A 56028-nucleotide genomic window follows, 5' to 3' on the forward strand; every position below is an offset into this window, starting at 1 on the left:
CCCCACGCCGCCGCCCGCACGGCTGCCGCGGCTCCCGCGCCGCCGCACGGCCGCGCGCCGGCTCGCCGTCACCGCCACGATGGCGAGCGCCGTCTGGGTCGGCGCGGTCGGCACCGGGATCGCCGCCACCCATCAGGCACCCGTTGTGATGCGCACCATCCATCACACACTGGACGGCGATGACGGCGTGTCGCCCCCGCCGGCGTCGCCGTCACCGGAAGGATCCCGCTGATGACCGCTTCCCGCGCCTTCCGCGCCGCCCGCACAGCCGCGTACGTGGCGCTGCCCGTCCTGGCCGCCGCTCACGCGGCCCCGGTCCTGTCGACCTTCGGGCCGCTGCGCAACCGCCTCATGCCCCGCCTCTCCGGGCAGGGCCGGACCGACCACGTGGCACTGACCTTCGACGATGGCCCCGATCCGCTCTCCACTCCGTTCTTCCTGCGGCAGTTGGAGGCGCGCCGGATCCACGCCACCTTCTTCCTCCTCGGCAGCGCCGCCCGGCGTACGCCGGACCTCGTACGGGAGATGGTGGCCGCCGGACACGAGATCGCCATCCACGGCTGGCAGCACCGCCCACTGCTGCTGCGCGGCCCCCGGGCCACGTACGACGACCTGGCCCGCGCCCGCGACACCGTCGGCGACATCACCGGCACGGCGCCGACGCTCTTCCGGCCCCCGTACGGTGTGATGACCACCTCGGCGCACCTGTCCGCCCGGCGCCTGAACCTGACCCCGGTCCTGTGGACCTGCTGGGGCGAGGACTGGCGGGCCCGCGCCACCCCGCACTCCGTCCTTCGTACCGTCACCGCCGACCTGCGCGGTGGCGGTACGGTTCTCCTCCACGACTCCGACTGCACCTCCGCCCCCGGCTCGTGGCAGAACACCCTGGGTGCTCTTCCCCGTCTCCTCGACACCTGCGACGAACGCGGCCTGCGCGTGGGCCCGTTGCGCGAGCACGGCTAGCCGACGCACACAATCCCTCCTCGCAAGCACCACGGAACCAATCGCGCTCGGTATTCGTACTGAAACGTGACTGTGATACTTGGCCCCGCACATGTGTGCGTGTCCCAAGAGGGGTGACCGAGGTGAGGACGCTGGCCGTTCCGCGAACAGCGGCAGTGGCGACGGCGGGGGCGACTGTGGCCTTGGCGCTGCTCGTGTCCACCATGGGATCGGACGGAGACAGCGGGGGCACCGCGTCGGCGGCCGCCAACGCGTCGGGCGGGGACAGCGGGGGCACCGCATCGGCGGCCGCCAACGCGTCGGGCGGGGCCTCCGCGCAGGCTAAGAAGAATTCCGGCAGCGGGAAGAAGACCACCGCCGGCGGGACCCGGATCATCGGCGACGGCTCGACGTCCGACACCGGGGCCCAGCCCGGCCGGCTCAAGCCCACCAAGCTGAAACCGGGGGAGAAGCCGCCGCAGTTCGTGGTCTTCTCCTGGGACGGCGCGCTGGAGGGCGACGACCATCTGTTCTCCCACTTCCGCGAGTTGGCGAAGCAGAACAACGCCCATATGACGTTCTTCCTCACCGGCATGTACCTGGTGCCCAAGTCCAAGCGGAAGCTCTACCACCCGCCCCTGCACCCCGTCGGCACCGCCGCCATCTCCTTCGCCACCGACCAGCACATCAAGGACACCCTGACCCAGCTCACCGCGGCCTGGGAGGACGGCAACGAGATAGGCACCCACTTCAACGGCCACTTCTGCGGCGACCCGGGCCAGGGAGGCGGCGGCGACTGGACCGTCGCCCAGTGGAAGAGCGAGATCAAGCAGGCGTACTCCTTCGTCGAGAACTGGAAGACCAACACCGGCTGGACCGGCATCGATCCGCTGCCCTTCGACTACCAGAAGGAGCTCGTCGGCGGCCGCGCCCCCTGCCTGGAGGGCCAGACCAACCTGCTTAAGGCGGCGAAGACCTTCGGCTGGCGCTACGACGCCAGCTCGCCCGGCGACTTCCAGATATGGCCCGCCAAGAAGAACGGCATCTGGGACTTCCCGCTCCAGCTCCTCCCCTACCCGAACAACGATTTCCAGGTCCTGTCCATGGACTACAACCTCCTCGCCAACCAGTCCGGCGGCAGCACCGACGGTGACTCCTCCCAGTACACGAAGTGGGGGAAGGAGTCCCGCGACGCCTATCTCAACGGCTTCGAACGGGTCTACAACGGCAGCCGCGCCCCGCTCTTCATCGGAAACCACTTCGAGGAGTGGAACGGCGGCATCTACATGAAGGCCGTCGAGGACGTGATGAAGAGCGTCTGCAAGCGCAAGGGCGTGCAGTGCGTGTCCTTCAAGGAGCTGGCCGACTGGATGAACGCCCAGGACCCGGCGGTGCTGCAGAAGTTGCGGCTGCTGGACCCGGCGCAGTCGCCGGACTGGAAGACCTACCTCAAGAAATAGCCTTCAGGTACGAGGTCCAGATCGACGCCGGGGAGTCGTTCATCACCGTCGTGCGCAGCGGCAGCAGTTCCTGCTTCTTCGGGTCGACCCGGAAGACCGCCACCGCCGTCGACACCTTCGTGCCGTAGCCCACGAACCACCCCGCCGACCGGTCCTCCGTCGTCCCCCGGCTTCGCCGCGAAACCCCGTCCGGCCGCGACCGCGGCCTTCCCGGCGCCGTAGCTCGCCGAGCCCCGCAGCCCCGCCGACACCGCCTCAGCGGTCTTCGCGCTCACCGCCCTTACCGCCTTGGCGTGCTGGGCGAAGACGGTCCCGCCGTGCCGCGTCACGCGCTGCACCGAGTACGGCTCCTGATGCATCCCGCCGACCGCGAAGGTCGCGTACGCGTCCGCCATCCGGATCGCGCTCGGGGTCGAGTTGCCCAGCGAGAAGGCCGGCACCCGCGCGCCCAGGCTGCTGTGCAGGATCCCGGTGGCGGTGGCGGTGGCGGCCACCCCGGCCAGGCCGACGTCCATGCCGAGCTGGATGAAGGGGGTGTTGACGGACTGCACCATCGCGGTGTTCAGCGTGACGGGCCCCCAGGAGGTGTGCCCGTCGTTGCGCCCGGTCACGATCTGCCCGCCGCGGTCCCAGTACGGGCCCTCGGGCGTCATCACCTTCACCTTGTCATTGCCGTCGTACGTGGTGGCCGAGGTCACCGGCGTACGGCTGCCGTCGCGCACCTTCTGCACGCCCTTCTCCAGGGCGGCGGCGTACACGAAGGGGGTGAAAACCGTACCGGCAGGCACGATCGAGGAGTTGGCGTCGTTGAAGCCCTGCTTGAGGTAGTCCCGGCCGCCGAAGAGCGCGACGATCCGCCCGTCGGTGGCCACCGACGCCGCGCCGGCGCGTACATGGCTGTCAGCGGCACTCTTCTTGCTGTCGAACTCGGCCAGCGCCGCGTTCGCGGACGCGGCGAGCGCGTCGACCTTCGGCTTCTCGAAGGTGGTGTGCACCTGGTAGCCGCCGAGCGCGAACTCGGCGTCGCTGATGCCGGTATGGGCGGTGACGTAAGCCTCCGCTGTCTCGACCAGATAGCCGGTCTGGCCGTTGAGCCCCTCCAGCTTCGGCGGGTCCTTCGGCTCGGGGAAGGTCTTGTAGCTGTCCCGTTCGGCCTGCGACAGCTGGCCGGTCTTGACCATCCGGTCCAGGATCCAGTCCCAGCGCTCCACGGCCCGCGCGCGGTTGGCCTTGCTGATCGCCGGGTCGTACAGCCCGGCGCCCTTGAGCAGCGAGGCGAGGAAGGCGCCCTCGCTGACGTTGAGTTCCGAGGCGTCCTTGCCGTAGTACGCCTGCGCGGCGCGCTGGATGCCGTACGTGCCGCGCCCGAACCACGAGGTGTTGAGATACCCCTGCAGGATCTGGTCCTTCGACATCTTCTTGTCGAGCTTGATCGCGATGAAGATCTCGGTGGCCTTGCGGGAGACGGTCTGCTGCTGGTTGAGGTACGCGTTCTTCACGTACTGCTGGGTGATCGTGGAGCCGCCCTGCGTGTCGCCGCCCGAGCCCATCCTCAGGACGGCCCTGCTGATGCCTCTCAGGGACACCCCGGAGTCGGAGTAGAAGCTCTCGTTCTCCGCTGCCAGCACCGCCGAGCGGACCCCCTTCGGCACCTTGGACAGCGGCATCTCCTGTCGGTTGACCTGGCCGGTCCTGGCCATCTCGGTGCCGTCGGCCCAGTAGTAGACGTTGTCCTGCTGGGTCGCGAAGGAGTTCAGGTCCTTGGGTATCTGGGTGTTGGCGTACGCGATGCCCACGACCGTCGTCAGCGTCGCGAAGCCGAACAGCACCAGCGACAGCCACTGCCGCCACGACGGCATCCAGCGCCGCCAGCCCATCCGCGCCGGGCGCGGGTACTCCCAGCGCAGACGCCGCGCGAAGGGCGACAGGCGCGCCCCCAACGGCGACGGGCGCGCCACGAACGGCGACAGGCGCGCCCCCAACGGCGACAGGCGCGCCACGAACGGCGACAGGCGCGCCCCCAACGGCGACAACCGCGCCACGAACGCGGTAACCGCCGCCAGCCCCCCTACCAGCGCCGCCGGCCGCTTCCTCGCGTGCCGCTGCTTACTCATGCGCCCCCGCCCCCGCCCCTGCCCCGCTCGACACCCTTGTCCCGTAGTCCCCCGCTAGAACATATATCCCGTCCCTATGCGGTGCGCCCCGGACGGTAGGTGCACAGCGACCAGATGATGAACACACCCATCGCGATCAGCACGACGGACCAGACCGGCGAGTACGGCAGGAAGAGGAAGTTCGCCAGCACACTGAGGCCTGCCAGGGCGACACCGACGTACCGGGCCATGGGGGAGCCGCCCAGCACCCCCATGCCGGTCAGGACGAGCACGATGCCGAGGCCCAGGTGGACCCAGCCCCAGGACGCCAGGTCGAACTTGAAGGCGTAGTTGCCGACCAGGGCGTAGACATCGTTCCTCGCGATCCCGGAGATGCCCTGCAGGATGGCCAGCACACCGTCCACCAGCAGCAGCACCCCGGCGAACACCGTGCCGCCGGCAGCCCACGGGCTGCCTCCGACCCTGTCGGCCCTGTGCGGAGTGGTCGTTGTCATGGCGATTCCTTTCCGATGGCCCCCTCGGATGCCCCCCGCCACAACCGTCCCCCTGATCCCATTAGCCCACCGTTCGGCCCACCCCGCACATCGGCGCGTTACGCTGCGCTGGTGTCGTCAGATCGTCGTATTCGTGCCCTTCGCGCCCTGAAAAGCTCCGCGAAGCGCCGCGTCGTGGCCGAGCCCGCGCCCGCGGCGCCCGTTGCTGTGCCGGGGCCCGTGGAGGACGAGGACGCGCCGCAGAGCAGCGTCATCGACGCGGCCCTGTACCGCGACGGGCGGCGGGTGAGCACGCCGTCGACGCTCGCGGAGGCCTACGCGCAGCTGCGCCAGGAGCCAGGCGCGATGGCGTGGATCGGGCTGTACCGGCCGAGCGAACCGGAGCTGGTGTCGCTGGCGAAGGAGTTCGACCTGCACCCGCTGGCGCTGGAGGACGCGATCCAGGCGCATCAGCGGCCCAAGCTGGAGCGCTACGGCGAGACCCTCTTCGTGGTGCTGCGGGCCGCCCGCTATCTGGACGCCCCCGAGGAGGTCGACTTCGCCGAGCTGCACATCTTCGTCGGCCCCGGCTTCGTACTGACCGTGCGGCACGGCTCGGCACCGGATCTGTCCACGGTCCGGCGCCGCATGGAATCAAGCCCCGAACTGCTGAAACTCGGCCCTGAGGCGGTGCTGTACGCGATCCTCGACACGGTGGTCGACGGCTACGCGCCGGTCGTCGCGGGCGTCGAGAACGACATTGACGAGAGCGAGATCCAGGTCTTCGGCGGCGACCCGCAGGTGTCCCGGCGTATCTACGAGCTGTCGCAGGAGGTTCTGGAGTTCCAGCGTGCCACCCGCCCGCTGGCCCCGATGCTCGAGGCGCTGACGGCCGGCTTCGCCAAATACCGCACGGACGAGGAGCTGCAGCGCAATCTGCGGGACGTGCAGGACCACGTCCTGCACACGATCGAGCGCGTGGACGTCTTCCGGCAGTCGCTGTCCGACATGCTCACCGTCAACGCCACGCTCGTGGCGCAGCAGCAGAACGCGGAGATGAAGGCACTGACCGAGGCCAGCTTCGAGCAGAACGAGGAGATCAAGCGGATCTCCTCCTGGGCCGCTATCCTCTTCGCGCCCACCCTCGTCGGCACGATCTACGGGATGAACTTCACGCACATGCCGGAGCTCACCTGGGAATTCGGCTACCCCTTCGCCATCTTCCTCATGGCGGTTGTCTGCGGCGGCCTCTACGTCATCTTCAAGCGCCGCGGCTGGCTCTGAACGCCGACAAGCGGGCCGGCGGCTCGAAGCCGCCGGCCCGCCCTTCAGGTGCGGGTACCGCTACGCGTCGGCGTCAGCCACCGATGGGGCGGTGTACGACCTTCTTCTGCTTCTTCTTGGCGACCGGCTTCGCGGGCTCGACCTTCTTGGCGGTCTTCTTCTTGGCGACCGGGGTGAGGATACGCAGGCTCATGATTTTCCCCTTTCAAGGGATCGGCTTCGACACGGAAAACATTACGCACCGATTTTGAGTTGGCCCCTGAAATGGAAATGAGACTTCTTCTCACGGCCCTGACGCAACCGGAGTTGGGGCCACCAGTCGCTGTCCCTCGTCAGGATCAGCGTGCCGGTGCCGCGCACGGTGAGGCTGCTCGTGCCGCTGATCACACCGGTGTACGTGGTAGTGCCGGCCGGCACCTTCACCACGGTGTCCCCGGACAGCGTCACATTCCGGTCGACCAGGATGTCCGCCGTGATGTCCCCGCTGCCGGCCGCCCGCGCCACCGTGGCGGGCGCCGGCAGGGGCACGGCCAGGACTGCCAGGGCCGCCGCGAGCGATCTTCTTCGTGCCGCCATGCACAGGAGACGTCCGGCGACCCCGGCGGATAACAGAAACTCTCGCCGTGGCCGGGGCTTACGCGTCCGGGTCGCCGCCGAAGCGCTCCTCGTACGACGCCAGGTCCTCATCGGTGATCTTCGCGAAGAGCACCGGAGGGACGGTGAAGCCGGTGCCCGCCGGGACGGCGGACAGGGCGCGGGCCTCATCGGGGCTGACCCATGCGGCGGTGTCGTCGGGGAGGGCGAAGGCCGAACGCATGGCGCGGCTGCTGGAGGGGATGAAGGGCTCGGAGACGACCGCGTAGAGGTGGATGAGGTTCATCGCCGTGCGGAGGGTGAGCGCGGCGCCGTCCTGATCGGTCTTGATCTCCAGCCAGGGGGCCTTCTCCTCCAGGTAGGAGTTGCCCGCGCTCCACAGGGCACGCAGCGTCTGCGTGGCCTTGCGGAACTGCAGGGTCTCCATGTGGCCCTCGTACTCCGCGAGGAGCTGCGCGATCTGCTCGCCGAGCTTCCGCTCCGCCTCGCCCGCCTCGCGGCCGGCCGGGACCTCGTCGCCGAAGCGCTTGCGGGAGAAGGACAGGACCCGGTTGACGAAGTTGCCGAGGGTGTCGGCCAGGTCCTTGTTGACGGTGGCGGCGAAGTGCTCCCAGGTGAAGGAGGTGTCGTCGGACTCGGGCGCGTTCGCCATCAGGAAGTAGCGCCAGTAGTCGGCCGGCAGCAGCTCCAGGGCGGCGTCGGTGAAGATGCCGCGACGCTGGGAGGTGGAGAACTTGCCGCCGTAGTAGTTCAGCCAGTTGAAGGCCTTGACGTAGTCGACCTTCTTCCACTTGTCCCGGGTGCCCAGCAGGGTCGCCGGGAACATGACCGTGTGGAAGGGGACGTTGTCCTTCGCCATGAACTCGGTGTAGCGGACGTCGGTGTCCACGTCGTACCACCAGGACTTCCAGTCCCGGACCTCGCCCTCGGGCGCCGCGTCCGACCATTCCTTCGTCGCGCCGATGTACTCGATCGGGGCGTCGAACCATACGTAGAAGACCTTGCCCTCGGCCGCCAGCTCGGGCCAGGTGTCGGCGGGAACAGGGACGCCCCAGTCGAGGTCGCGTGTGATGGCGCGGTCGTGGAGGCCTTCGCTCAGCCACTTGCGGGCGATGGAGGAGGCGAGGACCGGCCAGTCCTTGCCGTGCTCGTCGACCCAGGCCTCGACCTCGTCGGCCAGCTTGGACTGCAGCAGGAACAGGTGCTTGGTCTCGCGCACCTCGAGCCGGTCGCTGCCGCTGATGGCGGAGCGGGGGTTGATGAGGTCGGTCGGGTCCAGCACGCGGGTGCAGTTCTCGCACTGGTCGCCGCGGGCCTTGTCGTAGCCGCAGTGCGGGCAGGTGCCGACGATGTAGCGGTCGGGGAGGAAGCGCTCGTCGTCCAGGGAGTAGACCTGACGGATGGAGCGCTCCTCGATGAAGCCGTTGGTCTTCAGCTCGCGCGCGATGGTCTGGGTGATCTCGATGTTCTGCGGCGACGAGCTGCGGCCGAAGTAGTCGAAGGCGAGCGCGAAGCCGTCGTAGATGGCCTTCTGCGCCTCGTGCTGCTGGGCGCAGAACTCGGCGACCGGCAGACCGGCCTCCTTGGCGGCCAGTTCGGCGGGGGTGCCGTGCTCGTCGGTGGCACAGATGTAGAGGACGTCGTGGCCGCGCTGGCGCAGATAGCGGGAGTAGACGTCGGCCGGGAGCATGGACCCCACCATGTTGCCCAGGTGCTTGATCCCGTTGATGTACGGAAGGGCGCTGGTGATGAGGTGTCGAGCCATTGCCGGCTGCTCCCAAGTAGTTACTGTGGGTGAGGATTTCCTCTACGGACCGTCAATATCGTATCCGACCCGCAATGGCCAACGGTCCGCGCCCGGGTGGTTCCGGGCCGTGCGGTGCATCAGCGCCGACTGTCGTGGACGCCGTTTGCTTGATTCTTTCTGGGGCAGCCGGGCCCGGGCGGAAGAATCCGCGCGGCGTGAACCGCTGGGGCCATTGCGGGCGTCTTTTCGGGTGCCCGCGTTCTGGTGTGCCGGAGGTGCCCGAGGCCCCTCCGGCGGGGGTTCACTCTCAGTGACCGCACGTGCGCATGCACGTGCAGATGCACAGGATTTTTTTCGTGGTTATCATCTCCCCCATCTGACAACGCAGTTCACCCGCCCACTGTTTCCCTGGAGAGTCACATGCGCCACAGGTTTAACGGCATGGCAGCGACCGAGCTCCAGGGCGTTGTGTGGCAGAAGAGTCGGCACAGCGACGCAAACGGCACTTGCGTGGAAATGGCGGCATTGCCCGATGGCGATGTCGCGGTGCGGAATTCACGCTTCCCCGACGGGCCCGCGCTGATATATACCCGAGCTGAGATCGAGTCGCTGATTCTCGGCGTCAAGGACGGCGAGTTCGATCACCTAATGTGATGGTTCTTCCGATTCCGGCAGCCGGAAAAGGGCCCATACGACCTTTCCGGCACCCCCGATGGGGTGCCAGCCCCAGGTCTCGCTGAAGGACTGGACGAGGTGCAGTCCGCGCCCGGACTCGGCGACGAAGTCGGCGACCTTGGTGACCGGCCCGTAGTTGCTGGGGTCACGGACGGCGCAGACGACGCGAGTCGACCATCTGACCAGACTGAGCCGCACCGCCCCCTCAGGGGCCTCCTCGGGTACGGCGTAGCGCAGCGCGTTGGTGACAAGTTCTGAAGCGACCAACTCGACGCCGTCCAGCATGGCTTCGAGCTGCCAGTGGCGGAGGGTCGTACGGGTGAAGCGGCGCGCGTCGCGCACAGCGTCGTACCTCGGCGGGAGCGCGCAGGACGTTGCGCTCGACGATGACAGCCGCTCAGAGACCAGTCCATTCCATAACGGCTTGGACACTGTCACGCCCTCAGTCCACATGCGCACCACCCGGTATCGGCACGTTCTTCATCGTCTCCGATGTGGCGCCGACGATGCAAGGGCGGATGCACGTGCATTTGCAAGACTGGATGCATGTGATGCACCTGTGGCGATCGAGGGTGACTGTTCAAGTACTCAACGCAGCCACTTAGTGGCAGACTGCTTGAGCCACGGGGAGAAGGTGGGCACACATGACGACGGTTCAGTCGGGCAGCGGGTCGATGGTCCGCCGCATCCTCCTGGGCTCCCAGCTGCGCAGGCTGCGGGAGACAAAGGGCATCACCCGGGAGGATGCGGGCTATTCGATCCGGGCTTCGGAGTCCAAGATCAGCCGGATGGAGCTTGGCCGGGTCAGCTTCAAGGAGCGCGATGTCGCGGACCTGCTGACCCTGTACGGCATCAATGACGAGAGCGAGCGCGACGCGCTGCTCTCCCTGGTGCGCGAGGCCAACATCGCCGGCTGGTGGCACGGCTACGGCGATGTGCTGCCCTCCTGGTTCCAGACGTACGTCGGCCTGGAGGAGTCCGCCTCCCAGATCCGCACCTTCGAGGTGCATTTCGTGCACGGGCTGCTGCAGACCGAGGACTACACCCGCCAGGTCTACTCGCTGGGCCATCCGGGCGCTACCAGTGAGGAGATCAGCCGCAGGGTCGATCTGCGCCTGGAGCGGCAGAAGCTACTGGTCTCGGAGCGGGCGCCACAAATCGTCGCGGTGATGGACGAGCTGGCCATCCGGCGCCGGGTCGCCGGGCCCGAGGTGATGCGGGCCCAGATCGAGTATCTGCTGGAAATCGGCGAGCGCCCGAATGTGTCGATCCAGGTGCTACCACTGGAGTTCGAGGGATATCCGGCGGCGGGCGGGCGGCCGTTCACGATGCTCCGCTTCCCGGAGTCCGACCTCGCTGACCTGGTGTACGTCGAGCAGCTCACAGGCGCGATGTATATCGACAAGCGGGACGAAGTGGACCAGTACGGAAAAGCTATGGACAGCCTGTGCGCGAATAGCCTCTCCGCGCAGAAAACTGTGGATCGGCTGAGGAATATCCTCCGCGACCTCTGAGCAGACGCTTTACGCGTAGCATGACAGTGAATCAACTCGCGTGCAGTGCTCGGGGGTTCGCGAAAGGGATGCGATGGCTGACTTCTCGGACTTCTCGGACCTCTCGAGTTTCGCCCATCAGTACATCGACGGTCAGTGGCTGCCCGGCAGCGGATCCTGGGACGTCGTCGACTTCAACCCCTACAACGGGGACAAGCTCGCCTCCATCACCGCGGCGACCGTCGACGAGGTCGACCAGGCCTACCGCGCGGCCGAACGGGCACGGCACGCCTGGGCGGCAGCAGGACCGTACGCACGAGGGCTGGTCCTCGAACGGTCGCTGCGCGTCGTGGAGGACCGCGAGCGGGAGATCACCGAGCTGATCGTCGCAGAGCTCGGCGGGACGCGCCTGAAGGCGGCCTTCGAGATCGCACTCGCCAAGGACATGCTGCGGGAGGCCGCGCAGATCGCGATGCGGGTCGAGGGACGGATTCTGCCCTCACCGGTGGCGGGCAAGGAGAACCGCGTCTACCGGCTCCCGGTCGGGGTGGTCGGGGTCATCAGCCCGTTCAACTTCCCGCTGTTCCTTGCGCTCAAGTCGGTGGCGCCCGCGCTGGCGCTCGGCAACGGCGTGGTGCTCAAGCCTCACCAGAACACCCCGATAACCGGCGGCACACTGATCGCCAGGATCTTCGAGGAGGCCGGGCTGCCGCACGGCCTGCTGAATGTGCTGGTCACCGACATCGCGGAGATCGGCGACGCCTTCATCGAGCACCCGGTGCCCCGGGTCATCACCTTCACCGGCTCCGACAAGGTCGGCCGGCATGTGGCCTCGGTGGCCGCCCGGCACTTCAAGCGTACGGTCCTCGAACTCGGCGGCAACAGCGCGCTGATCGTCATGGCCGACGCCGACCTGGACTACGCGGTGGACGTCGCCGTCTTCAGCCGCTTCGCCGACCAGGGGCAGATATCCATGGCCGCCAACCGCGTCCTGGTCGACCGGGCGGTGGAGGCGGAGTTCACCGAAGCCTTCACGGCGCGCGTCGCGGCCCTGCGGGTCGGCGATCCGGCGGATCCGGCCACCCAGATCGGCCCGCTCATCGACCAGGCCTCGGCCGACACCATCACCGCCCAGATCGACCAGGCCGTGGCCGGCGGTGCGGTCGCCCTGCTGCGCGGCACCGCCGAGGGCACGCTGGTCTCCCCCTCGGTCCTCACCGGCCTGGCCCCCGACGCCCCGATCCTGCGCCGGGAGCTGTTCGGTCCGGTCGTGCTGATCGTGCCCTTCGACGGCGAGGACGAGGCCGTACGGATCGCCAACGACACCCCGTTCGGGCTGAGCGGGGCCGTGCACACGGCCGATGTGGATCGGGGCATACGGATCGCCCAGCGCATCGAGACCGGGATGATCCATGTCAACGACAGCACGATCAACGACGAACCGCTGGTCGCTTTCGGCGGCGAGAAGCAGTCCGGTCTCGGCCGGCTGAACGGCGACTCGGCGATCGAGGCCTTCACCACGACCAAGTGGATTTCCATCCAGCACGGGCGCAGCAAGTTCCCGCTCTGAGCCAAGAAGACCCGTAATTCAGAGCCGTTTCACTCGATCGAGTGAAGGGGCGCTTGACATACTCCCCCCGAACTCCATCCGATGATCTCATTCGCCGGTGAGCCGGTACATGCGCACCTATCCGAGGCACGGCTGTGTGGTGGTGGAGTTGAGCGGCGACATCGACGTCGAGGCGGCCGCCGTCATCACGCCCGCACTCGACACGCTCACCGACCGGCCCGGGCCCGACCTGGTCGTCGACCTCGGGCCCGTCGACTTCCTCGACTGCTCCGGCCTGTCCCTGCTCTGCCGCGCCCGCCGCCGCGCGACGCGGCACGACAGAAGGCTGCACCTGGTCTGCGACCACCCGATGACCCTGCGGATCATGCGAGCCACCGGGCTGATCGCCACCTTCCGGCCGGTCCCGACGCTGGAGCAGGCGCTCGCCGGTTACGAACCCTGAGCCGTACCGGCCATACCGGACGTAGTGCTCCCGGCCGTCGCCTCCAGCGGCTGCTCGGCGCAGACCGCCGCCACGAACTCCGCGATCCGCTCCTGGGGCAGGTGGCGGGCCACGTCCGCCTCGCTGATCATCCCGATCAGCCGGTGCGCCGGGTGGTCGATCACCGGGAGCCGGCGGATCTGGTGTTCCTCCATCAGCTCCAGGACCTGGTCGATGTCGTCCTCGCCTTCGACGATCAGCGGCCGGCCCTGCGCCATTTCGCCCGCCGTCATCGTCGCCGGGTCCCGGCCCTCCGCGACGCACTTGAGCACGATGTCCCGGTCCGTGATGATCCCGATCAGCACGTCGTCGTCACCGCAGATCGGCAGTGCCCCAACGTGCTGTTCCCTCATGATCCGCGCCGCGTCGGCCACGGACTCGCGCTCCCCGACGCACAGGGCGCCCGTGTGCATGATTTCCAGAGCAGTGGTCATGGTGGGCCTCCCGGTGTGCGTGGCTGGCCACTCACTCCATCGTGGTCCTCCGAACGGGGTTTCGCCATTGCTCCCGCAGGGGCGCAAGCTGGAAGGGCAGCCGCTGGAGGTGGTCGTGATGCAGACACTCGTGGGATGGCACATCGAGATGGACTTCCGGGAGGACGGCGCGAGGACCAAGGCCGCCGCCATGGTCCGGCTTCCCGACGGCACCGAACTGAGGTCGCACGGGCACGCCAACCGGCACCCCTCCGACCCCGGCCAGGAGCGGGTCGGCGAAGAACTGGCGGCGGCCCGTGCCCTCAACGACCTCGCCAGGCAGTTGCTCAGCAAGGCGGCGGACGAGATCGAGGACGTCACTCACATGCCCGCGCACCCGAGGATGTGACGGGCTCAGCCCTCGCCGGTTTTGTCCGCGTCGGGGTCGACGCCGAGCGTGAGGTGGGCGCGTACGCCCTTGGCGATGTGGCCCTTGGGGCACTGGAGGTACAGCAGGCCGCCCTGCGGGCCGTTGCCCGGGTAGATGGTGTCCTCGTCGAGGGTGGTGCGGGTCGTGGTGCTGGTGCTGTACGGCTCGACCTCGGCGGCGGCGAGCACCGCCTTCTCGGCGAAGAAGAGCTGGCCGGTGTGGGCCGTGTTGCCGCCCGCGTAGCCGTCGTCCGACAGGGTGCCACCGATGTGCACCTTGACGTGCATGTGCACGCACCGGCCCCGGTACCAGCCCGGGAAGACGGTACGGAAGGCGAGCTTCTGTCATGTCCATGATGTTACGCGTAGGACGCCCGTGCGAAAGGGCCCCGTGCCGCCACCGGACGGGGTGGCGGCACGGGGCCCTCAAGGACGTTGCGGTCAGGCCTTCTTCGGCGGCAGCCGCAGCGCGATGTGCAGTTCCTTCAGCCGAGCCTCGTCGACCTCGCTCGGGGCGCCCATCAGCAGGTCCTGGGCGTTCTGGTTGAGCGGGAAGGCGATGGTCTCGCGGATGTTGGGCTCGTCGGCCAGCAGCATGACGATGCGGTCGACGCCCGGGGCGATGCCGCCGTGCGGCGGGGCGCCGTAGTGGAACGCCCGCAGCATGCCGCCGAACTCGTGCTCCACGGTGTCGCGGTCGTAGCCGGCGATCTCGAACGCCTTGTACATGACGTCGGGCTCGTGGTTACGGATCGCGCCGGACGACAGCTCCACGCCGTTGCAGACGATGTCGTACTGCCAGGCCAGGATGTCCAGCGGGTCCTTGGTCTCCAGCGCCTCCAGGCCGCCCTGCGGCATGGAGAAGGGGTTGTGGGAGAACTCGATCTTCCCGGTGTCCTCGTTCTTCTCGAACATCGGGAAGTCGACGATCCAGCAGAAGCGGAAGACGTCCTCCTTGAAGTGCCCGGCGCGCTTGGCGGCCTCGACGCGCACCGCGCTCATGATCTTCGAGACCTCGTCGAACTCACCCGCGCCGAAGAAGATCGCATGGCCGGGCTTGGCGTCCACGGCCGCCAGCAGCGCCTTGACGTCGTCCTCGGTGAGGAACTTCGCGATCGGGCCGGACAGCGTCAGGTCGTCGCCGACCCGGACCCAGGCCAGGCCCTTGGCGCCCTGCTCGACCGCGTAGTCGCCGAGCTGGTCGAAGAACTTGCGCGACTGGCCCGCGGTGTCCGGCACCGGCAGCGCCCGGACGTGCTTGTCGGCGAAGGCCTTGAAGCCGGAGCCGACGAAGATCGAAGAGACGTCGACCAGTTCGAGCTTGGCGCGCAGGTCGGGCTTGTCGTTGCCGTACTTGATGATCGACTCGCGGAACGGGATGCGCGGGAAGGGCGAGGTCACATGGCGGCCGCCGCCGAACTCCTCGAAGACATCCGTCATGACCTTCTCGATGACGCCGAAGACGTCCTCCTGCTCGACGAAGCTCATCTCGACGTCGAGCTGGTAGAACTCGCCCGGCGAGCGGTCGGCGCGGGAGTCCTCGTCGCGGAAGCAGGGCGCGATCTGGAAGTAGCGGTCGAAGCCGGCGATCATCAGCAGCTGCTTGAACTGCTGCGGCGCCTGCGGCAGCGCATAGAACTTGCCGGGGTGGACACGCGACGGCACCAGGAAGTCGCGGGCGCCCTCCGGGGAGGTCGCCGACAGGATCGGGGTCGCCAGCTCGTTGAAGCCGAGCGCGGTCATCTCGCGGCGGAGGAAGGAGATGACCTGGGTGCGCAGCATGATGTTGCGGTGCATGCGGGCGCGGCGCAGGTCGAGGAAGCGGTTGGTGAGCCGGGTCTCCTCATTGGCGTTGTCCTCCGGGAAGACCGGGAAGGGCAGCGGGTCGGCGGCGCCGAGCACCTCGAAGGAGGAGACCTCGACCTCGACCTCGCCGGTCGGCAGCTCCGGGTTGACGTTCTCCGGGCTGCGGGCGACGACCCGGCCGTCGACCCGGATCACGGATTCCTTCGACTGGCTGCTCAGCGCGTCGTACGCGGGCGAGCCGGGCCGTACGACGAGCTGCACGAGGCCGTAGTGGTCCCGGAGATCGACGAAGAGGATGCCGCCCAGATCGCGTCGATTGTGCAGCCAACCGCTGAGGCGCACTTCGGCGTCTACGTCAGTGGCGCGCAGCTCACCGCAGGTGTGGGACCGGTACCGATGCATCGTTCGTCCAAGTCGTCGGATTCTGGGGATCAGGCCCTTCAGTCTACGGGCGTACGAAGGCCCGACCCCATTCGTATGATCAGCCCATAGACTCATAAACTGTGGCAATGCGCATCGAGGATGTGCTCGCCGCGGTCGGGACGGGTGTGTGGCTGTGGGACAACGCGATCCGCAACGACGACATGCCGCACCGCCGCAGCCCCGGCGAGATGGCCTCCTCGGGGCGCGGGCTGGTGCTGACCGAGACCCTGGCCGACGCGTGGGGCGTCGAGCCGCGCGGCGACGGCAAGGCCATCTGGTTCGAGCTGTACGAGCGGTAGTCTGACCGCGTGTACGGCTACGACCAGAACGTGAACCCGCAGGGCGCCGCACAACCGATGGCCGGGGGCATGCAGGGGGCGAGCTACCCCGAGCCCTCACCGCCATCCCTGGCCGACGCCGTCCGCGCCTTCACCACCGGCTCCCTGTCCGCCGAGGACTTCCAGGCGATCTTCGCCTCGTCCAAGGTCTACTGCCCGCGCGGCGACAACCCCGGCTTCCTGGCGCTGCATGACACGCAGCAGCCGGTGATCCCGATGTTCACCTCGCTCAAGGAGCTGCGCCGCTACGCCGGCAAGGACTCCAAGTACTTCGTGATCACCGGCGCCGAGGTGCTTGACCTGCTGCCGACCGGATACGGCTTCGTCCTCGACATGGAGGGCCAGCACCGGATGGTCTTCGACGCCAAGGCCGTCGAGCAGATGGTCGACTTCACGATGCGCCGGATGTACGGCTAGCCGTCATCGCTTCGCAGACGGCAAGGAATACTTGGCGGAAGTTCATCCTTCAACTAAATTGAAGGTTGAACATCCCGGAGTAGGAGGCACCCCATGCCCGCCGTGACCGTAGAAAATCCGCTCACCCTGCCACGCGTCCAGGCCCCCGCGGATGCGGCCCCGCGCCGGGCGCTCCAGGTGACCACCGCCCCCACCGGCTTCGAGGGCGAGGGCTTCCCCGTCCGCCGGGCGTTCGCGGGCATCGACTACAAGAACCTCGACCCGTTCATCATGATGGACCAGATGGGCGAGGTGGAGTACGCGCCCGGAGAGCCCAAGGGCACGCCCTGGCACCCGCACCGGGGCTTCGAGACCGTCACGTACATCATGGACGGCACCTTCGTTCACCAGGACTCGCACGGCGGTGGCGGCACCATCACCAACGGCGACACCCAGTGGATGACGGCCGGCTCCGGCCTGCTGCACATCGAGCAGCCGCCGGAGGAACTCGTGGTCAGCGGTGGCCTCTTCCACGGCCTGCAACTGTGGGTGAACCTGCCGCGCAAGGACAAGATGATCGCCCCGAAGTACCAGGACATCCGCGGCGGCAACATCAAGCTGCTGGCCTCGGCGGACGGCGCTTCCCTCATCCGCATCATCGCCGGTGAGGTCGGCGAGCACGCCGGTCCCGGTGCCACCCACACCCCGATCACCATGATCCACGCCTCCGTCAGCCCCGGCGCCGAGCTGACCCTGCCCTGGCGCTCCGACTTCAACGCCCTCGCGTACGGACTCGCCGGGCGCGGCTTCGCGGGCCCGGAGGGGCGCCCCTTCCGGATGGGCCAGTCGGTCGTCTTCGGCCGGGGTGACTCGCTCACCGTCCGGGCCGACGAGACCCAGGAGTCCCGCAGCCCGAACTTCGAGGTCGTGCTGCTGGGCGGGCAGCCGATTCGCGAGCCGATGATGCAGTACGGCCCGTTCGTCATGAACACCCACGCCGAGCTGGCCCAGGCCTTCGACGACTTCCAGGCCGGCCGCCTGGGGACGATCCCGGCCGGAGCCTGACCCACGCGAACTCCCGTGGCCCTGCCACGGGAGTTCCGTCACATCATGACGGTTTGGGGTTGCGCCTTATTACCGACGGGTAGCATCATTGCCAACCGGTAAGTGATAAAGCTGCGAGGACTGCGTACCCACACGTTCACGCCCTCCCCTCGACCCCGACGGAGCCGTCGCCATGGGCCACTACAAGTCAAACCTCCGCGACATCGAGTTCAACCTCTTCGAGGTGCTCGGCCGCGACAAGCTCTACGGCACCGGCCCCTTCGCCGAGATGGACGTGGAGACCGCCAAGGACATCCTGTCCGAGGTGAACCGCCTCGCCGAGAACGAGCTGGCCGAGTCCTTCGCCGACGCCGACCGCAACCCGCCGGTCTTCGACCCGGACACCAACACCGCACCGGTCCCGGACACCTTCAAGAAGAGCTACCAGGCCTACATGGACTCCGAGTACTGGCGTCTGGGCCTGCCAGAGGAGATCGGCGGCACCACCGCCCCGGCGACCCTGATCTGGTCGTACGCGGAGCTGATCCTCGGCTCGAACCCGGCGGTCTGGATGTACTCCTCCGGCCCGGCCTTCGCCGGCATCCTCTACTCCGAGGGCAACGAGACCCAGAAGCACATCGCGAGCATCGCGGTCGAGAAGCAGTGGGGCTCCACCATGGTCCTCACCGAGCCGGACGCCGGCTCGGACGTCGGCGCGGGCCGCACGAAGGCCGTGGAGCAGGAGGACGGCTCCTGGCACATCGAGGGCGTCAAGCGCTTCATCACCTCGGGCGAGCACGACATGTCCGAGAACATCATCCACTACGTGCTGGCCCGCCCCGAGGGCGCCGGCCCCGGCACCAAGGGCCTGTCGCTCTTCATGGTCCCGAAGTACGAGTTCGACTTCGAGACCGGCGAGCTGGGCGCCCGTAACGGCGTCTACGCCACCAACGTCGAGCACAAGATGGGCCTCAAGGCCTCCAATACCTGCGAGATGACCTTCGGCGACCAGCACCCCGCCAAGGGCTGGCTGATCGGCGACAAGCACGACGGCATCCGCCAGATGTTCCGGATCATCGAGTTCGCCCGCATGATGGTCGGCACGAAGGCCATCGCCACCCTGTCGACGGGCTACCTCAACGCGCTGGAGTACGCCAAGGAGCGCGTCCAGGGCCCCGACCTCGCGCAGTTCATGGACAAGACCGCGCCCAAGGTCACCATCACGCACCACCCCGACGTCCGCCGCTCCCTGCTGACGCAGAAGGCGCACGCCGAGGGCATGCGGGCCCTCGTTCTCTACACGGCCTCGGTCCAGGACGCGATCGCCGTCGCGGAGTCGGCCGGCGAGGACTCCGAGACCCTGCACGCGCTCAACGACCTGCTCCTCCCGATCGTCAAGGGCTACGGCTCCGAGAAGTCGTACGAACAGCTCGCCCAGTCCCTGCAGACCTTCGGCGGCTCCGGTTACCTGCAGGAGTACCCGATCGAGCAGTACATCCGGGACGCCAAGATCGACACCCTCTACGAGGGCACCACCGCCATCCAGGGCCAGGACTACTTCTTCCGGAAGATCGTCCGTAACCAGGGCGCCGCCCTGACCACCCTCTCCGAGGAGATCAAGAAGTTCCTCGCCGAGGCCGTCGGCGGCGAGGAGCTGGCCACCGCCCGCGAGCAGCTCGCCAAGGCCGCTGTGGACCTGGAGTCGATCGTCGGCACCATGCTGACCGACCTCGCAGGCACCGAGCAGGACGTCAAGAACATCTACAAGGTCGGCCTCAACGGCACCCGCCTGCTGCTCACCTCGGGCGACGTCGTGGTCGGCTACCTGCTCCTCAAGGGTGCCGCCATCGCCGCCGAGAAGCTGGCCGCCGGCGCCTCCGCCAAGGACGTCGCCTTCTACACCGGCAAGATCGCCGCCGCGAAGTTCTTCGCCGCGAACATCCTGCCGCTGGTCTCCGTCCAGCGCTCCATCGCCGAGAACGTCAGCCTCGACGTCATGGAGCTCCCGGAGGAGGCGTTCTAAGGACGCCCTCCGGTAAGCCGTTCACCGGAGGCCCCCGCTCCGGCGGGGGCCTCCGGCGTGTGTTCAGGGCCTCCGTCCACGCCATGGCGTGCGGTTCCGGCCCGGTGCCTACTTATCCTTGACCCCATGAACGCGCACCCCCACTTCGACCGTACCCACACCGACGACCTGGCGGCATTCATCACCGCCAGCCCGTCGCAGTACCACGCGGTCGCGAGTGCCGCAGAGCGCTTGGAGAAGGCGGGATTCCGGCAGGTCAGCGAGACCGAGGCCTGGGACGGCGAGACCGGGGGGAAGTACGTGCTGCGCGGTGGCGCGATCATCGCCTGGTACGTGCCGGCCGGCGCGCGGCCCGAGACACCCTTCCGCATCGTGGGAGCGCACACCGACTCCACGAACCTGCGGGTCAAGCCGGTGCCCGACACCGCCTCGTACGGGTGGCGGCAGATCGCGGTGGAGATCTACGGGGGAGCGCTGCTCAACACCTGGCTCGACCGCGATCTGGGGCTGTCCGGCCGGATCGTGCTGCGGGACGGCACCACCCGGCTGGTCAACGCCGACCGGCCGCTGCTGCGTGTCCCGCAGCTCGCCGTCCACCTCGACCGGGGCGTCAACGAGAAGGGCCTCACCCTCGACAAGCAGCGGCACATGCAGCCGGTATGGGGCCTCGGCGGCCACGACGAGGGTGCGCTGGTGCGACTGGTGGCCGAGGAGGCGGGGGTGGAGCCCGGCGACGTGGTCGGCTGGGACCTCATGACACATGACGTCCAGCCCCCGGCCTACCTCGGCCGCGACCACGAGTTCCTCGCCGCCGGCCGGCTGGACAACCTGCTGTCCGTCCACGCCGGCACCGCCGCCCTCGCCGCCGCTGCCGCCGGGCGCTCGGAGCTGCCGTACATCCCGGTCCTCGCCGCCTTCGACCACGAGGAGAACGGCAGCGAGTCCGACACCGGCGCCGCCGGCCCGCTGCTGGGCAACGTCCTGGAGCGCTCGGTCTTCGCCCGCGGCGGCGTCTACGAGGACCGGGCCCGCGCGCTGGCCGGCACCGTCTGCGTCTCCTCCGACACCGGCCACGCCGTCCACCCCAACTACGCCGAGAAGCACGACCCCACGCACCGGCCGCTCCCCAACGGCGGCCCCATCCTCAAGGTCAACGTCAACCAGCGTTACGCCACCGACGGCACCGGCCGCGGCATCTTCACCGCCGCCTGCGACCGGGCCGGCGTGCCGTGGCAGGTCTTCGTCTCCAACAACGCCCTGCCGTGCGGCACGACCATCGGCCCGATCACGGCCGCCCGGCACGGCATCACGACGGTGGACGTCGGCGTGCCGATCCTGTCCATGCACTCCGCGCGTGAGCTGTGCGGGGTGGCGGATCCGTATCTGCTGGCGAGAGCGCTGAAGGCCTTCCTGGAGGGCTGAGCCGACGGGTCTGCAGCGATGTCAGCATCGTGTCGTCACGCGACTGTTAAGAACCTCCCGGATAATAGTGATCAACGCACACAGCGTCATCACACCTCGGGGGACCCATCATGCGACTGCTTCACGCCGCCGCCGCCATCACCGCCACGTCCGCTCTGGCCCTGACGCTCACCGCCTGTGGTGGGAACGACAGCGGCAGCACCGCTGGCGACCAGTCGTCCGCGCCCGTGTCGTCGCCCACGGCCTCCGCCGCTGGCTCCGCGCCGGCGGACAACGCGGCCGCCACCCGGGACTCGGACAGCGGCACGGGCACCGGGACCGGCACGAGCAGCACCCGCTGCCACACCGCCGGGCTGGCGTTCTCCTTCGGCTCCGGCGACGGCACCGTGAGCAGCTCCGACGACCAGCAGAAGCTGGCCGTCGTCCTGAAGAACAAGGGCTCCGCCACCTGCTCCCTCCAGGGCTTCCCCGGGGTGGACCTGAAGGCCTCCAGTGGCTCCTGGTCGCTGGCCCGCAGCAGCGTGACGCCCAAGAAGGTCACCCTGGCGCCCGGCGGCAGCGCGACGTTCACCATCTCCTTCCTCCCGTGGACCAAGGACAGCGGCACCGAGTTCAAGGCCACCTCGGTCGTCGTCACCCCGCCGAACGAGACCACCTCCGCCACCCTGACCTGGCCCGGCGGCAGTGTTCTGCTGCAGGACGGCGCCACGCACCCGGGCACGTACACCGGGCCCGTCGGCGACTGAGCCTCCCCAACACCCCTCGACTGTGTGCCTGCTGTGAAGATGGGCCTATGATGCGACCCACCGGTAACAGCAGGCACACAGATATCGCCGCGGACCGGTTCTCGCTGCTTCAGCACTGACTTCAGTCCTGTGGGGGGACCTGTATGAGACTCAAGCTCGCCGCGCTCGCCTGCGCGTCGACGGCCGCGACCCTGATGATCGGGCTGGCACCGGCCGCGTCGGCGGCGTCCATCGCGCCGACGCTGCTGGAGGCCGGAAACGTCCGCGTCGACCGACGACAACGCCGCCAGGCGAGAGCCATCGGCACGCGACACCGCCCCTCCTATTCGCGCGGCCTCTAAGCCGGCCGGGACACCGCCGGTTCGTCTGCGTAGGCCCTCCGCACGGGGGTAGGCGAAGCCCTACGAGCCTGTAGGGCTAACCCAGTTCGGAGGCGGACATCATGGGCATCGGCGGTTGCATCGGTCTGATCGCGGTGGGGGCCATCCTCACATTCGCGACAGACTGGCACATGGCCGGAGTCAATCTCGATCTCGTCGGCCTGATCATGATGGCGGTCGGCGCGATCGGACTGGCCGCGTACATCAGCATCTTCAAGAAGCGGAGGGTCGTCGAACCCATGCCGGTGATGGATGAGCGCGCCCGGAACTACCCGCACGTCTGACGACACGTCCGACTAGGCGTCAAGCCCGGCCAGTACGAGCGCGAGGCGCGTGTCGCCGCCCTCGGTGATCCGGACCGGGACGCCCCAGTCCTGCTGGTGGACGTGGCAGGCGGGGTACTCGTTGGCGGGGTCGTCGTCGCAGGACGCGGCCATCGCCGAGACGTGCAGCACCCCTTCCGCGATGCCGCCGTCGAGGACGAGTTCGCGGCTCAGATCCGTACCCTTGCCGGCGCCCTGGGCGAGCAGCCCGGGTGGCGTGGAGCTGACGAGCAGCCGGGTCGAAGGACCGTAGCGCTCGTCCAGCTTCTGGCCCGCCGGGGCGTGGAAGACCACGTCCAGACGGAGGGTGCCCGGCGCGACGTCGGTCGCGGGCCGCTGGGTGCGGTGCGCGGCGGCGTCGACCTGGACGGCCTCCTCCGGGAGCCGGAGCCGGGTGAGCCGGTGGCGGGCGGATTCGACGACCACGATCTCCTCGCCGTCCAGCACCGCGTCGGACGGCTCGCGCAGATCCGTGGCCAGGGTGGTGACCTCGCCGGTGGCGGGGTCGTACCGCCGCAGCGCGTGGTTGTACGTGTCTGAGACCGCGACCGAGCCGTCCGGCAGCGCCGTGACGCCCAACGGGTGCTGGAGCAGCGCCTGTCCGGCGGCGCCGTCCCGGTGGCCGAAGTCGAAGAGGCCGGTGCCGACGGCCGTGTGGACGGTGAGGTCGCGGTCGACGTACCGCAGGGCGCTCGTCTCGGAGTCGGCGACCCAGAGCCGGTCCTCGGTGGCCGCCAGCCCCGACGGCTGCGCGAACCACGCCTCGGCCGCCGGCCCGTCGACCAGGCCCTCGTTGGTCGTACCGGCCGCCACCTCGACGGTCCCGGAAGCCGGGTCGTACGTCCAGAGCTGGTGCACGCCCGCCATCGCGATCCACACCTTGCCGCCCCACCACGCGACGTCCCACGGCGAGGACAGGTCCACCTCGCGGGCGGGCCCGGCGGTCGGTGAGCCCTGCCACCACTGCCGGCCGGTCCCGGCGACCGTCTCGACGTCACCGGTGGCGGGGTCGTAGGTCCTGAGGGAGTGGTTCACCGTGTCGGCGACGATCACCCTGCCGTCCGGCAGCAGCGCGAGCCCCTGCGGCTCGTTGAAGGTGCCGCTGCCGCCGATCCGCCGTACGACGGTCTCCGCGTCCGGCTCGAGCTCGACCAGCTGGTGCCGCGTCGTGTCGGACACCAGGAAACCGCCCGACGGCAGCCGCACCGCCTTGCCCGGGAAGCGCAGGTCCGTCGCCACCGGCTCCGGCGGCACGTACGGGCCGTCGCCGCGCCGCAGCGTGCCCTTCGCCGCGTGCTCGGTCTCCAGCGCGCTGATCAGCGTCTCCAGGGCGTGTGCGTGCCCCTCCCCGGAGTGCTGGGCGACCACATACCCCTCCGGGTCGATCACGGTCAGCGTCGGCCAGGCCCGTACGGCGTACTGCTTCCACGTCGCCAGCGCCGGGTCGTCCAGCACGGGGTGGTGCACGCCGTACCGCTCGACCGCGTCCACCACGGCGCGGTGGTCGGCCTCGTGCACGAACTTCGGCGAGTGGACGCCGACGATCACCACGGTGTCCCGGTGCTTCTCCTCCAGCTCGCGCAGCTCGTCCAGGACGTGCAGACAGTTGACGCAGCAGAAAGTCCAGAAATCCAAGATGACGATCGATCCCCGCAGGTCCGCGAGGGTCAGTTCCTTACCACCGGTGTTCAGCCAGCCGCCCTCGCCAATCAGCTCAGGGGCCCGGACGCGTGCACGTGTAGCCATGTTTCCATCCAACCTCATCCCGCTGGGTAGGCATTCCCCCATGAAATATCTGGTTCGCGAGAAGATCCTCGCCCTCGGCGACGACTACTGGATCGAGGACGAGAACGGCAATCGCGCCTTCTACGTCGACGGCAAGGTGCTGCGCCTGCGCGACACCCTGGAGCTCCAGGACCCGCACGGGACCGTCCTCGCCGTCATCCGCAAGAAGCTGGTCAGTCTCCGGGACACGATGACCGTGGAGCGGGACGGCGAGGAGCTGTTCACTGTCAAGAAGAAGCGGCTGACGCTGCTGCGGGACGCCTATCGCGCGAAGCTCGCCAGTGGCGAGGAACTGGAGATCCGCGGGGACATCATCGACAAGGAGTTCGACATCGAGTACGAGGGGGAGAGGCTGGCCCGTATCAGCCGGAAGTGGTTCCGGGTCCGGGACACCTATGCCATCGGTGTGGAGCGGGAGGACGCGGACGTGGCGGTGCTCATCGCGATCGCGGTGTGCGTGGACCGGCTCAGCGAGGCGGAGCAGGACGAGGAGGAGTAGGCAGCCCCAGCAGACGGTCCCGCAGGACGGGGAAGTCGGCGCGCGTCTTGGCGATGAGGGCGGGGTCGAGGTCGACGGTGAGGACTTCCTCGTCGTGGCCGGCTTCCGCCAGGACGGCGCCCCAGGGGTCGACGGCGATGCTGTGGCCGGCGAGCCGGAGCCCGCCGTGGGTGCCGGCGGTGCCGACGGCGAGGACGTAGGCCTGGGATTCGACGGCGCGGGCGCGGGCCAGGAGGGTCCAGTGCTCGCGGCGGCGTTCGGGCCACCCGGCGGGGATGACGAGGATCCCGGCGCCGGCGTCGACGAGCAGCCGGAAGAGCTCGGGGAAGCGCAGGTCGTAACAGGTCGCGAGGCCCAGGACGGCGCCGCCGGGCAGCTCGGCTGTGACGATCGTCTCCCCCGCGGACATCAGGGCGGCCTCGCCGGTGTCGAAGCCGAAGCGGTGGATCTTGCGATAGGTGTGCCGCAGCTCACCGTCGGGCGAGAACAGCAGCGAGGTGTTGTAGATCTCACCGTCGGACGCCCGCTCGGGGATCGAACCGGCGTGCAGCCAGACACCCGCGTCCAGCGCGGCGGCCGACATGACCTCCGCTGTGCGGCCGTCGACGGGCTCCGCCTCGATGGTGAACAGGTCCGCCGCGAAGGCACCCACAGTCCACAGTTCGGGGAGAACGACCAGGTCAGAGCCCATCTGACCGCGCACGAGTTCGGCAACCCGCTCGCGCCGGGCTTCGACCGTTTCGGCCGGGTCCACGTCGATCTGGATCAGAGAAACGCGCACGCTACACCGTCCCTGAGTTCCGTACCTGCATACGGGCCTACGATCGTGACACGAAAGCACTCCCGTGGTGTCACTGCGCAGCGTAATTTAGGCGCACACCACTACGACCGCGTCCGACCGTCGAGGGGTCCCGTGACCGTCCACAGCAAGCTCCAGCCGTACATCGACGCCTGGACCCACTCCATAGAATCCATATCCGAACTGGTCAGTCCTCTCGCCGAAGGCGAGTGGAACCGGCCCACCGCGTGTCCCTACTGGTCGGTGCGCGACGTCGTGTCGCACGTCATCGGTCTGGAGTGCGAGCTGCTCGGCGACCCGCGCCCGATCCACACGCTGCCGATAGACCTCCGCCACATCCACAGCGAGTTCGCGCGCTACATGGAGGTGCCGGTCGACAAGCGGCGCCACCACACCGCGCCGGAGATGACCGGCGAGCTGGAGTACACAATCATCCGCCGGTCCCGTCAGCTGCGGAACGAGTCGCGCGAGCCCGACACGACCGTGCGCAGCCCGGGCTACGGCGACGTGACCCTCGAGAACCTGCTGTGGCAGCGCGTGTTCGACGTCTGGGTGCACGAGCAGGATCTGCGCCGCGCGCTGGGCAAGCCGGGCAAGCTGGACTCCCCGGCGGCCGGTTTCGCCCGCGACTGGCTGCTGGCCGCGATGCCGAAGACGGTCGCCAAGGACGCGGGCGCCAAGCCCGGTTCGGCCGTGGTCATCGACGTCCACGGGCCGGTGGAGTTCATGCGTACGGTCCGGGTCGACGACCAGGGGTACGGCACGATAGACGGCAGTGTGTCGCTGGGCCCCGCCGTGACGCTGACCATGGACTGGGAGACGTTCGTACGGCTGGCCTGCGGCCGGGTGCGGCCGCAGGTGGTCGCCGATCACGTCAAGGTCGAGGGCGACGAGGCCCTGGCGGAGCGGATCCTCGCCCACTTCGCCGTCACGCCGTAGAACACCGCCGGCGTTCACGTCCCTCCGGCCGCAGGTACCGGCAGGTCTCAGGTACTGGCGGGGACGTGAACGCTCTCCACGCGGCTGACCGCCACCCGCTGCCGCTCCAGCCGGGCCGCACGGCCGCGCAGCCGCAGGATCTGGGAGACGCCCAGGGCCTGGAGGACGAAGACGCTGGACCAGGCGACCCGGTAGTTGTCGCCGGTGGCGTCCAGCAGCACACCGATCGCGAGCAGCGTCATCATCGAGGCCGTGAAGCCGCCGATGTTGACGATGCCGCTGGCCGTGCCGAAGCGCTCCGGCGGATTGGCCGGGCGGGCGAAGTCGAACCCGATCATCGAGGCGGGCCCGGAGGAGCCGAGCACCACGCAGAGCAGGGTCAGCAGCCACAGCGGGGCGTGCGCCTGCGGCCAGGCCAGGACCACCGCCCACATCGTCGCGGTGGCGCCGATCACGCCGAGCGCGAGCGGCATCCGGGCGCCGTGGTGGCGGCCGATGACCTGTCCGAAGAGCATCCCGAAGACCATGTTGGCGATCACGACCACGGTCAGCAGCGTGCCGGCCGTCTCCCGCGACATGCCCTGCGCCTCGACCAGATACGGCAACCCCCACAGCAGCAGGAACACCATTGCGGAGAACTGCGTGGTGAAGTGGACCCACATCCCCAGCCGCGTCCCCGGCTCCCGCCAGGCCGTCGCGATCTGCCGCTGCACATAGCCCGCGCCGTGGTGCTCGGCGGGCGCCGGCTCGAAGCCCTCGGGGTGGTCCTTCATGAACAGCAGCACCAGTACGAGGACCAGCGCACCGCCCAGCGCCGTCCCCACGAAGGTCGACGTCCACCCGGCCGAGTGCAGCAGCCGGGCCAGCAGCACCGTGCTCATCAGATTGCCCGCGACACCGAACAGCGCCGCGCCCTGCGCGATCATCGGCCCACGCCGCGCCGGGAACCACCGCGAGCCCAGCCGCAGCACGCTCACGAAGGTCATGGCGTCACCGCAGCCCAGCACCGCGCGGGCGGCCAGCGCCATCGCGTACGAGTGCGACAGCGCGAAGCCCAACTGCCCCACGGTGAAGAGGATGACGCCGATGCTCAGGACGCGCTTGGTGCCGAGCCGGTCCACCATGAGGCCGACGGGTATCTGCATGCCGGCGTAGACCAGGAGCTGGAGGATCGAGAAGGTCGAGAGGGCGGAGGCGCCGATGTGAAAGCGCGCCGCCGCGTCGATCCCGGCCACACCGAGGCTGGTGCGGTGGACGACCGCGACCATGTAGACCAGGGTGCCGATGGACCAGACGGCGACGGCCTGCCGGCCGCCGGGCGGCTCACCGTGTGTCGCGGCGCTCACAGCTCCCCCCGGGCAAGGAAGTTGACCCAGGTGACGTGCCGCTCGACCAGCGTCAGGGCGGCGCCGGTGTCCCCGGCCCGCAGCGCTTCGAGGATCTCGGTGTGCTCCGCGATGTTCTTGGCGATCCGGTCCGGCTCCGCGTTCATCGTCGCCACCCCCATCCGTAGCTGACGATCCCTCAACTGGTCGTACAGCTGCGCCAGAATCCTGTTCCCGCCCGCCCGCACGATCTCCGCGTGAAAGCACCGGTCCGCGACCGCGAACGCCGCCAGGTCGCCCGCCGCCGCATGCCTCTTCTGTTCCTCCAGCAGCTCTTCGAGCCGCGCCGCGAGCCGCGGCGACGCCGGCGCGACCTTCTCCGCCGCGTGCAGCTCCACCAGCAGCCTGGTCTCCACGACGTCGGCGATCTCCTGCGCCGACACCGGCAGCACGAGCGCGCCCTTCTTCGGGTAGAGCTTCAGCAGCCCTTCCGCCTCCAGCCGCAGCAGCGCCTCGCGCACCGGGGTGCGCGAAACGCCTACTGCTTCGGCCAGTTCACCCTCGCTCAGGAGCGTCCCACCCTCGTAGCGACGGTCGAGAACGGCTTGCTTGACGTGGGTGTAGACGCGCTCTGCGGCGGGCGGGGGCTTGGTGATCGTACTGGCGGAATCCATGATGTGCACATCATAGATACAAGATGTATCCGGGGTCAGTCCTCGTCCGCGATACGGACGGGCATCAGCATGGAGAAGGACTCGTCCCGGCCGCCCGGCAGCCGGATGGCCAGCGGGCTGATCGGACCGCCGAGCTCCAGGACGAGCTGTTCGCGGGCCCCGGCGTTGAGGGCGTCGAGGAGGAAGTCCCGGTTGACGGCGACCCCGTCAGCGGCCCTGTCGGAGACCGCGAGGGTACCGTCCGGGGTGACGGTGAGGACGCGGACCGCCTCGGGGCCGGCGGCCAGGGAGTCACGGAGGGCGGCGGCCTCGACGGTGACCCGGTGGACCGCGTCGTCGAGGCGGGTCAGGCGGCGGTAGTCGGGATAGTCGTGGTCCAGGCGCACCCCGGTGGCTTTGCGGCCCGCCGCCTCGGCGCTGATCCGGTCGTCGTCGAAGCTCACTTCGGCCTGATCGGCCCCGTCCAGCAGGGCGCGGATGTCGTCGGCCAGTGCGGTCGGCACGATCACGCTCAGCGCGGCGTAGGCCTGTTCCACCGGCACCCGCGCCACCGCGAGCCGGTAGCGGTCGGTGGCGACCAACGTCAGCACACCGCCCTCCACGTCGAACAGCACGCCGGCCAGCGACGGCAACTCCGGGTCGGTGCTTGCCGCGAAGCGCACGGCATCCAGCGCCTCCGCCAGTTCCGGCGCGGGGATCGTCAGTCGGGTCATCTTGCTTGCCTCCGGTGCGAGTAGGGCCCGTACGGAGGAGAGCTCACGTCGCGCGTCGGCCAGACCGTCCTCGAGGCGCCGCACATGCGCGTCGAGAAGCCCGCGTACGGCATCGGGATCCGCCGCCCGCTCCGCCAGCACCCGCCGGATCTCCGGCAACGGCATCCCCACCCGACGCAACCGCGCGACCAACCGCGCATCGGGCAACTGCTCGTCGCCGTACCAGCGATACCCGCTCCGCGGATCCGTCCAGGCCGGGGCCAACACCCCGGCACCGTCGTAGAACCGCAGCGCACTGACGCTCAGCCCGCTGTCCCGGGCCATCTCGCCGATGCTGCGCATCTCGCTCTCCACACCGAGGACTCTGGAGGCTCGACCAGGTCGAGGGTCAAGCGCCTCAAGGGTGCAGGCTACCGACCACATCGGCGGTGGCGGTGATGCCGGAGGCGATGGTGGGCGCGAGGCTGGTGCCGGAGAGGCAGAAGCCGAGCAGGACGCAGAGCAGGGCGTGGGAGAACTTGAGGGCCTTACTGCGGAGCAGGACAAGGGCCAGGATCAGAAGCAGCAGGACCACGGAGATCGATACGGCCACGGCGGTACCTCCCGAAAGATGTCTGCTTACATATCCGCACGAATCACCCCAAAGGTGGCCGCGCCACGCACAACCAAGGGCCCGGACATCTGTCCATCCCCCCACGCCACGACTCCGCCTCGCCGCCAACCACGGCACGACGGCCGGAGGCCGGCGCAGCCGCCCGAAGCCAGCGAAGCGCCCGCGAGGGCGGCGAGGTGGCGGCGCCACGCGTAGCGAAGGGCCCGGACGTGCGTACGTGTCCGGGCCCTGTGCTGCGGGAACTAGGCCGTCAGGCCCAGGTCATGAGGCGCTTGGGGTATTCGAGGATGGCGGCGGTGTCGGCGAGGACGCGGGAGCCGAGTTCGCCGTCGACGAGGCGGTGGTCGAAGGAGAGGGCGAGGGTGGTGACCTGGCGGGGCTTGACCTTGCCCTTGTGGACCCAGGGTTGTTCCTTGACGGCGCCGAAGGCGAGGATCGCGGACTCCCCCGGGTTGAGGATGGGCGTGCCGGTGTCGACGCCGAAGACGCCGACGTTGGTGATGGTGACGGTGCCGCCCTGCATGTCGCCGGGGGAGGTGCGCCCCTCGCGGGCGATGGCGACGAGGTCGCCGAGGGCGGCGGCCAGTTCGGGCAGGGTCTTGGCGTGGGCGTCCTTGATGTTGGGGACGATGAGCCCGCGCGGGGTGGCGGCGGCGATGCCGAGGTTGACGTAGCCCTTGTGGACGATTTCCTGGCGGCCCTCGTCCCAGGCGGCGTTGACGTCCGGGTTGCGGCGGATCGCGACCAGCAGCGCCTTGGCGACCAGCAGCAGAGGGCTGACCTTGAGCCCGGCGAAGGCCGGGTCGGCCTTGAGTTCCTGGACGAGCCGCATGGTGCGGGTGATGTCGAAGGTCAGGAACTCCGTCACATGCGGGGCCGTGAAGGCGCTGGCCACCATTGCGGCGGCCGTGGCCTTGCGTACGCCCTTGATCGGCACCCGGGTCTCCAGCGCCGACGGCTGGACCGACGTGACCGAAGGCTCCACCACCACAGGCGAAACCGCAGGGGCCGGGGCGGGCGCCGCCGGGGCGACGGCCGCCTGGATGTCCTCGCGGGTGATGACGCCGCCCGGGCCGGTCGGGGTGACCCCGGCCAGGTCCACGCCGAGGTCCTTGGCGAGCTTGCGCACCGGCGGCTTGGCCAGCGGGCGGGGCTCGGTCACAGTGGCGTGGCCGTTCAGCTCAGGACCGGCCTTGGCCTGGGCCGGCACAGCGGCCTTCTTGCGCGGGCGGCGCTTGGTCGAGGACGCGGCGACGCCGTAGCCGACCAGCACCGGCTGCCGCTTCGGCGCCTCCGGCTCGGGTGCCCTGACGGGCTCGGGCGCCTTTACGGCCACGGGCTCGGCCAGCGGCTCGGCAGCGGAGGCAGCAGCAGCCGGGGCCACCTCCCCGGCCGGGGCGCCCGGGTCGGTGTCGACAGCGATGATCACCGCGCCGACGTCCACCGTGTCACCCTCGCCGAAGTGCAGCTCGTGCACGACGCCGTCGAAGGGGATGGGCAGTTCCACGGCGGCCTTGGCGGTCTCGACCTCGCAGACGACCTGACCGTCGGTGACGGGGTCGCCGGGCTTGACGTACCACTTGAGGATCTCGGCCTCGGTGAGTCCTTCGCCCACGTCGGGCATCTTGAACTCGCGGAAGCGCTGTGCAGTCACGGTCGTCACAACCCTCTCCTAGTACGCCAGCGCGCGGTCGACGGCATCGAGTACCCGGTCAAGCCCTGGCAGGTACTCCTCCTCCAGCCGGGCCGGCGGGTAGGGGGCGTGGAAGCCGCCGACCCGTAGCACCGGTGCCTGCAGGTGGTAGAAGCACCGCTCGGTGATCCGGGCCGCGATCTCGGCACCCATGCCGAGAAAGACCGGGGCCTCGTGCACTGTCACCAGGCGTCCGGTCTTCTGCACCGACGCCTGGAGGGTGTCGAAGTCCACCGGCGACAGTGACCGCAGATCCACAACCTCAAGGCTACGGCCCTCCTCGGCGGCCGCGGCGGCGGCCTCCAGGCAGACCTTCACCATCGGCCCGTACGCGGCCAGGGTGACGTCCGTGCCGTCGAGCACCGTATGCGCGGTGTGCAGCGGGGCCGGGATGGCGGTCGGATCGACCTCGCCCTTGTCCCAGTATCGCCGCTTGGGCTCGAAGAAGATGACCGGGTCGTCGCAGTCGATGGCCTGCTGGAGCATCCAGTAGGCGTCCTGCGGGTTCGAGGGGGAGACCACCTTCAGGCCCGGGATGTGCGCGAACAGCACCTCGGGGGACTCGGAGTGGTGCTCGACCGCGCCGATGCCGCCCGCGTACGGGATGCGGATGACGACCGGCAGCTTGATCTTGCCGAGCGCACGGGCGTGCATCTTGGCGAGCTGGGTGACGATCTGGTCGTACGCGGGGAAGACGAAGCCGTCGAACTGGATCTCCACCACCGGCCGGTAGCCGCGCAGGGCCAGGCCGATGGCGGTGCCGACGATGCCGGACTCGGCGAGCGGGGTGTCGATGACCCGGTTCTCGCCGAAGTCCTTCTGCAGTCCGTCCGTGATGCGGAAGACGCCGCCGAGCTTTCCGATGTCCTCGCCCATGAGGACGACCTTGGCGTCGGTCTCCAGGGACTTGCGCAATGCCTCGTTCAGGGCCTTGGCGATGGTCATGGTCGTGGTCGCCATGTCAGTGGCCCTCCTCGAAGGTCGCGAGGTACTCGGCGAACTGCGCCCGCTCCTCGTCGACGAGCGCGTGCCCGTCCGCGTAGACGTTCTCGAAGATCGCCATCGTGTCCGGGTCCGGCATGGTCCGTACGGCCTCGCGGACCCGCTTGCCGAGGGCCTCGCTCTCCGCCTCGATGCCGGCGAGGTAGGCCTCGTCGGCCAGGCCTTCCTTCTCCAGGTAGGTCCTCAAACGAAGGATCGGGTCCTTGCGTTCCCACTGCTCCCGCTCCTCGTCCAGGCGGTAACGGGTGGGGTCGTCGGAGGTGGTGTGCGCGCCCATGCGGTAGGTGAAGGCCTCCACCAGCATCGGGCCCTGGCCGCTACGGGCGTGCTCAAGGGCCGCCTTGGTGACCGCCAGCACCGCCAGCACGTCGTTGCCGTCCACCCGGACGCCCGGGAAGCCGAAGCCGGCCGAGCGCTGGTAGATCGGGACGCGGGTCTGCTTCTCGGTGGGCTCGGAGATCGCCCACTGGTTGTTCTGGCAGAAGAACACCACCGGCGCGTTGTAGACGGCGGCGAAGGTGAAGGCCTCGGCGACGTCGCCCTGGCTGGAGGCGCCGTCCCCGAAGTACGCGATGACGGCCGAGTCGGTGCCGTCCATGGCCGCGCCCATCGCGTAGCCCGTGGCGTGCAGCGTCTGCGAGCCGATCACGATCGTGTAGAGGTGGAAGTTGTTCTCGTTGGGGTCCCACCCGCCGTGGTTCACCCCTCGGAACATCCCCAGAAGATTCGCCGGGTCCACCCCGCGGCACCAGGCGACGCCGTGCTCGCGGTACGTCGGGAAGACGTAGTCGTCGGGGCGGGTGGCCCGGCCTGAGCCGATCTGTGCGGCCTCCTGACCCAGCAGCGAGGCCCACAGGCCCAGCTCCCCCTGCCGCTGCAGAGAGGTGGCCTCGGCGTCGAAGCGGCGGGTCAGCACCATGTCCCGGTACAGGCCACGCAGCTCGTCAGGGCTCAGGTCAATGGAGTACTCACTGTGCTGGACGCGCTCGCCCTCAGGGGTCAGCAGCTGTACGAGTTCCGGCTCGCCAGTACCCCCACGGCGCTTCGCGCCGCCGCGGGTGCCCGTGCCCGTACGGGGCGTACGGGGCTTCGCGGCAGTGCTCTTCACGCTCACGCTTCGCTCCTCCGTCTGTCCGGCCCCCGGGATCCGCCGGTGGCCAGTGCGGCTCCTACCCGCCTCGACACGGCGCACGGGGTGTGTGCGGCACGGCCGAGCCGGGAGTGTTGTCTCGCCCCGGCAGGCAGCCCTGCAAAACGAACGTTACCCACACCTTCCGCTTTCGCGCGAAGAGTGTCTTACCTGCGGTTTTGCTTGGATTTCCTAGTAAATCGAGGTTCTCGCAAGGTTCTCGCAGGCCAACCGTGGGTCACCGGGACAACCGCACGGTATCCCGAGGACTCGAAGCTGCGTAAGAGGCCAGGGGATCGAATCCTGTGCGAGGCTGAGATAGTGAGCGAACACGGCGAAAACACTGCAAACGGAGCAGACGGGGTCATCAGCGTTTTCCTCCTTGACGACCACGAAGTCGTCCGCCGTGGTGTCCACGAGTTGCTCTCCTCCGAACCCGACATCACCGTCGTCGGCGAGGCAGGCACCGCGGCTGAGGCGCTCGCCCGGATCCCGGCCGCCCGGCCCGACGTCGCCGTCCTCGACGTACGGCTCCCGGACGGCAGCGGCGTCGAGGTGTGCCGCGACATCCGCTCCCGGGAACCGTCGGTCAGGTGCCTCATGCTCACCTCCTACGCCGACGACGAGGCGCTTTTCGACGCCATCATGGCGGGCGCCGCTGGATACGCGCTCAAGGACATCCGCGCCAGCGACCTCGTCAGCGCCGTCCGCGACGTCGCCGCCGGCAAATCCCTCCTCGACCCCGTCGCCACCGCCCGCGTCCTCGAACGCCTCCGCACCGGCGCCCCCGAACCCGAGACCACCATCGCCGGCCTCACCGACCAGGAAGGCCGCATCCTCGACCTCATCGGCGAAGGCCTCACCAACCGCCAGATCGGCGAACGCCTCCACCTCGCCGAGAAGACCGTCAAGAACTATGTCTCCTCCCTGCTGGCCAAGCTCGGCATGGAGCGCCGCACCCAGGCAGCGGCGTACGTAGCCCGTACGAGGGCCGAGCGCGGCCGCGATTAGGGCCTGTCCGGCCGATCTCTGTGGGAGAAGGAGCGGCCCGCCGCGTCAGCGGCTGATGTCACAGCGGCGCCTGTGATCGCAAGGCGCTGGGGGCACTCTCCCCCAGACTCCGTCCGGTGGGGGTGCCCCCGGCGAAGCCAGGGGGAGGACCCCCACCCGCCGCCAGGCTGGGGGAGGCACGCGACGCCGCGGAGATCGGCCGGACAGGCCCAAAGGCCCAAGGGCCCGAGCCGGACAGGCCCGGAGCCTCTGTTCCGGGCCTGCAAACGCACCGCAGGCTGGCTCCATGTCCACGGAGAAGGAGCGCGAGGCCGCCCTCGCGCTGCTGGGCCGCAGTGCCGTACGGACGCCTCGCACTGACCCGCGAAGCGCTGCCGTACGTCGCCGTGGCGCGGCATGTCGTGGCTGACGGCCAGATCATCCTCCGTACGCACCGCGGCTGGGGCGTACACCGGGCGGGCGACGGCGCGGTGGTCGCGTACGAGGCAGACAACACGGCGACCGCACATCCGGACGCGTGGGTGGCGCACATCACGGGGACCGCGAGCGCGTTCACGCCCACCGAAGCGCAGCGCGAACTCTTCGGGGGGTTGCCGGTGTCGGCGGACGGCGAGCGGTTCGAGCCGGTGTACCTGCGGATCGAACCGAGGTACGCGAGCTCGTATCTCGTATACCGCGCAGAACGGTGAGCCGCGTGATCTACCATCGGCCGGGTGATCGGGAGCACGGCGACGGCGCCGCCCACCGGCGAAACGCTGGACGCGCTGCTGCGCCGCTATAACGCCGGTGCCCCGCTGTCCTGTGAGCCCGTCGCCGAGGGCCTGCTGAACCGCGGCTACCGCTTGGCAACCACCCGGGGCCGCTTCTTCCTCAAGCTGTACGTGGACTCCGCCACCGCCGACCGCTCGGTCATCGCCCGTCAGCACCGGGCCACCCAGCGCCTCGACGAGCTGGGACTGCCCGTCGCGCCGCCGCTGCCCGACATCGACGGCGGCACGGTCGTGGTGCTCGGCGGCCGCTGCTTCGCCCTCTACCCGTGGGTCGACGGGCAGCACCGCGAGGGCGCCGAGTTGACCACCGGCCAGTCCTGGCGGCTGGGCGCGCTGCTCGGGCTGGTCCACACCCGCCTGGAGCAGGTGCAGCCGCCGCCCGCCGACCCGGGCCACCACGTCAGCGCCGACCCCGAGCGGACCTTCGCGCTGATCGACGATCTGCTGAAGCAGGTGCGCGGCCACCGCCCCCGCGAGGCCTTCGACGAGCTGGCGGAGCACCGCCTCCTCGAGCGCAGGGCTCTGCTGGAGCGGCACGCCCACCGCCGTCCGCCGGACGCCGGGGAGCCGGTCACCGGCTGGGTCCACGGCGACTTCCACCCGCTCAACCTGCTCTACCGCGAGGACGAGCCCGTCGCGATCGTCGACTGGGACCGCCTCGGCGTCCAGCCCCGCGCGGAGGAGGCGGTCCGGGCCGCCGTCATCTTCTTCGTCCAGCCCGCCGGCAGCCTCGACCTGGCCAAGGTCCGCGCGTACGCCCGCGCGTACCGTCTCGCCACCGGTGCACCGCCGGACGAGCTGGCCGCCGCCGTGCACCGCGTCTGGTGGGAACGCCTCAACGACTTCTGGATGCTCCGCTGGCGTTACCAGCGCCGCGACCGCCGCGCGGATCCACTCTTCCCGGCCGCCTCCGCACTCGCGGTCTGGTGGACCGGCGCGTACGACGCGGTGCGGGACGCCTTCACGGGTTAGGCCCAGGCCCCCCTACCTTCGGGGCAGGCCTGGCAGTCAACCCAAGCCGGAGGGCCCGCCGGCGGAAGTGACGCCGGAGTCAGTGCCCGCGCTGGCGGTGTTCGTGCTGCTGCCGGTCGGGGTGGGGCTGGGCGCGGAGTTGGTGGGGGTGGGGCTGGGCGCGGTGGTCGTGGGGGCGGCGCTGGTGGGCGCATTGGTGCTGGGCGAGGTGCTCGGCGAGGCGGACGCGCTGGCCGAGGGGGAGGAGCTGTACGACTGCGTCGGGCCACCGGTGCTGTTGTCGGTGCTGGTCGACGTGTCCTGCTGGGTCGGCGCGCTGGTCTGCTGGTCCGTGGTCTGGGACTGCGTCGGCGTCGGGTTGTTCGTCGTACCGGAGCCGCCGCCGGTCGTACCGCCGTTCGCGAAGTAGATGCCGAGCGAGATGGCGAGCGCGGCAGCCAGGACGAAGAGCACCGGCTTCACCCAGCGCCGGTCGCCGCCACCGCCTCCCGGGCCGCCGTAGCCGGGCGGCAACGTGTCGTGGTCGACGAGCCCACCGGAGGCGCCGAGCAGCCGGGGGGCGCCGAACTCCGCCGTGGTGTGCTCCGGGTGGCCGCCCCGCGTGGTGGGGGTGGCCTGGCCGGGCAGGCCCATGGCGGGGGTGGAGGCGCCGGAGTGCGCGACGTAGCCGGTGTCCCAGGTGCCGGTGTAGCCGCCCTGTTCGCGCAGCATGCCGACCGCGTACTGCAGAACTCCGCGCATTTCCTCGGCGGTCTGGAAACGGTCGTCCGGGTGCTTGGCGAGCGCCCGCATGACGAGCCCGTCCAGCTCGGGCGGGACGCGGTCGCTGATCGAGGACGGCGGCCGGGCCTCGTCCTGGACGTGCTGGTAGACCACCGACAGCGGGGTCTCGCCGACGAACGGCGGGCGCAGCGCCAGCAGTTCGTAAAGCAGACAGCCCGTCGCGTAGAGGTCGGACCGGGCATCGACGGTCTTGCCGAGGGCCTGTTCTGGCGACAGATACTGCGGGGTGCCCATGACCATGCCGGTCTGCGTCATCGTCGTGGACGCGCCGTGCAGGGCCCGGGCGATGCCGAAGTCCATGACCTTGATCGCGCCGCTGTCGGTCATGATGACGTTGGCGGGCTTGATGTCGCGGTGGACGATGCCGTGCTGGTGGCTGTAGGCGAGCGCTTCGAGGACGCCGGCGACGATGACGAGGGCCTGCTCGACCGGCGGCGGTTCGTCGGAGTCGACCAGCAGTTCGCGGATCGTACGGCCCTCGACGAGCTCCATGACGATGTAGGGGACGACGGCACCCGTGGGTGTGGCGTCCTCGCCGGAGTCGTAGACGGCCACGACGGCGTGGTGGTTGAGGCCGGCGACGGACTGGGCCTCGCGTGTGAAGCGGGCCTTGGAAACGGGGTCCTCGGCGAGGTCGGAGCGCAGCAGCTTGACGGCGACGATGCGCCCGAGGCGTACGTCCTCGGCCGCGAAGACCTCGGCCATGCCGCCCCGGCCGAGACGGTGGGTCAGGCGGTAACGGCCATCGCCGACGAGGCCCCCGACTCCCCACATTTCAGGCGAATCGGGCACGCCCTGGCCGGCTGCGAAGGGCTCATTGGGGCCCCCTGCGGCTGTCGTATGTGCCATTGGTCCTCGCCGTCGCTGTCGACACCTCTAACTTGCCACGCTACAGCGTTCCCCGTTATCGGTGATGTGACCGACCGAGTTGTGGAGGGATTCATACGCATCCAGTGACGAACAGGTCAACGAACTTGACCTCGGTAGGAGCTAGGGCAGACTTGGCGGGCAGACTTGGATCCATAGGGGGAAGCGGTACTGATGAGCGGGGAATCCGCCGGGGACGGCGCGCGGGGGAATTACGCGGGACGCTCGGTCGGCGGCGGCCGCTATGTACTTCGTGACCTGCTCGGGCAGGGCGGCATGGCCGCCGTGCATCTCGCGCATGACACCGTGCTTGACCGGCCGGTCGCCGTCAAGACGCTGCACTCGGAACTTGGCCGGGAAGCGTCGTTCCGGGAGCGCTTCCGGCGCGAGGCGCAGGCGGTGGCGAGGCTCAACCACACCAACATCGTGTCGGTCTTCGACTCGGGCGAGGACACCATCGACGGCGCGCTCGTGCCGTACATCGTCATGGAGTACGTCGAGGGCAAGCCGCTGCGGGCGGTGCTCGACGAGGATGTCGCGCAGTTCGGCGCGATGCCGACCGAGAAGGCGTTGAAGATCTGCGGGGACGTGCTGGCGGCGCTCGCGGAGAGCCACAGCGTGGGCCTGGTGCACCGGGACATCAAGCCCGGCAATGTGATGCTGAACCGGCGCGGTGTGGTCAAGGTCATGGACTTCGGCATCGCGCGGGCCATGCAGTCGGGGGTCACCTCGATGACCCAGACCGGCATGGTGGTCGGCACCCCGCAGTATCTGTCGCCGGAGCAGGCGCTGGGCAGGGGCGTGGACGAGCGTTCGGACCTTTATTCGGTGGGTTGCATGCTCTTCGAGCTGTTGACCGGGCGGCTGCCCTTCGACGGGGACTCGCCGCTGGCGATCGCGTATCAGCATGTGCAGGAGACCCCGCCGTCGCCGTCGCAGTTCAACCGGGCGGTACTGCCCGCGGTTGACGCGCTGGTGGCGCGGGCGCTGAAGAAGAACCCGGCGGAGCGCTTCCCGACCGCCGAAACCATGCGGGACGAGTCGGACCGGGTCATCCGGGGCGAGCAGGCGAGCGGCGGCCCGGCCACCCCGCTGGTCATCGGCGAGGGGCCCCGGGCGCGCGGGCGCGGCGAGGGCGTCTCGTCGGCGGTCTTCCCGCCGGTGCAGGGCGATCTGCACACCCCGCCGCCGCAGGTGCAGACTCCGTACCAGGCGCCTCAGATGCCTCAGGCGACCCCAGTGCCCCAGATGCCCCACCAGACCCCACCGCCGCAGAGCCTGCCGCAGACCCCGCCTCCGTACGCACCCCAGCAGGGCGGCTGGGGCCAGACCCCGCCCCCCGGCCCGGGCTACGGCTACCCGCAGGCGGCCCAGCGGCAGCCCACCCCGCCGTACACGATGCTGCCCGCCGCGCAGCAGCAGCAGCAGCGTCCGGGCGGTGGTGGCAACCGGGGCGGCGGGGGCTCGACCGCCGTGATCGCCATCGGCGCGGTGGTCGCGGTCATAGCGGTCATCGTGGTGATCGTCCTCATCGTGCGGATGGGCAGCAGCGGAGGCACCAACGTCTCCGACTCCAACCCGACCGCCACGGACACCGCCACGGACACCGCCACCTCGAACGCCGCCGCCACGACGTCCTCCGACAACAGCGGCACGCCGGATCCGAGCGTCAGCCAGGGCGACCAGACCCGCACGATCGAGGCCTCGCGTTGCACCGACGCTACGAAGAGCTACCTCGGCGACGGCAACTCGGTCTACATGCCGGACTTCTACACCAAGTACGTCGACTCGGTGAAGTCCTGCATGGACGAGGCCGGTTGGAAGTACAAGATCAAGTACCAGGATGAGTCGGTGTACGGCAAGGGCACGGTCGTCGACCAGAAGCCCCAGAGCATCGACGACTTCAACCCGGACAAGGACACCGTCACCATCTGGGTGTCCACCGGCAAGACCGGCTGAGCTGAACACCAGCAGAACACAGGACGAAGGGGCCCGGCACGCTGTCCACGTGCCGGGCCCCTCTTAGGGATACGTCCTGCGTCCCGTCCCTGCCGACACCCCTACAGATACGGCCCCGAGCGGGCGCCCTGGTTGCCGGCGCCGTCCCCCTCGACACCCTCGTGCCCGCCGACACCCGGCGGCAGAGCTCGGCGCATCTGCTCCAACTGGGCGCGGGCGGCCATCTGCTGGGCGAACAGAGCGGTCTGGATCCCGTGGAAGAGGCCTTCCAGCCAGCCCACCAACTGAGCCTGGGCAATACGGAGTTCGGCCTCGGTGGGGATGGTCTCGTCGGTGAACGGGAGGGAGAGTCTTTCCAGTTCCTCGACCAGCTCGGGCGCCAGCCCGTCCTCGAGCTCCTTCACGGAGCTGCGGTGGATCTCCTTAAGACGCACACGGCTGGCCTCGTCAAGAGGTGCCGCGCGAACCTCCTCCAGGAGCTGCTTGATCATGCTGCCGATCCGCATGACCTTGGCCGGCTGCTCGACCATCTCTGTCACGGGAACCTCGCGCTGCTGATCGCCGCCGCCAGGCTTGACGCCTCCGAGGGCCATCCCGTCCTGCCCGACGACCAGGACCTGCGGGCTTTCCTGCGACCGTTCGTTCATCGGCATCTCCATGCCGTCCATTGTCACCGATCCTCTGCGCGTGCCTCGCGCCGGTCGGCCCCCGGGATTCGGGGCCGCCGCCGACCCTCCCCCAGCCTACTGCTGGGGACGGGTCGGCAGCGGGTGCGCAATCCGGCGGCTCAGCCCTCCGCGCGACGCGCCAGCTCGGAGCGCGACCTCGTGACCAGCGCCGCGAGCAGCGCCGCGCCCAGGGGTACGGCCACGATCAGGGCGGCCAGGGTCGCCCACGGCACCACGATCGGCGTGTGCGGCAGGGTGTTGAGGCCCCAGCCATGGTCGAGGGACTCGTGGTACATCTTCAGCGCCTGCCGTTCCTCGGCCTTGCGCAGCCCCACGGCGGGCAGGGTGCCGGCCGCGGAACCGAGCAGCACCCCCATCGCGGCCACCACGCCACACTGGAAGCCGGACAGCGTACGGCGTACGCGCGGGGGCGCGCCGACAGCGGTCAGGGTCCGCAGATCCGGTTCGGCGTCGGCCTGGGCGAGGCCGGTGGCGATACCGGCGGCGCCGATGGTGACCAGGCCGGCGAAGATCGCGAGGGCCAGCATGATCACGCTGTTCTTGCTGACGTAGCCCTCTTCGACCCGGATGTTGGCCTGTACGCCCAGCTTGTCCATCGCCCCGTCGAGGGTCTGCCGCTCGGTGCTGCTGGGCATCCGGCTGGTGCTGACGATCATCCCGTACGGGACGGTGCGCACCCCGGCGGCCTTGGCGGCGGCCTGCGACACCACGGCGGTGACGCCGTAGCCGTTGGTCTTCCCGGTCTTGGGCCGGTACGCGACGAAGGTCTTGTGCGGGGACTTCTCGGCGGTGTTTTCGTCCGAGTAGTCCTTGATCAGCGCGAGGGTGATCCTGCCGTTCTTGTCGACCTGCCGCTTGTCGAAGACCACCGCCCGGCCGTCGGCGAGCGCCTTCTCGGCTGCCGTGTCGTGGACGCCGAGCGCCTTGAGGATGCTCGCGTCGCCGACCAGGATGCCGTCCGAGGTGTCCACCGCCACCGGCCGGCTGGTCGAGGCGCAGCGCCAGTTCTTGGCCCACTTACGCTTCTGGGCGGTGGACAACTTGCCATTGCGCTCGTCGTACAGCGGGCACTGGCTGGCCTTGGGCGTGACCAGCTCGCTGTAGCCGCAGCCGGTGTCGGACGACCACACGTCGCAGGTCTTCTCGCCCACCACGATCCGGCTGAAGTCCGCCACCCCGGCGACTGGGAGGTCCTTCTCCACGGCGGCCTTGACCGCGGGCAGCTCCCGGCTTCCGGCGGTGTCGACGCTCAGGCTGACCGTGCCGTTCGGAAGGTACGCGGTGTATCCGTCCCTGGACTCCTGGTCGCTGCTGGCGGCGTACGTGGCGATGGCGACCGTACCCGCGACCGCGGCCAGCACCGCGGCCACCGCGGGAGCGGTGCGGCCCCGGTTGCGTACGGCGTCGCGCAGCGCGAGGCGGGGGGACAGCGGCAGCCAGCGCCCGAGCCGGCCGAAGAGGCCGACCAGGGTCGGAGTGAGCGCGACGATGCCCAGTTCGGCGATGGCCGAACCACCGCCCACCGCGAGGACGTTGTCGGTGTCGGTCGCGCCGATGAAGGCGAGGCCCGTGCCCAGGCATACCGCGGCCGCGCCGAAGACCGGCAGCACGCGATTGGCCCGGCGGATCCCGCGCCGCCCGGTGAGTGAGGACAGCACGCTCTGCCGGGAGGCGACCACGGCCGGCACGATCGCCGCCAGCAGCCCGGTGACCAGGGCCAGCAGCGCGATGCCGAGCAGTTCCAGGGGGCGGATCTCGATGCCGCCGAAGCGCTGGCCCGCGTATTCCTCCAGGAACGGCCGCAGCAGTACGGTCAGGCCGAGCCCCAGCGCGGTGCCGGTCACGGCCGCCACGGCGCCGATGACCCCGCCGCCGGCCAGCACGATCGCGCGGATGTGCCGACGGTCGCCGCCGTTGGCGCCGACCAGACCGAGCTGGCGGCGCGACCGCCGGGCGCCCACGGCGAAGGCGGGCCCGGCGAGCAGGCAGATCTCCAGCATGGCCAGGCCGACGACGGTCGCGGTCGTGGCGAGCAGCGCGGTGTTGGCGGGAAGGCTGTTGCCTGATGTGGCGCCGTATTCGGGGTGCTTGACGTACAGCGCCACCTCGGAACGGGCCGGCGGGTCGAGCTTGACGGCGCGCGAAGTGACGTAGACGCCCTTGGTGTTGGCCTGCTTCACCATGTTCCACGTGAAACCATCGCTGCTTTTGACGTCGGCGAGGTAGGAGACCGTGGCGTCGGGGGACGACAGGCCCTTCGCGGTGAGGGCCTTCGCGTACGGGGCCAGGAGGGCACCCGGCAGGGCGTTGAGCTGCGCGTCCTTGAGAAAGTCGGGGAGTTCGTAGGAGCCGGTGACGGTGTACTTCCGGTCGAAGTCCCGGAAGCTCACCTCGTCGCCGACCTTCAGCCCGCTCTGCTTGAGGAACTCGGTGGTCGCGGCCACCTCGTCCGCCTGCGCCGGGAAGCGTCCCTGCTTGAGCGTCATGATCCCGGCGGCCATCGGGTCGGCGGCCTTCAGCTCACGTATGTCGACGTCGAGCAGGCCGTGCGTCGTACGGGACTTGGCCGAGCCGCTCGTGTCCTCCAGCGTCCGCGCGCCGGCCGGGAAGGCCTTGGTGATGTCGGTGGGCTCGGACCGGTACGGGGCCTTCTCGTCGACCTGTGCGTACTCGTGGTCCTTCAGGCCCTGGTAGATCGGCATATTGGCAATGCCGGTGCCGTTCAGGCGGGCGTCGGCCGCTCCGATATCCCGGGTGAGCTGCTGCTCCATGGTCAGGTCGGAGCTGCGGACGGTGATGTCGACGGCACTCACGCCCACGATGGGCAGCGCGATCATGCTCAGGACCAGCGCGCTGCGGCCCTTGAAGCGCCAGGCGTCGCGACGGGCGATCCGTATCGCCGCTCGCCAGGCGTGGAAGGGAGTGCTCACTGCGCGGCCACCCCGCCCTGCAGAAGCGTTTCCGCTTGCGAGCGAAGCGTCGTGTCGGTCACCGAGCCGTCCCGCAGGAACACCACCCGGTCCGCCCACGCCGCGAAGCGCGGCTCATGGGTGACCAGTACCCCGGCCGCCCCCGCGTCGCACCGCGCCCGCAGCAGCCCCAGCACCGACTCCCCGGTCTCCGAGTCCAGCGCACCGGTCGGCTCGTCCGCCAGCACCAGGCGCCGGTCACCGACCAGGGCGCGGGCGATGGCCACCCGCTGCTGCTGGCCGCCCGACATCTCGTCCGGGAAGCGGTCCGCGAGCTGGCCGAGGCCCATCTCCTCCAGCGCGGCGAGCGCCTCCCGGCGCGCCTTGCGGGCCGAGGTGCCGTCCAGCTCGCGGGGCAGCGCCACGTTCTCGGCGGCGGTCAGCGCCGGGATCAGGTTGTAGTCCTGGAACACGTAGCCGATGCTGCGGCGGCGCAGTGCGGCCATCTGCTTGCGGGACGCCGTCGTAATGTCCGTGCCCTCGACCAGGACCTTGCCGGACGTCGGCGTGTCCAGGCCGCCGGCGATCGTGAGCAGCGTGGACTTGCCAGAGCCGGACGGGCCCATCACGGCCACGAGTTCACCCGGGAAGACGTCCAGGTCGATCCCCCGCAGCGCGTGCACCTCGGTCGCCCCGCTGCCGTGAACCCGGGTCAGTTCCTGCAAGCGCAGGACGGGCTGATCCTTTTGCATGGGTGTTTCCCCCTACTGATGGTGCTGATGTGTGTGGGCCCCGCGGTCTCAGCGACGCGCCGGGCGGTGGGTGGCGGAGTCCGTGCTGTCCGCCTGACGCTTGGGGGCGTCGTCGTCGGCCTGCCCGATCGACTCGGCGAGGCGTACGAGCCGTGCCTCGCAGTGGTCCAGCCAGCGGGCCTCGGCCTCGGCGGAGAAGATCAACTGCTCCAGCACCAGCAGCCACGCGACCTCGTCCCGGGTGGTCGGGCCCGTTTCGATGGCCTGCGCCTTCAGCCGTGTGTAGTCCTGCATTGCCCGGATGGTGTGCAGCCGCTGTGCCTGGATCACCGCCCGGATGTCGACCTCGGGCGACCCCACTGCCATCGCCAGCTTTATGGCCAGCTCGTCCCGTGGCGGGCTTTTCCGGTCCACCGGCCTCGCGAACCACTCGCGCAGCTCGGTACGGCCCTTGTCCGTGATCGCGTACAGCGCGTGTCCGCTGTCGTCCTCCCCGGCGGGTACGACCAGGCTGTCGCGCTCGAGCCGGGCGAGCGTCGTGTACACCTGTCCGACGTTGAGCGGCCAGGTTGCGCCGGTGCGTGACTCGAACTCCGTCCGCAGTTGGTAGCCGTAGCGAGGGCCTCGGTCTAGGAGGGCCAGAAGGCCGTGACGGATCGACATACCGAGTATGTATACCGAGTATGTACACCTCCGGCAAGCTGCGCAGGCCAGGATGCGGTGCTGGCCGGCTGGCCGGAGGATGCGACTCACTGGCGACGCACAGGCGGTGACTGAGCGGCGACGCACCGGCGGCGGTGACTCAGCGGCACGCACAGGGCTCGACTCAGCGGCCCCGACGCAGTCGCAGGCCGACGAACCCCAGCCCGGCCCCCATCAGGGTGAGCCCCACCCCCAGCGGCAGCACTTCGAGCGCCAGCTCACTGCCCGACTCCGCCCTTGTGGGGTCCGAGTTCGAATCACGCCCGTTTCCCGCGTCCGGGGTGGTGAGTACGGGCTCTGCCGCATCCGGCTCGACGGGCACCCGCAAGGCGCCCTCCTGGGGCCGTCCGGGGTGCTCCCGGCCCACGGCCGCCCGGTCGCCGGCCAGGGGGGTGGGCGGCGCGTGCGGGGGGCCGGAGGAGGGGACGGCACCCACCACGGCACCGGCGACCGCACCCACGGCCAGCGCGCCCGTGGCCAGTCGTACGCCCGATATATCCCACTTCATACCAGCAGGCTCACACACCCCTGCCGTTTGCGCCCCGCAGGAGTCACACTCACGGGATGAAGCACGCAGCGTATGACGCAGTCGTTCTCGCAGGCGGCGCCGCCAGGCGCCTCGGCGGGGCGGACAAACCGGGCCTCGCCGTCGCGGGGCGAGCGCTGATCGACCGAGTGCTCGACGCGTGCGCGGGAGCCGGGACGACGGTCGTGGTCGGACCCCGTCGGCCGACCCCGCGCCCGGTCCAATGGTCCCGGGAGGACCCGCCGGGCGGCGGCCCGCTCGCGGCACTCGGGGCGGGACTGCGCGCGGTCACCGCCGAGTACGTCCTGCTGCTCGCCGCCGACCTGCCCTTTCTGACCCGTACGACAGTCCACGCACTGCTCACCGAGCTGGCCGCCGAGCCGTCATACGAAGGCGTCGTCCTCACCGACCCCGGCGGCCGCGACCAGCCGCTCGCCGCCGCCTATCGCACCGAGGCGCTGCGCCGCGAGCTCGCGCTGATCGCCACGGAGCACGGCGGGGTCGCCGGGCTGCCGCTGCGGATGCTGACGCACGAGCTGGCGCTGCGACGGCTGCCGGACCCGACCGGGAACGCGTCGTTCGACTGCGACACCTGGGATGATCTCTCCACAGCAAGGGCCCACATCAGGGAGCATGGGAACGTGTTGGATGAATGGATCGCCGCAGCCAAGGCCGACCTCGGGATCGATCTCGACGTCGACATCTCCGTTCTGCTGGACCTGGCCAGGGATGCCGCCCACGGCGTCGCCCGCCCGGCCGCCCCGCTGACCACCTTCCTGGTCGGCTACGCGGCCGCTCAGGCAGGCGGCGGCCCGGAAGCCGTCGCCGAGGCGTCCCGCAAGGCCGCCGCGCTGGCCGAGCGCTGGGCCAAGGAGTCGTCGGGGTCGTCGGGGTCGGCGGAGTCGTCAGGGTCGGCGGAGTCGTCGGGGTCGGCGGAGTCGTCAGGGTCGTCGGGGTCGTCGTCCGGGGGGTCGTCGGCCGAGGGCCCTTCGGCCGGGGAATCGTCGACCGCGTGAACACCTCACCGGGCTCACGCGACGCCGAACTTCACGCGCTGGACCAGGCACTGGCCCTCGCGAACGCTCAGCCTGCCGTTCCCGCCGCGCACGCCGCCGCTTCCGCCGGTGCCGCCACCGCCTGGCCCGAGGCTCGCCGCATCGCCCGCCGCGCCGGGGCGCCGCTGGCCAGAACCACGCTTCCGCTGAGCGAAGCGCTGGGGCACGCCCTGGCGGAGCCGCTGGCCGCGCTCACCGACCTGCCGTCCTTCGACACCTCCGCCATGGACGGCTGGGCCGTGGCCGGACCCGGCCCCTGGCGGCTCGCCGGGCAACTGCTGGCCGGCCAGCGCCCCGGTGAGCCCCTGCCGGACGGCCACGCCGTCGGGATCGCCACCGGGGCCGCCCTGCCGCCCGGCGCCACTGCCGTACTGCGCAGCGAGCACGGAGTCACTGACGCCGCGGGCCGCACCCTTCACGCCACCCACGGCGCGCCCGAACCCGGCCAGGACGTACGCCCGCGTGGCCAGGAATGCCGCGCCGGGGACGAACTCCTCACCACCGGCGCCCTGGTCACCCCGGCCGCGCTCGGCCTCGCGGCGGCGGCCGGCTACGACGTGCTGGCGGTGACGACCCGGCCCCGGGTGGACATCCTCGTCCTGGGCGACGAGTTGCTGGACCAGGGCCTGCCGCGCGGCGGCCGCGTACGGGACGCCCTCGGGCCGCTGCTGCCCGCCTGGCTGCGGGCACTGGGGGCCGAAGTGACCGCGCCCCGGCGGCTCGTGGACGACGCGGACATCCTTTACGAGGCCGTCACCGGCTCCACCGCCGACCTGATCATCACCACGGGCGGCACGGCCGGCGGCCCGGTCGACTTCGTCCACCCCGTCCTCGACCGCGCCGGCGCCAAGCTGCTGGTCGACGGCGTTGCGGTGCGCCCCGGCCACCCCATGCTGCTCGCCGAACTGCCCGCCGGCGGCCACCTGGTCGGCCTGCCCGGCAACCCGCTCGCCGCCGTCTCCGGCGTCCTGACCCTGGCCGCGCCGCTGCTGCGCAGGCTGGGCGGACGGCCCGCGCCCATCCCGTACGCCGCCCGGCTCACCGCCGCCGTCCCCGGGCACCCCACCGACACCCGCCTCGTGCCGGTCGTCTTCGACGAGGACTCGCGGGTCGTTCCGCTGCACTTCAACGGCCCCGCCATGCTGCGCGGCATCGCCGCCGCCGACGGCATGGCCGTCATCCCGCCCGGCGGCTCGGCTGAGGGCGCGCAGACGGTGGTGCTGGACGCGGCGTGGGGAGGCGGGAGTTGAGGGGTGGGCGCGCGCCGAACGGCCCGTGCCCCGGGGCTGGGCCATGCGGCTGGGATCCGGATTCCCCTTTTTTGTGGGCTCAGTTCGCCTCCGCTGCGCTGAGTCACTGTGGGGGCACTCTCCCGTCTCGACAGCGACCGCTCCGCTTCGGCTCACTCGCCCCGTGGGCACCGGTGGTTGTTGAGCGGGGGGCGGGGGCATGAGCACGGGCGGCGCAGCCCTGCTGCTGCCGCGGCGTGCCCATGCGGGGCCGCTGCGGCAGGTGGTGCGCAGGCTGCTGTACGCCCTGCTGTGCCTGGTCGCGACGGTGGCCATCGTCTATGCCGACCGGGGCGGCTATCACGACAACGCGGACGGCGCGGTGTCGCTGGTGGATTCCGTCTACTACGCGACGGTCACCCTCTCGACAACCGGCTACGGCGATATCGTCCCGTACAGCACCGGCGCCCGGCTGAGCAATGTGCTGCTTGTGACGCCGCTGCGGGTGCTCTTCCTGATCATCCTGGTCGGCACCACCCTCGAAGTGCTCACCGAGCGCACCCGCGAGCAGTACCGGCAGCAGCGCTGGAGGTCCACCGTGCGCGACCACACCGTCATCGTCGGATATGGCACGAAGGGTCGGTCGGCCGCCAAGACTCTGGTCGGACATGGCATCCGGGCCGAGCAGATCGTGGTGGTCGACCCGGATCCGAAGGCGGTCGAGGCGGCGGCGGCCGGGTTCGCGGGCGTGACGGGGGACGCGACGCGCAATGACGTACTGCTGCGGGCGGAGACGCAGCGGGCCAAGGACGTCGTGATCGCGACGCAGCGCGACGACACGGCGGTGCTGGTCACGCTGACCGCACGGCAGCTCAACAAGCAATGCGACGGTCGTCGCCTCCGTACGGGAGGAGGAGAACGCGCCGTTGCTGCGGCAGTCCGGCGCGAACTCCGTCATCACCAGCTCGAGTTCGGCGGGCCGCATCCTCGGCATGTCGATGCTCAGCCCCAGCGCTGGGCGGGTGACGGAGGACCTGATCACGTACGGCAGTGGGCTTGACCTGATCGAACGTCCCGTCACCAAGGACGAGGTCGGACGCGCCCCGCGCGAGTTGCGCGATCTGGTCGTGTCGGTCAAGCGCGGGCACCGGCTGCTCGACCACGACGACCCGGAGGCAGCTCGGCTGGAGATCACCGACCGCATCATCGCCATCCGGCGCACGAGCGCATAGCGTCAGTTCCATGCATGCGATCACCATCCCCGAACCTGGTGGCCCCGAAGCGCTCGTATGGGCCGAGGTCCCCGATCCCGTCCCGGCCGAGGGCGAAGTCCTGATCGATGTCGCGGCCGCCGCCGTCAACCGCGCCGACCTGTTGCAGCGCCAGGGCTTCTACGACCCGCCCCCCGGGGCCCCGCCGTACCCGGGCCTGGAGTGCTCCGGGCGGATCGCCGCGCTGGGCCCCGGCGTGACCGGCTGGGCCGTCGGCGACGAGGTCTGCGCGCTGCTCGCGGGCGGTGGCTACGCCGAGCGCGTCGCCGTTCCGGCGGGCCAGCTCCTACCGGTCCCCAAGGGCGTCGACCTGGTCACCGCGGCCGCCCTTCCCGAGGTCACCGCCACCGTCTGGTCCAACGTCTTCATGGTCGCCCACCTCCGCCCCGACGAGACCCTGCTCGTGCACGGCGGTTCCAGCGGCATCGGCACCATGGCCATCCAGCTCGCCAAGGCCGTCGGCGCCCAGGTCGCCGTCACCGCCGGCACCGACGCCAAGCTCGCCCGCTGCCGCGAACTGGGCGCCGACCTCACCATCAACTACCGCGAGCAGGACTTCGTCGAGGCCGTCCGCGGCACCTACGGCGGCGCCGACGTCATCCTCGACATCATGGGCGCCAAATACCTCGAGCGGAACGTGGACGTCCTCGCCGCCAACGGCCGCCTCGTCATCATCGGCCTCCAGGGCGGCGTCAAAGCCGAGCTCAACCTCGGCAAGCTCCTCGCCAAACGCGCCGCCATCGCCGCCACCTCCCTCCGCGGCCGTCCCCTCGACGAAAAAGCCGCCATCGTCGCCGCCGTCCGCGAACACGTCTGGCCCCTCATCGAAGCCGGCACCGTCCGCCCGGTCGTGGACCGCACCCTGCCCATGTCCGAGGCCGCCGAAGCCCACCGCGTACTCGAAGCCAGCGACCACATCGGCAAGGTCCTCCTGACGGTCTGAATCCATATTCAAGGCATTTAGGACTCCCGAGTCCGAGGGGCAGTCATTCGTTTAAATCGACTGCCCAAAGACGACAGAATCGACTGGTGACATAATGACAACCTCGGCAACCGCCGTTCTGCGGATACTCGTATGACAGCGTCGCCTAACCATGGAATGCGGTTGTGAGTAAGCAACCGAAAGCTTGTTTGACGGTAATCGTCGAATAAGCGAATCTCGCAGACGGCCCGCCGACTCTTTCGGCGGGCCGTCTGACGGGGGAAGCTATACGTTCCGAAGCAGAGTCGCCGGCCGCTCCACGCAGTCCGCCACGAACCGCAGGAAGCCCCCGGCGGTCCCTCCGTCGCACACCCGGTGGTCAAAGGTGAACGACAGCTGCACAACCTGCCGCACCGCCAACTCCCCCTCCCACACCCACGGTTTCGGCGCTATCCGCCCAACGCCAAGCATCGCCGCCTCCGGGTGATTGATGATTGGCGTCGACCCGTCCACCCCGAACACCCCGTAGTTGTTCAGCGTGAACGTCCCTCCGGTCAGCTCCGCCGGCGTCAAGGATCCCGCCCGCGCAGCCTCCGTGAGCCGCCCGATCTCCTCCGAGAGCCCCTCGACGGTCCGCGCCTGCGCATCCCGCACCACAGGCACGACCAGCCCGCGCTCAGTCTGCGCGGCGAAGCCGAGGTGGACGGCCGGCAGCCGTACGATCTCGTTCCGCTCGACGTCCACCGTCGCGTTGATCTCGGGGAACCGGCCCAGCGCGGCCGTGCAGATCCGTGCGAGCAGGGCGAGCACGGACACCTTGGTCGTCGCACCGGCGTTCATCGCGGCGCGGGCGGCCAGCAGTTCGGTCGCGTCGGCGTCAACCCAGCACGTGGCGTCGGGTATCTCGCGGCGGCTCCGGCTGAGCTTCTCCGCGACGGCACCGCGCATCCCGCGCAGGGGTATGCGGGAGCTGTCGCGCGGAGCGTCGGGGGCGGGAGCCGGCGCCTTGACAGCCGCCCGTTCGACGTCGGCGCGAAGGATCAGCCCGTCGGGGCCCGACCCGGCCAAGGACCGCAGATCAACACCGTGTTCCTTGGCGATACGCCGTACGAGCGGCGAGATGACGGCCACGGGACCGTCGACCCGGGTGCCGTTCGCCGCAGGGGCCGCGACGGCCACGCCGGCCGTGACAGCCGCACCCCGCACTCGCCTCCGCCGCGCCGCGGGCGCACCCGTGCCGTAGCCGACCAGAACGTTGCCGGAGGTGTCGTCCCCGGGGGTCTCCCGTGGCCCGACGGCGACGGTGATCAGAGGCCGTCCGACGTCGAGCGACTCGCCCTCCTCACCGAACCGCGCGGTCACCACGCCCCCGTAGGGGCAGGGCACTTCCACCACTGCCTTCGCTGTCTCGACCTCGACGACGGGCTGGTCGATGGCGACGACATCGCCGACCCCCACCAGCCAGCGCACGATCTCGGCCTCGGTCAGCCCTTCTCCCAGGTCAGGGAGGAGGAACTCACGGACGACGGGCATCACGCACCCCCTTCGTCCCACTGGAGGCGGGCGACCGCGTCCAGAATCCGGTCGACGCTGGGTAGATGGTGCCGTTCGAGCATGGGCGGCGGATACGGGATGTCGAAGCCGGTGACCCGCAGCACGGGCGCCTCCAGATGGTGGAAGCAGCGCTCGGTCACCCGGGCGGCGATCTCCGCCCCCGCCCCGCCGAAGCCGGCCGACTCGTGGACGACGACAGCGCGGCCGGTCCGACGCACCGACGCGGTGAGCGTCTCGTCGTCGAACGGCATCAGACTGCGCAGGTCCAGCACCTCCAGGTCCCAGCCATCCGCCTCCGCCGCCTCGGCGGCTTCGAGGCACACCGGCACCGAGGGCCCGTACGTGATGAGCGTCGCCGAGCGGCCCGGGCGCCGGACCACGGCCTGCCCGATCCCCGGGACCTCGTCCGGGGCGTCGGGGGACCAGTCGGCCTTGGACCAGTAGAGGCGCTTGGGCTCCAGGAAGATCACGGGGTCGTCGGAGGCGATGGCGGCGCGCAGCAGCCCGTACGCGTCCGCGACGGTGGCCGGGGTGACGACGTGCAGCCCGGGTGTGTGCAGGTAGTACGCCTCGGAGGAGTCGCTGTGGTGCTCGACCCCGCCGATGCCGCCGCCGTACGGCACGCGAATGGTGAGCGGCAGCGGCAGCTCGCCGCGCGTGCGGTTCCGCATCCGCGAGACATGGCTGACCAGTTGCTCGAATGCGGGGTAGGCGAAGGCGTCGAACTGCATCTCGACGACCGGCCGGAGCCCGTACATCGCCATGCCGACGGCCGTGCCGAGGATGCCGGCCTCCGCCAGCGGTGTGTCCGTACAGCGGCTGTCGCCGAACTCCTTGGCGAGCCCGTCGGTGATGCGGAAGACGCCGCCCAGGGTGCCGATGTCCTCGCCGAGGAGATGGACCGACGGATCGTCGGCGAGGGCGTCGCGCAGGGCGCGGTTGAGCGCCTGCGCCATGGTGGCGGGCTTTCGCGCGGTGGCACGGGCGGTGGCAAGAGCGGTGGTCATGACCCGGCCTCCGCGTCCAGCTCGGCGCGCAGCATCTCGGCCTGCTCCCTGAGCTGGGGGGTCGGCTCGGCGTAGACGTGTGCGAAGAGGTCCATGGGATCCAGGGCCGGGTCCTCGTTCATGCGGTCGCGCAGGTCGGCCGCCATCCGCTCGGCGTCGTCCTCGACCTCGCTGACCAGGCTCTCGTCGAACAGCCCCCGGGCCCGCAACTCCTGTTCCAGCAGGGCGATCGGGTCGCGGTCACGCCATGCCTCGACCTCGGCGTCGTCTCGGTAGCGGCCGGCGTCGTCGGCGTTCGTATGCGCCTCGATCCGATAGGTGACGGCCTCGACCAGCGTCGGGCCGCCGCCTTCCCGGGCCTGCCGCACCGCTTCGGTGAGGACCTCGTGGACGGCGGCCGCGTCGTTGCCGTCGACGAGCCGGCCCGGCATGCCGTAGCCGACGGCCTTGTGGGCGAAGGACGGCGCGGCGGTCTGCTTGGCGAGCGGCACAGAGATGGCGAAGCCGTTGTTCTGCACGAAGAAGACGACCGGCGCCCGCCATACGGCGGCGAAGTTCAGCGCCTCGTGGAAGTCGCCCTCACTCGTGCCGCCGTCGCCGACCATGGCGAGGGCCACGACATCGTCGCCCTGGAGCCGGGCGGCGTGCGCGAGGCCGACCGCGTGCGGCAGCTGGGTGGCGAGCGGGGTGCTGAGCGGCGCGACGTGGCATGCGCGGGAGTCGTAACCGGAATGCCAGTCGCCGCGCAGCAGCGTGAGCACCTGGACGGGGTCGACGCCACGGGCGACGACGGCGAGGGTGTCGCGATAGCTGGGGAAGATCCAGTCCTGCGGCCGGAGCGCGAGCGCGGCGGCGATCTGGCAGGCCTCCTGGCCGGTGCTGGAGGGGTAGACGGCGAGCCGGCCCTGCTTGGTGAGCGCGGTGGCCTGCCGGTTGTAGCGGCGGCCGCGCACCAGCCGTCCGTACAGCTCGGTGAGCAGACCGGGCTCGAGCGTGCGGGCCTGCGGGGTGCCGAGCACACGGTAAGGCTCCGCGTCGGGCAGCAGCGGCGCGGGCTCGGTGCGGGGGTGCCAGACGGGCTGGTCCAGGACGGTCATCGCGAGCACCTCCTCGTGGGCGTGTTCGATTTCCCGGGTCTCACCGGGTCGAAGAGCGGGTATCGCTCCCCTACCGATTGTTCGGTCGTCGGAGGCATTTTGGCTACAGGTCGGTTGCGCCTGTGGACAAACGGTTCTCCACAGCCTGAGATGGAGCCAGTACGTCCATGGTAGGGAGGCTCGGGGGCGTGACAGATGAACAGATGGCCGATACCGCGCCGGCCGGGCGCCCTCTCGACGCCATCGACCGCGCGATCCTGCGATACCTGCAGGAGGACGGACGCGCCTCGATACGGTCCGTCGCCGAACGCGTCCACGTGTCGCGGGCCAATGCCTACGCGCGCATCAACCGGCTCATCGAGGACGGCGTCATCCGTGGTTTCACCGCCCGCGTCGACCACGAACGCGCAGGTCACGGCGCATCCGCCTACATCACACTCAAGATCGTCCAGAATTCCTGGCGAACTGTCCGCGAAAAGCTCCTCGCCCTTCCCGGCGTCGCCCACATCGCCCTGGTGAGCGGCGACTTCGACGTCCTGATGCTGGTCCACACCCCCGACAACCGCAGCCTGCGCGAGCTGGTCCTCACCCGCATCCAGGCGGTGCCGGAAGTCCTGAGCAGCCGCACCCTGCTGGTCTTCGAGGAGACCGACCAGGTCCTGAGCTAGGCGCCGGGCCCGGTCCGCCCGGGCGGGGCCTACGCCCTGCGCAGGCCGTCGAAGGCCAGGCGCACCACCGCGTCCGCGACCTGGTCGCTTTCGAGGCCGCCGCCGTCGTCCTTGGGGCGGTACCACTCCACTATGGAGTTGATCATCCCGAAGAGCAGCCTCGTCGCCAGCCTCAGGTCCACGTCGGCGCGCAGATCGCCCTCCGCGGCCGCCGCCTTCAGCAGGTCCGTCACGCGGTGGTCGAACTCCCGGCGCCGCTCCATGGCCCACCGCTCGGTCTGCGTGTTCCCGCGCACCCGCAGCAGCAAGGTGACGTAGGGCAGCTCTGCCATCAGCACCTCGGCGGTGCGCCGCGTAACGTACTCCAGCCGCTCGACCGCCCGCCCGCCCTGTGCGCCGGGCTCATCAAGAATGCCGAACAGGCCGTCCAGCGCCCGCCCGACGGCCCGGCGCAGCAGCTCCTCCTTGCCACGTACGTGGTGGTAGATGGAAGACTTCGAGATTCCGGCGGCCCGCGACAGGTGCTCCATGGAGGTGCCGTCGTAGCCGCGCTCGATGAACACCTCGACGGCGACGGCGAGGAGGGTCTCGGGCGTGTACGTGTCGCGCTGGGCCATGGTCATGATTACAGCAGCCTCTCCTGGGAGGCCGCGCGGCGGATCAACAGGTGAGAGGGCGCGTAACGGCCGGTCGGATGTGTGGTGTGCATCAGCTTGAGGAAATCGCAGACCCAGTCCGCGCCCAGGAGTTCGCCCCACTGCAAGGGGCCCAGCGGGTAGTTGACGCCCAGGCGCATCGCGATGTCGATGTCGTCAGGTGACGCCACGCCCTTGGCGACCGCGTCAGCGGCGAAGTCCACCAGCATGGCGACGGTACGGGCGACGATCAGGCCGGGGGTGTCGTCAATGACGCTGACCTTCTTACCCAGCGCCTGGAGGAGGCCGATCGCGGCCTGGACCGTCTCGGGGCGGGCCGTGTCGGACGGCGCCAGGGCGATGCGGGTGGCGGCGCGGTAGTCCAACGCGAGGTCGAACTGCACGCGGTCGTCGCCGAAGGCGGTCGCGAGGTCGCCGTCGGCCAGGCACAGCAATCCACCGCCGGGCAGCTCGATGCAGCCGTCGAACGCGCCGTCCGGTGCGCCCTCCACCACCTCGATGCCCGCCTCGGCGATCAGTTCGGGGAGCACGGCGGCGGGCCCCTGCCCGCCCGGGCGCACGGTGACCTCGGCGGGCGCCTTCTCCAGTTCGGCCGTACGCGGTTCAGGGCGAGCCGCGCCGTCGTACGCGTACCAGCCCCGCCCGGACTTGCGGCCGAGCCGCCCGGCCTCCACCAAGCGCCGCTGCGCGAGCGACGGGGTGAACTTCGGGTCCTGGAAGAAGGACTCCCATACGGAGCGGGTGACCGCCTCGTTGACGTCCTGGCCGATCAGATCGGTCAGCTCGAAGGGCCCCATCCGGAAGCCGCCGCACTCGCGCAGCACCGCGTCAATGGTGGCGGGATCGGCCACGCCCTCCTCAAGGAGGCGGAACGCCTCCGCG

Annotated in this window: 52 protein-coding genes and 4 pseudogenes (1 of these 56 only partly in view); 28 read left to right on the forward strand and 28 right to left on the reverse strand. The window is 69.9% G+C overall.

Annotated features, from left to right (window positions below):
- The 3 genes and pseudogenes from EFK10_RS46920 to EFK10_RS02795 all read left to right on the forward strand — a co-directional run.
- Positions 1–232 (forward strand): annotated as a pseudogene (locus EFK10_RS46920) (hypothetical protein); the annotation flags it as partial.
- Positions 232–963, forward strand: coding sequence for a polysaccharide deacetylase family protein (locus EFK10_RS02790; protein ID WP_127354183.1), 732 nt, complete (start codon positions 232–234; stop codon positions 961–963). The pseudogene EFK10_RS46920 and the gene EFK10_RS02790, both read left to right, overlap by 1 nt.
- 203 nt (positions 964–1166) lie before the next feature.
- The gene (locus tag EFK10_RS02795; RefSeq protein WP_127354184.1) at positions 1167–2402 is read left to right on the forward strand and encodes a polysaccharide deacetylase family protein; all 1236 of its coding nucleotides are present in this window, start codon (positions 1167–1169) and stop codon (positions 2400–2402) included.
- Here EFK10_RS02795 and EFK10_RS02800 read toward each other — a convergent pair.
- Together EFK10_RS02800 and EFK10_RS02805 are read right to left on the reverse strand one after the other, a co-directional pair.
- Positions 2387–4516, reverse strand: a complete 2130-nt coding sequence (locus EFK10_RS02800) for a transglycosylase domain-containing protein (protein WP_322973268.1) — start codon at positions 4514–4516, stop codon at positions 2387–2389. The two genes, EFK10_RS02795 and EFK10_RS02800, sit on opposite strands and share 16 nt — an antisense overlap.
- A 74-nt stretch (positions 4517–4590) precedes the next feature.
- On the reverse strand, positions 4591–5010 hold the full coding sequence (locus tag EFK10_RS02805; protein ID WP_127354185.1) for a DUF7144 family membrane protein: 420 nt from the start codon (positions 5008–5010) through the stop codon (positions 4591–4593).
- A gap of 147 nt (positions 5011–5157) precedes the next feature.
- On the opposite strand from EFK10_RS02805, the gene EFK10_RS02810 reads away from it, so the two are divergent.
- The gene (locus EFK10_RS02810; protein ID WP_407646994.1) at positions 5158–6273 is read left to right on the forward strand and encodes a magnesium and cobalt transport protein CorA; all 1116 of its coding nucleotides are present in this window, start codon (positions 5158–5160) and stop codon (positions 6271–6273) included.
- Positions 6274–6507: 234 nt separating this feature from the next.
- On the opposite strand, the gene EFK10_RS02815 is transcribed toward EFK10_RS02810, so the two are convergent.
- Together EFK10_RS02815 and metG are read right to left on the reverse strand one after the other, a co-directional pair.
- Positions 6508–6849, reverse strand: coding sequence for a hypothetical protein (locus tag EFK10_RS02815; RefSeq protein WP_127354187.1), 342 nt, complete (start codon positions 6847–6849; stop codon positions 6508–6510).
- Positions 6850–6907: 58 nt separating this feature from the next.
- Positions 6908–8632 carry a methionine--tRNA ligase gene (gene metG, locus EFK10_RS02820; protein ID WP_127354188.1) on the reverse strand — a complete coding sequence of 575 codons (1725 nt, stop codon included), beginning with the start codon at positions 8630–8632 and terminating at the stop codon, positions 6908–6910.
- Between the two features lie 402 nt (positions 8633–9034).
- Between metG and EFK10_RS02825 the strand changes: the two genes are divergently transcribed.
- Positions 9035–9268: a DUF397 domain-containing protein gene (locus EFK10_RS02825; RefSeq protein ID WP_127354189.1), complete on the forward strand. Its 234-nt coding sequence runs from the start codon at positions 9035–9037 to the stop codon at positions 9266–9268.
- On the opposite strand, the gene EFK10_RS02830 is transcribed toward EFK10_RS02825, so the two are convergent.
- On the reverse strand, positions 9260–9742 hold the full coding sequence (locus tag EFK10_RS02830) for an ATP-binding protein (RefSeq protein ID WP_127354190.1): 483 nt from the start codon (positions 9740–9742) through the stop codon (positions 9260–9262). The genes EFK10_RS02825 and EFK10_RS02830 overlap by 9 nt on opposite strands.
- 191 nt (positions 9743–9933) lie before the next feature.
- Between EFK10_RS02830 and EFK10_RS02835 the strand changes: the two genes are divergently transcribed.
- The 3 genes from EFK10_RS02835 to EFK10_RS02845 all read left to right on the forward strand — a co-directional run bounded on the left by EFK10_RS02835 (position 9934) and on the right by EFK10_RS02845 (position 12794).
- Entirely contained in the window at positions 9934–10803 is an 870-nt protein-coding gene (locus EFK10_RS02835; protein WP_127354191.1) for a helix-turn-helix domain-containing protein, read from the forward strand.
- Positions 10804–10876: 73 nt separating this feature from the next.
- Entirely contained in the window at positions 10877–12352 is a 1476-nt protein-coding gene (locus EFK10_RS02840; RefSeq protein WP_127354192.1) for an aldehyde dehydrogenase family protein, read from the forward strand.
- A gap of 97 nt (positions 12353–12449) precedes the next feature.
- Positions 12450–12794: an anti-sigma factor antagonist gene (locus tag EFK10_RS02845; RefSeq protein ID WP_127354193.1), complete on the forward strand. Its 345-nt coding sequence runs from the start codon at positions 12450–12452 to the stop codon at positions 12792–12794.
- On the opposite strand, the gene EFK10_RS02850 is transcribed toward EFK10_RS02845, so the two are convergent.
- On the reverse strand, positions 12782–13267 hold the full coding sequence (locus tag EFK10_RS02850) for a CBS domain-containing protein (RefSeq protein ID WP_127354194.1): 486 nt from the start codon (positions 13265–13267) through the stop codon (positions 12782–12784). The two genes, EFK10_RS02845 and EFK10_RS02850, sit on opposite strands and share 13 nt — an antisense overlap.
- Positions 13268–13385: 118 nt before the next feature.
- Between EFK10_RS02850 and EFK10_RS02855 the strand changes: the two genes are divergently transcribed.
- Complete coding sequence (locus EFK10_RS02855) at positions 13386–13655, forward strand: DUF1876 domain-containing protein (RefSeq protein ID WP_127354195.1); 270 nt, start codon at positions 13386–13388, stop codon at positions 13653–13655.
- Positions 13656–13660: 5 nt separating this feature from the next.
- On the opposite strand, the pseudogene EFK10_RS02860 reads toward EFK10_RS02855, so the two are convergent.
- Positions 13661–14014: pseudogene (locus EFK10_RS02860) on the reverse strand (dioxygenase); the annotation flags it as partial.
- 102 nt (positions 14015–14116) lie between these two features.
- The gene (gene aspS / locus EFK10_RS02865) at positions 14117–15883 is read right to left on the reverse strand and encodes an aspartate--tRNA ligase (RefSeq protein WP_127354196.1); all 1767 of its coding nucleotides are present in this window, start codon (positions 15881–15883) and stop codon (positions 14117–14119) included.
- 173 nt (positions 15884–16056) lie between these two features.
- On the opposite strand from aspS, the pseudogene EFK10_RS02870 reads away from it, so the two are divergent.
- From EFK10_RS02870 to EFK10_RS02905, 8 genes and pseudogenes are all read left to right on the forward strand, one after another.
- Positions 16057–16203, forward strand: a pseudogene (locus tag EFK10_RS02870) (ATP-binding protein); the annotation flags it as partial.
- Between the two features lie 9 nt (positions 16204–16212).
- Positions 16213–16659: an SseB family protein gene (locus EFK10_RS02875; RefSeq protein ID WP_127354198.1), complete on the forward strand. Its 447-nt coding sequence runs from the start codon at positions 16213–16215 to the stop codon at positions 16657–16659.
- Between the two features lie 93 nt (positions 16660–16752).
- Positions 16753–17703, forward strand: a complete 951-nt coding sequence (locus EFK10_RS02880; protein WP_127354199.1) for a pirin family protein — start codon at positions 16753–16755, stop codon at positions 17701–17703.
- Between the two features lie 172 nt (positions 17704–17875).
- Positions 17876–19705 (forward strand): acyl-CoA dehydrogenase, encoded by a 1830-nt coding sequence (locus EFK10_RS02885; protein ID WP_127354200.1) that lies wholly within the window; start codon positions 17876–17878, stop codon positions 19703–19705.
- 126 nt (positions 19706–19831) lie between these two features.
- Entirely contained in the window at positions 19832–21127 is a 1296-nt protein-coding gene (locus EFK10_RS02890) for a M18 family aminopeptidase (protein ID WP_127354201.1), read from the forward strand.
- 110 nt (positions 21128–21237) lie between these two features.
- Complete coding sequence (locus tag EFK10_RS02895) at positions 21238–21873, forward strand: DUF4232 domain-containing protein (RefSeq protein ID WP_127354202.1); 636 nt, start codon at positions 21238–21240, stop codon at positions 21871–21873.
- A 143-nt stretch (positions 21874–22016) separates the two neighbouring features.
- Positions 22017–22214 (forward strand): hypothetical protein, encoded by a 198-nt coding sequence (locus EFK10_RS02900; protein WP_127354203.1) that lies wholly within the window; start codon positions 22017–22019, stop codon positions 22212–22214.
- A gap of 101 nt (positions 22215–22315) precedes the next feature.
- Positions 22316–22537 carry a hypothetical protein gene (locus tag EFK10_RS02905; RefSeq protein ID WP_127354204.1) on the forward strand — a complete coding sequence of 74 codons (222 nt, stop codon included), beginning with the start codon at positions 22316–22318 and terminating at the stop codon, positions 22535–22537.
- 12 nt (positions 22538–22549) lie between these two features.
- Here the strand turns inward: EFK10_RS02905 and EFK10_RS02910 are convergent, their stop codons facing one another.
- On the reverse strand, positions 22550–24322 hold the full coding sequence (locus tag EFK10_RS02910) for an NHL domain-containing thioredoxin family protein (protein ID WP_127354205.1): 1773 nt from the start codon (positions 24320–24322) through the stop codon (positions 22550–22552).
- Between the two features lie 40 nt (positions 24323–24362).
- On the opposite strand from EFK10_RS02910, the gene EFK10_RS02915 reads away from it, so the two are divergent.
- Positions 24363–24860, forward strand: a complete 498-nt coding sequence (locus EFK10_RS02915; RefSeq protein WP_127354206.1) for an LURP-one-related/scramblase family protein — start codon at positions 24363–24365, stop codon at positions 24858–24860.
- On the opposite strand, the gene EFK10_RS02920 is transcribed toward EFK10_RS02915, so the two are convergent.
- Positions 24829–25641 (reverse strand): carbon-nitrogen family hydrolase, encoded by an 813-nt coding sequence (locus EFK10_RS02920; RefSeq protein ID WP_127354207.1) that lies wholly within the window; start codon positions 25639–25641, stop codon positions 24829–24831. The two genes, EFK10_RS02915 and EFK10_RS02920, sit on opposite strands and share 32 nt — an antisense overlap.
- Positions 25642–25773: 132 nt before the next feature.
- Here EFK10_RS02920 and EFK10_RS02925 point away from each other — a divergent pair, with 132 nt between their 5' ends.
- Positions 25774–26598 carry a maleylpyruvate isomerase family mycothiol-dependent enzyme gene (locus tag EFK10_RS02925; RefSeq protein WP_127354208.1) on the forward strand — a complete coding sequence of 275 codons (825 nt, stop codon included), beginning with the start codon at positions 25774–25776 and terminating at the stop codon, positions 26596–26598.
- Positions 26599–26645: 47 nt separating this feature from the next.
- On the opposite strand, the gene EFK10_RS02930 is transcribed toward EFK10_RS02925, so the two are convergent.
- The 7 genes from EFK10_RS02930 to pdhA (EFK10_RS02960) all read right to left on the reverse strand — a co-directional run bounded on the left by EFK10_RS02930 (position 26646) and on the right by pdhA (EFK10_RS02960) (position 33732).
- The gene (locus EFK10_RS02930) at positions 26646–27944 is read right to left on the reverse strand and encodes an MFS transporter (RefSeq protein ID WP_240676951.1); all 1299 of its coding nucleotides are present in this window, start codon (positions 27942–27944) and stop codon (positions 26646–26648) included.
- Positions 27941–28597, reverse strand: coding sequence for a GntR family transcriptional regulator (locus tag EFK10_RS02935; RefSeq protein ID WP_127354209.1), 657 nt, complete (start codon positions 28595–28597; stop codon positions 27941–27943). The genes EFK10_RS02930 and EFK10_RS02935 overlap by 4 nt, the downstream gene beginning before the upstream one ends.
- 35 nt (positions 28598–28632) lie before the next feature.
- Positions 28633–29652, reverse strand: coding sequence for a DNA polymerase III subunit beta family protein (locus tag EFK10_RS02940; protein WP_127354210.1), 1020 nt, complete (start codon positions 29650–29652; stop codon positions 28633–28635).
- Positions 29653–29707: 55 nt separating this feature from the next.
- Positions 29708–29902 (reverse strand): hypothetical protein, encoded by a 195-nt coding sequence (locus EFK10_RS02945; protein WP_127354211.1) that lies wholly within the window; start codon positions 29900–29902, stop codon positions 29708–29710.
- A gap of 271 nt (positions 29903–30173) precedes the next feature.
- Positions 30174–31586 (reverse strand): dihydrolipoamide acetyltransferase family protein, encoded by a 1413-nt coding sequence (locus EFK10_RS02950; RefSeq protein WP_127354212.1) that lies wholly within the window; start codon positions 31584–31586, stop codon positions 30174–30176.
- Positions 31587–31595: 9 nt separating this feature from the next.
- The gene (locus EFK10_RS02955; protein WP_127354213.1) at positions 31596–32576 is read right to left on the reverse strand and encodes an alpha-ketoacid dehydrogenase subunit beta; all 981 of its coding nucleotides are present in this window, start codon (positions 32574–32576) and stop codon (positions 31596–31598) included.
- A gap of 1 nt (position 32577) precedes the next feature.
- Entirely contained in the window at positions 32578–33732 is a 1155-nt protein-coding gene (gene pdhA / locus EFK10_RS02960) for a pyruvate dehydrogenase (acetyl-transferring) E1 component subunit alpha (RefSeq protein WP_127354214.1), read from the reverse strand.
- 336 nt (positions 33733–34068) lie between these two features.
- Between pdhA (EFK10_RS02960) and EFK10_RS02965 the strand changes: the two genes are divergently transcribed.
- From EFK10_RS02965 to EFK10_RS02975, 3 genes are all read left to right on the forward strand, one after another.
- Positions 34069–34758, forward strand: coding sequence for a response regulator (locus EFK10_RS02965; RefSeq protein ID WP_127354215.1), 690 nt, complete (start codon positions 34069–34071; stop codon positions 34756–34758).
- Positions 34759–35093: 335 nt separating this feature from the next.
- The gene (locus tag EFK10_RS02970; RefSeq protein WP_127354216.1) at positions 35094–35447 is read left to right on the forward strand and encodes a pyridoxamine 5'-phosphate oxidase family protein; all 354 of its coding nucleotides are present in this window, start codon (positions 35094–35096) and stop codon (positions 35445–35447) included.
- Between the two features lie 24 nt (positions 35448–35471).
- Positions 35472–36500 carry a phosphotransferase gene (locus tag EFK10_RS02975; protein ID WP_127354217.1) on the forward strand — a complete coding sequence of 343 codons (1029 nt, stop codon included), beginning with the start codon at positions 35472–35474 and terminating at the stop codon, positions 36498–36500.
- Positions 36501–36536: 36 nt separating this feature from the next.
- On the opposite strand, the gene EFK10_RS02980 is transcribed toward EFK10_RS02975, so the two are convergent.
- Complete coding sequence (locus EFK10_RS02980) at positions 36537–38132, reverse strand: protein kinase domain-containing protein (protein ID WP_127354218.1); 1596 nt, start codon at positions 38130–38132, stop codon at positions 36537–36539.
- A gap of 192 nt (positions 38133–38324) precedes the next feature.
- Between EFK10_RS02980 and EFK10_RS02985 the strand changes: the two genes are divergently transcribed.
- Positions 38325–40109 carry a Stk1 family PASTA domain-containing Ser/Thr kinase gene (locus tag EFK10_RS02985; RefSeq protein ID WP_127354219.1) on the forward strand — a complete coding sequence of 595 codons (1785 nt, stop codon included), beginning with the start codon at positions 38325–38327 and terminating at the stop codon, positions 40107–40109.
- 101 nt (positions 40110–40210) lie between these two features.
- Here the strand turns inward: EFK10_RS02985 and EFK10_RS02990 are convergent, their stop codons facing one another.
- The 5 genes from EFK10_RS02990 to EFK10_RS03010 all read right to left on the reverse strand — a co-directional run bounded on the left by EFK10_RS02990 (position 40211) and on the right by EFK10_RS03010 (position 45669).
- A complete protein-coding gene (locus tag EFK10_RS02990) occupies positions 40211–40768 on the reverse strand; it encodes a bacterial proteasome activator family protein (RefSeq protein ID WP_127354220.1) in 558 nt (185 codons plus the stop codon).
- A gap of 128 nt (positions 40769–40896) precedes the next feature.
- Positions 40897–43728, reverse strand: a complete 2832-nt coding sequence (locus tag EFK10_RS02995) for an FtsX-like permease family protein (RefSeq protein ID WP_127354221.1) — start codon at positions 43726–43728, stop codon at positions 40897–40899.
- A complete protein-coding gene (locus tag EFK10_RS03000; protein WP_127354222.1) occupies positions 43725–44459 on the reverse strand; it encodes an ABC transporter ATP-binding protein in 735 nt (244 codons plus the stop codon). Before EFK10_RS03000 ends, EFK10_RS02995 begins: the two co-directional genes overlap by 4 nt.
- 48 nt (positions 44460–44507) lie before the next feature.
- Positions 44508–45122 (reverse strand): PadR family transcriptional regulator, encoded by a 615-nt coding sequence (locus EFK10_RS03005; RefSeq protein ID WP_127354223.1) that lies wholly within the window; start codon positions 45120–45122, stop codon positions 44508–44510.
- A gap of 163 nt (positions 45123–45285) precedes the next feature.
- Positions 45286–45669 (reverse strand): hypothetical protein, encoded by a 384-nt coding sequence (locus tag EFK10_RS03010; RefSeq protein ID WP_127354224.1) that lies wholly within the window; start codon positions 45667–45669, stop codon positions 45286–45288.
- Positions 45670–45725: 56 nt separating this feature from the next.
- On the opposite strand from EFK10_RS03010, the gene EFK10_RS03015 reads away from it, so the two are divergent.
- The 4 genes and pseudogenes from EFK10_RS03015 to EFK10_RS03030 all read left to right on the forward strand — a co-directional run bounded on the left by EFK10_RS03015 (position 45726) and on the right by EFK10_RS03030 (position 50185).
- A complete protein-coding gene (locus EFK10_RS03015; protein ID WP_127354225.1) occupies positions 45726–46703 on the forward strand; it encodes an NTP transferase domain-containing protein in 978 nt (325 codons plus the stop codon).
- Entirely contained in the window at positions 46700–47992 is a 1293-nt protein-coding gene (locus tag EFK10_RS03020; RefSeq protein ID WP_240676953.1) for a molybdopterin molybdotransferase MoeA, read from the forward strand. Before EFK10_RS03015 ends, EFK10_RS03020 begins: the two co-directional genes overlap by 4 nt.
- Before the next feature lie 199 nt (positions 47993–48191).
- A pseudogene (locus tag EFK10_RS03025) lies at positions 48192–49203 on the forward strand (potassium channel family protein).
- A gap of 10 nt (positions 49204–49213) precedes the next feature.
- Positions 49214–50185 carry an NAD(P)H-quinone oxidoreductase gene (locus tag EFK10_RS03030; protein ID WP_127354226.1) on the forward strand — a complete coding sequence of 324 codons (972 nt, stop codon included), beginning with the start codon at positions 49214–49216 and terminating at the stop codon, positions 50183–50185.
- 264 nt (positions 50186–50449) lie between these two features.
- Here EFK10_RS03030 and EFK10_RS03035 read toward each other — a convergent pair whose 3' ends face one another.
- Genes EFK10_RS03035 through pdhA (EFK10_RS03045) form a run of 3 tightly spaced genes read right to left on the reverse strand, consistent with a single transcriptional unit; the run spans position 50450 to position 53822 of the window.
- On the reverse strand, positions 50450–51697 hold the full coding sequence (locus EFK10_RS03035) for a dihydrolipoamide acetyltransferase family protein (protein WP_127354227.1): 1248 nt from the start codon (positions 51695–51697) through the stop codon (positions 50450–50452).
- Positions 51697–52725 (reverse strand): alpha-ketoacid dehydrogenase subunit beta, encoded by a 1029-nt coding sequence (locus tag EFK10_RS03040; RefSeq protein ID WP_127354228.1) that lies wholly within the window; start codon positions 52723–52725, stop codon positions 51697–51699. The genes EFK10_RS03035 and EFK10_RS03040 overlap by 1 nt, the downstream gene beginning before the upstream one ends.
- Entirely contained in the window at positions 52722–53822 is a 1101-nt protein-coding gene (gene pdhA / locus EFK10_RS03045) for a pyruvate dehydrogenase (acetyl-transferring) E1 component subunit alpha (protein ID WP_127354229.1), read from the reverse strand. The genes EFK10_RS03040 and pdhA (EFK10_RS03045) overlap by 4 nt, the downstream gene beginning before the upstream one ends.
- Before the next feature lie 167 nt (positions 53823–53989).
- On the opposite strand from pdhA (EFK10_RS03045), the gene EFK10_RS03050 reads away from it, so the two are divergent.
- A complete protein-coding gene (locus EFK10_RS03050) occupies positions 53990–54490 on the forward strand; it encodes an Lrp/AsnC family transcriptional regulator (RefSeq protein WP_206305280.1) in 501 nt (166 codons plus the stop codon).
- A gap of 29 nt (positions 54491–54519) precedes the next feature.
- Here the strand turns inward: EFK10_RS03050 and EFK10_RS03055 are convergent, their stop codons facing one another.
- Together EFK10_RS03055 and EFK10_RS03060 are read right to left on the reverse strand one after the other, a co-directional pair.
- On the reverse strand, positions 54520–55113 hold the full coding sequence (locus EFK10_RS03055) for a TetR/AcrR family transcriptional regulator (protein ID WP_127354230.1): 594 nt from the start codon (positions 55111–55113) through the stop codon (positions 54520–54522).
- Between the two features lie 2 nt (positions 55114–55115).
- Positions 55116–56028: the 3' portion of a 3-hydroxyacyl-CoA dehydrogenase gene (locus EFK10_RS03060; protein ID WP_127354231.1), read on the reverse strand. It continues 611 nt past the right edge of the window; 913 of the gene's 1524 nt are visible here — the last part of the coding sequence; its start codon lies beyond the right edge, outside the window; it ends in the stop codon at positions 55116–55118.

The sequence above is a fragment of the Streptomyces soli genome, from assembly GCF_003999195.1.
Classification (GTDB): Bacteria; Actinomycetota; Actinomycetes; order Streptomycetales; family Streptomycetaceae; genus Actinacidiphila; species Actinacidiphila soli.

What these genes read in the sequence shown, in the direction of transcription:
- EFK10_RS02790 (WP_127354183.1), top strand. Translation starts at nt 232, where the DNA reads ATGACCGCTTCCCGCGCCTTCCGCGCCGCCCGCACAGCCGCGTACGTG.
- EFK10_RS02795 (WP_127354184.1), top strand. Translation starts at nt 1,167, where the DNA reads ATGGGATCGGACGGAGACAGCGGGGGCACCGCGTCGGCGGCCGCCAAC.
- EFK10_RS02800 (WP_322973268.1), bottom strand. Translation starts at nt 4,516, where the DNA reads ATGAGTAAGCAGCGGCACGCGAGGAAGCGGCCGGCGGCGCTGGTAGGG.
- EFK10_RS02805 (WP_127354185.1), bottom strand. Translation starts at nt 5,010, where the DNA reads ATGACAACGACCACTCCGCACAGGGCCGACAGGGTCGGAGGCAGCCCG.
- EFK10_RS02815 (WP_127354187.1), bottom strand. Translation starts at nt 6,849, where the DNA reads ATGGCGGCACGAAGAAGATCGCTCGCGGCGGCCCTGGCAGTCCTGGCC.
- metG (WP_127354188.1), bottom strand. Translation starts at nt 8,632, where the DNA reads ATGGCTCGACACCTCATCACCAGCGCCCTTCCGTACATCAACGGGATC.
- EFK10_RS02825 (WP_127354189.1), top strand. Translation starts at nt 9,035, where the DNA reads ATGCGCCACAGGTTTAACGGCATGGCAGCGACCGAGCTCCAGGGCGTT.
- EFK10_RS02830 (WP_127354190.1), bottom strand. Translation starts at nt 9,742, where the DNA reads ATGTGGACTGAGGGCGTGACAGTGTCCAAGCCGTTATGGAATGGACTG.
- EFK10_RS02835 (WP_127354191.1), top strand. Translation starts at nt 9,934, where the DNA reads ATGACGACGGTTCAGTCGGGCAGCGGGTCGATGGTCCGCCGCATCCTC.
- EFK10_RS02840 (WP_127354192.1), top strand. Translation starts at nt 10,877, where the DNA reads ATGGCTGACTTCTCGGACTTCTCGGACCTCTCGAGTTTCGCCCATCAG.
- EFK10_RS02850 (WP_127354194.1), bottom strand. Translation starts at nt 13,267, where the DNA reads ATGACCACTGCTCTGGAAATCATGCACACGGGCGCCCTGTGCGTCGGG.
- EFK10_RS02855 (WP_127354195.1), top strand. Translation starts at nt 13,386, where the DNA reads ATGCAGACACTCGTGGGATGGCACATCGAGATGGACTTCCGGGAGGAC.
- aspS (WP_127354196.1), bottom strand. Translation starts at nt 15,883, where the DNA reads ATGCATCGGTACCGGTCCCACACCTGCGGTGAGCTGCGCGCCACTGAC.
- EFK10_RS02880 (WP_127354199.1), top strand. Translation starts at nt 16,753, where the DNA reads ATGCCCGCCGTGACCGTAGAAAATCCGCTCACCCTGCCACGCGTCCAG.
- EFK10_RS02885 (WP_127354200.1), top strand. Translation starts at nt 17,876, where the DNA reads ATGGGCCACTACAAGTCAAACCTCCGCGACATCGAGTTCAACCTCTTC.
- EFK10_RS02890 (WP_127354201.1), top strand. Translation starts at nt 19,832, where the DNA reads ATGAACGCGCACCCCCACTTCGACCGTACCCACACCGACGACCTGGCG.
- EFK10_RS02895 (WP_127354202.1), top strand. Translation starts at nt 21,238, where the DNA reads ATGCGACTGCTTCACGCCGCCGCCGCCATCACCGCCACGTCCGCTCTG.
- EFK10_RS02900 (WP_127354203.1), top strand. Translation starts at nt 22,017, where the DNA reads ATGAGACTCAAGCTCGCCGCGCTCGCCTGCGCGTCGACGGCCGCGACC.
- EFK10_RS02905 (WP_127354204.1), top strand. Translation starts at nt 22,316, where the DNA reads ATGGGCATCGGCGGTTGCATCGGTCTGATCGCGGTGGGGGCCATCCTC.
- EFK10_RS02910 (WP_127354205.1), bottom strand. Translation starts at nt 24,322, where the DNA reads ATGGCTACACGTGCACGCGTCCGGGCCCCTGAGCTGATTGGCGAGGGC.
- EFK10_RS02915 (WP_127354206.1), top strand. Translation starts at nt 24,363, where the DNA reads ATGAAATATCTGGTTCGCGAGAAGATCCTCGCCCTCGGCGACGACTAC.
- EFK10_RS02935 (WP_127354209.1), bottom strand. Translation starts at nt 28,597, where the DNA reads ATGGATTCCGCCAGTACGATCACCAAGCCCCCGCCCGCCGCAGAGCGC.
- EFK10_RS02940 (WP_127354210.1), bottom strand. Translation starts at nt 29,652, where the DNA reads ATGCGCAGCATCGGCGAGATGGCCCGGGACAGCGGGCTGAGCGTCAGT.
- EFK10_RS02955 (WP_127354213.1), bottom strand. Translation starts at nt 32,576, where the DNA reads ATGGCGACCACGACCATGACCATCGCCAAGGCCCTGAACGAGGCATTG.
- EFK10_RS02980 (WP_127354218.1), bottom strand. Translation starts at nt 38,132, where the DNA reads ATGGCACATACGACAGCCGCAGGGGGCCCCAATGAGCCCTTCGCAGCC.
- EFK10_RS02985 (WP_127354219.1), top strand. Translation starts at nt 38,325, where the DNA reads ATGAGCGGGGAATCCGCCGGGGACGGCGCGCGGGGGAATTACGCGGGA.
- EFK10_RS02990 (WP_127354220.1), bottom strand. Translation starts at nt 40,768, where the DNA reads ATGGAGATGCCGATGAACGAACGGTCGCAGGAAAGCCCGCAGGTCCTG.
- EFK10_RS03000 (WP_127354222.1), bottom strand. Translation starts at nt 44,459, where the DNA reads ATGCAAAAGGATCAGCCCGTCCTGCGCTTGCAGGAACTGACCCGGGTT.
- EFK10_RS03005 (WP_127354223.1), bottom strand. Translation starts at nt 45,122, where the DNA reads ATGTCGATCCGTCACGGCCTTCTGGCCCTCCTAGACCGAGGCCCTCGC.
- EFK10_RS03010 (WP_127354224.1), bottom strand. Translation starts at nt 45,669, where the DNA reads ATGAAGTGGGATATATCGGGCGTACGACTGGCCACGGGCGCGCTGGCC.
- EFK10_RS03015 (WP_127354225.1), top strand. Translation starts at nt 45,726, where the DNA reads ATGAAGCACGCAGCGTATGACGCAGTCGTTCTCGCAGGCGGCGCCGCC.
- EFK10_RS03030 (WP_127354226.1), top strand. Translation starts at nt 49,214, where the DNA reads ATGCATGCGATCACCATCCCCGAACCTGGTGGCCCCGAAGCGCTCGTA.
- EFK10_RS03035 (WP_127354227.1), bottom strand. Translation starts at nt 51,697, where the DNA reads ATGCCCGTCGTCCGTGAGTTCCTCCTCCCTGACCTGGGAGAAGGGCTG.
- EFK10_RS03040 (WP_127354228.1), bottom strand. Translation starts at nt 52,725, where the DNA reads ATGACCACCGCTCTTGCCACCGCCCGTGCCACCGCGCGAAAGCCCGCC.
- pdhA (WP_127354229.1), bottom strand. Translation starts at nt 53,822, where the DNA reads ATGACCGTCCTGGACCAGCCCGTCTGGCACCCCCGCACCGAGCCCGCG.
- EFK10_RS03050 (WP_206305280.1), top strand. Translation starts at nt 53,990, where the DNA reads ATGGTAGGGAGGCTCGGGGGCGTGACAGATGAACAGATGGCCGATACC.
- EFK10_RS03055 (WP_127354230.1), bottom strand. Translation starts at nt 55,113, where the DNA reads ATGACCATGGCCCAGCGCGACACGTACACGCCCGAGACCCTCCTCGCC.